Source organism: Pseudomonas psychrophila HA-4, assembly GCF_000282975.1.
GTDB classification, from domain to species: Bacteria; Pseudomonadota; Gammaproteobacteria; order Pseudomonadales; family Pseudomonadaceae; genus Aquipseudomonas; species Aquipseudomonas psychrophila_A.
Map to the genome: position 1 here is coordinate 1 of NZ_ALJC01000114.1, position 55,001 is coordinate 55,001.

Below are 55,001 nucleotides of genomic sequence, written 5' to 3' on the forward strand. Positions count from 1 at the left end.
CGCAACAAGTCTGACGCTTGGGCCAAAGCCGCTTCTAAATTGACACTGTCCGAGATGGCATACAGCACCGTGCTCATAGGGCGAGCAGGTAAATGACTTTGCAGGTAGTAATCGAGCGCACGATCCGTGGCGGCACGGTCAAGCAACAGTGAATTGCACAGAGCAGCATCTTGCAGGATGGTAGAAGGTGGATCAGGTGTAATTTTTTTCATTGCAACTCCGACTCGCTTATTGGAGCTGGCCCCATGTCGCGACTAAACGCATGGGTGGCAGCCGTACGCAGGTTAGTCGACCGGTGAGCTCGGAAACCGGCGCGCCACAAGGACGCCCTGCGCACGGCCACCAAAAAGTGCGGCCGAAAAAAAACGCCTCACTAAGGTGGCGCCTTGCGCCTTGCTCATAAACCGGGCGACTAAACCCGACCACTGTTTTTTTCAGCGGTGGACCGAGACTAGTGCTCGATGCAGAGCGACGCAAGCGCGCGGGATTTTCTAGGAAGTTTCGCGAGATAGAAAGGGAAACGTCGTACGAATTGCCTGATTGTGCATCCGTAGACTGTGATTACGTCGCAGTTACTGCATCATTGAGTCAAAGATGACGCTTAGTGGGCCGCTTCAGGCTGGCTGGATTGATTAGCAAATAGTTGCTCTATTTGGAGGAATCGTTAACAATGGATTACGTAGCTACGTTGTAGCTACAATATTAGCCAGCGAGGTAAGATTATGGCCGCATTACTAAAAACCACTGACGTGCGCTGCCGCATCGAGGAGGACTTGAAAGAGCGCGCCACGGCTGTACTGCAAAGCTGCGGGCTTAGCATCAGCGATGCAATGCGTCTGTTTCTTCGACAAGTTGTCGAAACACAAGGGTTGCCCTTTGAGGTTCGGGTGCCGAGCGAAAAAACCGCCCAGGCTCTTGTGCAAGCTCGCGAAATTCGCCGTCAGTTTAATTCGATGCAAGAAATGCTAGAGGGTTTGCATGGCGAAGCAGGAGAAGAAACAAAAGCGGGCACCCATACCAAGAAGCGTCGCGTACACGCTTAACTTCAAAAAGTCCTGGAAACGCTATGAGCGGGCTGGGATAAGGGACATGAACGAAGCTATCAGGGTCATGTCTCTACTTTTTGAAGGCAAGCAACTGCCACCCGAGTACCTTGACCACGAGCTACGAGGCAACTGGGAAGGTGCTCGCGAATGCCATATCGGCGGTGATTTCCTCTTGATTTACCAGGATGACAGCTACTTAGTGACCTTCGTCGATTTAGGCACACACAGTGAGCTTTTCGGCTAGGCGCATTACGAGCCATGCTCGGCCCGTGCGGGCCACACCGTTACCGCAACACGACTAAAAAATGTTTATTTCCGATGATAAAAGGCTGGTTGCGCAGACTGCACACATATTGGTTGTTCACCTGAGCGCCGCGCACTGCCGACTGAATGAGCGAGCTTGCTCGCGATCTTTTGACCTTTTAAAAAGATCGCGAGCAAGCTCCTACAACATCCGCGCGGACGATTAACTCAAAGCCCATGCCTACCTAGACCTTGAACACTTGGGTGTCACTCCTTCTGAACTGATGCGCCAGGCATTGCAGTACCTAGCCGAACGCGGCCAACTGCCCTTTCGCCCCGTGCTGATGACCAAAGAAGACGAGGCCCTCATCAACACCATCCGTGAGCGCCTGGCAGCACAGCAACGGGTCAAAGTTACATTAGATGACCTTTAGTCTTGAGTTTAATAAGCGTGAACTTAATGAGTGGCAAAAACTCGGAGACACGATCAGGCAGCAATTCAAAAAAACTGGCAGAAGTACTTATCAACCCATGCGTCGAGGCAAAGGAATCTTCTTTGACAAAACTGTAAAAAATAATCACTTGACTCACTTAACAAACACAGACGGGACCTGCGGCAAGCCACACCATTCAGCTATACGATTATACTTACCGGCTACATCCTTAAATATTTCCCAACCAGCATCAAGCTTATCTAGAGCAGTATTTATTTCCGTCCCTTTTTCCAAAGCACTCTCGATCACCCGTCGAAATTTACTCATAGCAGGAGATGCTCTCACAGCATCTGGATCTTTACATTTCTCTACAGAAGATAATGCCCCCTCCAACTCTTTAAAAGTCAAATGTGCAGGGCTTGTGCTAGGGATACCTTCGAGCAGTTCATTCAAACCACCTAACACAGCAGCAATATCTAAGTTTATCTCTACAGTGTTAACGATAGATATATCAGGTTTAAAATCAATCATAACTGTATTTTTAGCTGAGAGACCAACACCAACCACGCCAAGAAATCTATCATACATAGCATTCTGAACCCCTATAATATCTTGCTGAGACTCTACTCTAAGCTTAGCTATTCTTAGCTCTGCCCTTAACTCCAAAATCAGCTTATCACTTTTTGTAAATTTCTCCGGCCGTTCAGCGCCAGTCACTATAAGCTCATATTCATGAAGAGCCTTCTCAACAACTTCAGATCGACCACTTTCAGTTTCAATAATCATTCTAACAGTAAGGCCCTGCTGTTCAATTTTAACTGAAGCGTTTTCTTCAGGATATTGTTCCCTAAGATAAGCACCAAAAAAACTAAGAATACCCAAACCTGCCTGGTGGTATTCCGAAGGAAATTCAATACTTCTGTCTACAACATAGTTAGGTTGTTTAACATTAGTATCTGGCAAGATTTCAGTTACCGTAGGCCCCTTTACAGACGCTTCAGACGAGTAACCTAGTATCAGGAAAGGATGCTGATGACTAAGTGGAGAAAGCACCTCTAATTGCGAAAGATGAGCTTCAAAAGACTCACGCCTGACCAAATGACTACCTGACGAACGGAAAAATTTACGCATCGGAACCAACATTACAGGAATTTCAATCAACCCTAGCTTAACTGCCAAAGTACTCTGTTGAAAAATCCACCTACTCAAAGTATCAACTATCCCCATAGGAAGGGACACACAAAAACCGTTCTTACTTGCCCCCATATGAGTTAAATTAACTTTCCTCCCTCCAATCTCATAAAATTCTTTACCAATGGACTTCCATCCTCTTTTGTTGAGCGCTTCATCCCAGAATTCACGATAACTTGATCTTTGCTCATTCCCTTCCATATGCGTAACCATTTCTGCAAGTGCTTCCATAGCCTCTTCAAGCTCCCCCCCGTCACTCTTTACCACAACATCCCACGCCCCTTTAAAACTAACAACACTATTAATAAACATACAAATCCTCAGACCTAAAATATTGCAAATTATAACTTACTTAACATGACAATATTAAGTATAAACACCACCATCCGCAGATAATAGCCATACGACATCATTATACTCATTACACCAAATTTCTGCTCCTTCCTTAAGGTCTCAGATTAGTAGAAACCTATAACCCGATGTAATACGTTCCTATACAGATCACAAATACTGTCAACACGTTCATACAGAGCCACCATCCCCCCATGAACAACCTCCCCGCCCTCGCCCGTATGCTCGAAAATCTCATCCGCTTCGGCACCATTGCCGAAACCCAGATGAAGCCCCCGCGTGTGCGGGTTAAAACCGGCACGTTGCTGACCGGCTGGCTGCCGTGGATTGCCTTACGCGCCGGGGCCGATACGGACTGGGACCCGCCCACTGTCGATGAGCAGGTGATTCTGTTCAGCCCGTCGGGCCAGCTCGCCAACGGTATTGCTCTAACCGGGATTTACAGTACGGCCAACCCGGCCAACGGCGAGCAGGAAGGTGTGCACCGTCGCACGTACCGCGACGGTACGGTGATTGAGTACGACAGCGTAGCTCACCATTTAAACGCGGTGCTGGCCGATGGCGGTACTACAACGCTGATCAGCCCTGGTGGGATTACTGTTGTGGGCCCGATCACTCACGAGGGCGATTACACCCAAACCGGCAATCAGTCGGTCACGGGCAAGGTGACGGTGTCGGATGATGTGGTAGCGAGTGGCATTAGTTTAGTCACGCACATTCACGGCGGTGTGTTGCCCGGCCCTGGTGTGACGAGTGTGCCGCTATGAACCGTGAAACCGGCGCGGCGATCAGTACGGTGGAGCATATCGGCCAGTCGATCAGCGATATTTTGACCACCCGCCTCGGCACTCGTGTGATGCGCCGCGAATACGGCAGTTTGCTGCCCGAGCTGGTGGACCAGCCGTTCAATGACGCCACGCGTTTACGGGTGTATGCCGCGAGTGTGATGGCGATTATGCGGTGGGAGCCACGGGTCTGTATCAGCCGGGTGCAGTTGCTCGGCGCCACGCTGCAAGGCCAAGTGGTGATGGATATTGAAGGGCGCATTCTGGACCGTAATCAGGCGTTAAGCATGAGCCTGCCCCTGCAATTGGGAGGCAGCGCATGAACACTTTCGCCGCGATTGATTTGAGCCTGTTGCCCGCGCCACACATCGTGCAGCAGATTGATTACGAGCAGGTCCTTGCTGAGCGCAAAGCTTATGCCATTAGCCTGTGGCCTGCCGAACAACAGGCGGATATTGCCGCACGCCTGAATCTGGAATCAGAACCGCTGACCAAGTTGTTGGAAGAAAACGCCTACCGCGAAGTGCTCTGGCGCCAACGGGTGAATGAGGCGGCGGTGGCCAATATGTTGTCGCTGGCCACCGGCAATGACCTGGACAACCTCGCGGCCAATTTTAACGTTCAGCGCTTAGTGATTACGCACACCGACGCCAACGCCAGCCCGCCAACCGTGCGCGTGCTGGAGGGCGACGACAGCCTGCGCGAGCGGACACAGATGGCTTGGGAGGGACTTAGCACTGCGGGCCCTCGTAATAGTTATATTTTCCACGCCCGCGCGGCTGACGGCCGGGTGGGTGATGCCACCGCTGAAAGCCCCAGCCCTGCAGTGGTGGTGGTGACAGTACAAGCGCTGTTGGGTGACGGCAGCGCCGAACCCGGCTTGCTGGCCACGGTTGCGGCTTACCTCAGTGATGAGGATCGGCGCCCGGTGGCTGACCGCCTCACGGTGCAAACCGCACAGGTGGTTGAGTACCCGATCAACGCCACGCTGTACCTGAACACCAGTGGCCCGGAGTCGGAACCGATTCTTGCGGCCGCTGAACAACGCCTGCTGGGGTATGTCCATCAGCGTCGGCGTTTGGGCATGGAGGTGACCGAGTCGGCCATTCACGCCGCGCTGCATGTAGAAGGGGTTCGCAAGGTTACCTTGCAGCACTGGCAAGACATACGCGCTACACCGTACCAAGCGCCTTTTTGCAACGCTATGGTGCTGTCGCTGGGGATTGAGCCGTGACCAGGGTGTCGTTGTTGCCGCGTAATGCCAGCGAACTGGAACAGCTCGCTGCGGTGGCCTTGGCGCAGATTCAGCGGGTGCCTATTCCGTTGCGTCAGTTGTGGAACCCCGCCACCTGCCCCACCGAGTTGCTGCCGTACCTGGCCTGGTCTTTTTCGGTCGACCGCTGGGACAGCCAGTGGCCGCAAAGTACCAAACGCGCGGCGATTCGGGCGTCATATGCCATCCATTCACGTAAAGGCACCCTCGGTTCATTGCGCCGGGTGGTGGAGCCGCTGGGGTATTTGATTGAGGTGATTGAATGGTGGCAAACCGTGCCTGAGGGCATCCCCGGCACGTTCGCGCTCGAGGTGGGCGTGCTGGACTCTGGCATCACCGAGGAGATGTATCGGGAACTCACCTTTTTAATTGATGACGCCAAGCCCGTGAGTCGTCACTTAACCGGCTTGGCCATCAGCCTCGAAACCACCGGCCTCATCAACATTTACAGCTGTGTGTATGAGGGCGAAGTCATCGACGTGTATCCGCCTGCACCGCGTGACATTGAGGTGACCGGCCAGTTCGGCCCGGTGGGCCGCGAACATCAAATCGAAACCCTGGACGTGTACTCATGATTGATCAAAACAGCCAGTTCATGGCGATCCTCACCGCCGTCGGGGAAGCCAAGCAAGCCAATGCCGACGCGCTGGGCATTCCTTGGACGTTCTCGCAAATGGGTGTAGGGGATGCCAACGGCACCGATCCAATCCCTGATCGGCTGCAAACCCAACTGATTCGCGAGCAACGCCGAGCACCGCTCAATCAGGTCAAAATCGACCCGAAAAACAGCAACGTGATCATCGCCGAGCAAGTCATCCCAGAGAACGAAGGCGGCTGGTGGATTCGTGAAATCGGCCTGTATGACCTCGACGGTGATTTGGTGGCCGTGGCTAATTGCGCGCCAAGTTTCAAGCCTTTGCTGGCTCAAGGCAGCGGCAAGACCCAAGTGGTCCGCATGAACTTCATCGTCACCAGTGCCGCCAATGTGGTGCTGAAAATCGACCCCAGTGTTGTGCTCGCAACGCGTCAATACGTTGATGAACGCATTATCGAAGTGCTGCCGCCGACCCGCCCAGCAGGCACCTATCAGAAGGTTACGATCAACGAACGGGGCATAGTGATCGAGGGCAGCAACCCCAACACGCTGGCCGAAAACGGCATTGTTGATGCGTTTACCCAAACGGAAAGTGATCACCGCTATTTGCTGAAATCGGACTACCCCGCAGGTATTCCTCGCAACACGGCATTGTTAGGTGAGTCGGGGTGGTGGTGCTGTGCAGACACCGGGTTGGTTCGCCAGCGTACCCGGGTGCACATCGGTGATATTGCGCCCGGCTCCACGGTCAGTGTTTTCTGGCCTACACAGTTTCCTACTCAATGTTCATCTGTCCTCGTCGCGTTGGAGGTTGCGGACGCAAAGATGACGCTTGATCACTTCATCAATGTTCAATGCGCGCTGGTGAGCAAAAGCGTCGCGGGGTGTGCATTCATTTTCGACGAGTGGATCAGTGGCATACAAGATTTGATCCTTAACGTACAGGCAGAGGGAAACTAACCATGGCCTGGTATTTCAATATGCAAACACTCGGTTTCATGACCACGGTGATCTGCGGTGAGCGCACACTCCAAATCCCGGACCCTGACTGGAAACCGGACCCTGACAGTGAGGAGATCGACCCACAACACCCATTGATTACCGTGGACAATCCAGCGTGCACACTGGCACCCGAAGCACTGTTATGGCCGCTCACCGATGCAGACTATGCCGCCTTATTTGCCGGGCAAGGGGCGGGTAAAGTCATCAGCACCACGGCTCAAGGGCACCCTATATTGACGGACAGGCCCGCGCTTACCCCCGAACAAATACAGATGCAGCAAGCCGCCGATCAGGCTCAACGCCTAACGGCTGCGAACGCCCACAAGGCTACCCTGGCTGAGCGCATCGCCACCTTGACAGATGCCGTGGACAATATCGGGCAACCCGGTGTGGAAGCCTTTGCGGCCACCCTAGAAGAACAGGATGAATTGGCACGCCACCAGCGAGCATTGGTGCAGTGGAAAAACTACACCATTGCGTTGAGTCGCGTAGTGCCAACCGCTGAGCCCGTTCAATGGCCGCTAAAGCCAGAAAGCTGACACTGCACAATCGGGCGTCGACGCGTGCGCGCCCTGTAACCCCAGCACTTACAAGCCCCTCCCCTCGCCGAGCCGTCACGCGCGCGGCAGCCTGTGCAGTGTCACCCCACTGCGCAGGCACCACCCATGGCCGATTATCTTCACGGCGTGCGGGTCATCGAACTCAACGATGGCACCCGCCCCATTCGCACCATCCCCACCGCTGTCATCGGCATGGTTTGCACCGCCGAAGACGCGGACGCGGCGTTCTTTCCACTGGACACGCCGGTACTGATTACCAACGTACAAACCGCGGTTGGCAAAGCCGGGGTTAAAGGCACCCTCGCCGCGAGCCTGCAAGCCATCGCCGACCAGACCAAGCCGTACACCATTGTGGTAAGGGTGCAGGAAGGCGCCGATGAGGCTGCAACCACTAGTGCCCTGATCGGCACCACCACCGCTGACGGCAAATACACCGGCATGAAAGCCCTGCTCGCCGCCAAGGCCCGACTGGGCATGGTGCCGCGCATTCTGGGGGTACCGGGCTTGGACAGCCTGCCGGTGGCCACCGCGTTGGCGAGCATCGCCCAGCAATTACGGGCGTTCGCTTACGTGAGTGCCTGGGACTGCAAAACCAAAGAAGAAGTGGTGGCTTACCGCGATAACTTTGGCGCCCGCGAGCTGATGGTCATTTGGCCGGATTTTCTGAACTTCGACACCACTATCAGCCAAACCGCTGTCGCGTCAGCGGTGGCTCGCGCCTTGGGCTTGCGCGCCAAGATCGATCAGGAAGTGGGCTGGCATAAAACCTTGTCCAACGTCGCAGTCAACGGGGTGACGGGTATCAGCGCCGATGTGTTCTGGGACCTGCAGAACCCGGCCACCGATGCCAACTACCTCAACAGTAACGAAGTCACCACTTTGATTAACGAAGGCGGCTATCGCTTCTGGGGGAGCCGCACGTGCTCCGACGACCCGCTGTTTGCCTTTGAGAATTACACCCGCACCGCACAAATTTTGGCCGACACCATGGCCGAGGCGCATATGTGGGCGGTGGATAAACCGATGCACGCCTCACTGGTGCGCGACATCGTCGAGGGCGTTAACGCCAAGTTCCGCGAGTTGATCTCGCAAGGTTATTTGATCGGCGGCGGTTGCTGGTTCCCCGATGACATCAACGACAAAGACACCCTCAAGGCCGGCAAGCTGTACCTGGATTACGACTACACCCCAGTGCCGCCCTTGGAAGACCTAACCCTGCGCCAGCGTATCACCGACCGTTACTTGATCGACTTCGCCAGCAAGATCAACCGTTAAAACGGGGCGGCCACTCTGTGCCTGCCCCTAGGAGAACCGCGTTATGGCCTTACCTCGCAAGCTCAAAAACCTGAACCTGTTCAATGACGGCAATAGCTATTTGGGTGTGGTCAAGTCCGTCACGTTGCCGCCACTGGCTCGCAAGATGGAAACCTATCGTGGCGGCGGTATGAATGGCGGTGTCAAGGCCGACTTGGGCATGGCCGACGATGGTCTGCAGTTCGATTGGAAAACCGGTGGCATGGATTTGATTTCGCTCAAGCAGTTCGGCGCGATCAACGCGTCGGCCATTGCCCTGCGTTTTTCCGGCGCGTTTCAGCAAGACGATACGGGCGAAACCAGCACCGTGGAAATCGCTGTGCGCGGGCGCCATGAGTCCATCGAAATGGGCGACGCCAAGCCCGGCGAAGACACCGAACACAGCATTAAAACCGTCTGCACGTATTACAAGTTGACGGTCGATAACGAGGAAATCATCGAAATCGATTTGCTCAATTTTGTCGAGAAGGTCAATGGCGTCGACCTGCTGGAAAAACAGCGCAGCGCCTTGGGCATCTGACCCACCCCTGACCCTTTACCCCGGAGACTCACATGAACACCACCGAAACCGCTGGAACGCTGCCTGCTGTCGATGACAACTGCGTGACCCTCGACCAGCCGATCAAGCGCGGCACCACTGAAATTGCCAGCCTCAGCCTGCGCAAACCCTCATCCGGTGAGCTGCGCGGTGTGTTGTTGATCGATTTGTTGAACATGGATGTGTCGAGCCTGATCAAGGTGATTCCGCGTCTGAGCAGCCCCAGCATTACCGCGCCGGAAGCCGCCGGCATGGACCCGGCTGACCTGTTGGCCATCGGCAGCAAGATTGCCGGTTTTTTGTTGCAGAAGTCGGCGAAGACGGATGCATTCCTCGCTGCGTAGAAGACGCCATGGCTGACTTGGCGGTGGTGTTTCATTGGGCCCCAGCGGAGATGAATCATCTGGGCCTGCAAGAGCTGATGGACTGGCGCGAGCGTGCCAGGGTGCGGAGTTCAACCGATGGCGAATGATTTAAGACTGAGGGTGTTGCTCAATGCCATTGACCGCGTAACTGCACCCTTGCGCAGTATTCAGCGGCAGTCCAACGTGGCTGGCCAAGCGCTCAAAGCAGCAAGAGACAAGCTCAAAGCGCTCAATGACTCGCAGAAACAAATCAATGGTTTCCGCGAGCTAAAGCAAGGTCTTAACTCTACCCGCACCGAACTGCAGGCTGCCCAGCAACGTACTCAGGCACTCGGACGCGCACTGTCACAAACGCAAAATCCAACCCGTGCCATGACACGAGAGTTTGAGCAAGCCAAACGCGCTATGCAGCAACTCAAGCAGCAGGAAACGGCCCAAACGCAGCAACTTCAACAGATGCGTCAACGATTGAGCGCTGCCGGAATTTCGACACGAAACCTGGGTGAGCATGAGCGCCGTTTACGCCAAGACATTATCAATGCCAACCAGCAGATGGAACGGCAACGTCAACGCCTCGAGGCCCTCACCCGCCAACAGCAACGTCTGACTCGCGCCAGTCAGACCTATCAACGTCAACAGCAGTCGGTTGGCAAATTAGCGGGTAAGGGCGCGGCAGCAGTTGCCGGTGGTGGCGCTGCGCTGTATGCGGGGGCACGGCTACTCAGACCTGGGGTTGAGTACGGCGCCCAAATGGGCGAGTTGCAGGCTGTTACTCGCTTGGAAAAGGACGATGAGCGCTTCTCTGCGCTCAAGCAACAGGCGCGTGACTTGGGGGCCTCTACGGCGTTTAGTGCCACGCAGGTTGGTGCTGGCCAAACCTTTCTAGCACGTGCAGGTTTTACCCCTGAAGCTATCAATGCCTCTATGCAAGACGTGCTCGATCTTGCACTTGCCAACGGCGTCGATCTGGCACGCTCGGCTGATATCGCGTCGAATATCAGCAGTGCTTTTAAGATCGACCCGCAGGTGGGAGGCAACATAACCCGCGTGACAGATGTGCTTTCCGCCGCATCTTCACGCGCAAACGTAAACCTCGAAATGCTTGGCGACACCATGAAGTACATGGGTTCAGCCGAAGGTCTGGGACTGACACTTGAGCAAGCAGCAAGCATGGCGGGTTTACTGGGCAATATTGGCATTCAAGGCAGCCAAGCCGGTACAACCCTACGCGCCATGCTCAATCGACTGACCGCGCCAGCCAAAGAAGCGAAAAAATCAATGGCGGAACTGGGCCTGCAGGTCAGTGATTCCAACGGCAACCTTCGCGCGATGCCTGACATCCTTCAGGACGTGGCCACCGCCACTGCCAAGATGGGCAACATTGAGCGAGCAAAGCACCTCAAGGTTATTTTCGGGGAAGAAGCGGGCTCTGGTATGGCTGAGCTGATCAATAAACAAGGGACGGGTGCCATGACAGCACTCTTGGGCGAACTTAAAAACGCTCAAGGTGAAAACTCTAAAATGGCACGCATCCGAGCGGACAATATCGACGGTGACCTTAAAAGCCTGCGCAGTGCCTGGGAAGAAGTTGGCATTAGCATTACCGATGTCAACGACGGGCCAATACGGCAAGCGGTTAAAAGTATTACTGACGTGATTAGAACCGTGGGTGAGTGGATTAAACACAACCCTGCACTTAGCGCTGGCCTATTCAAGGCAGCAGCCATTATTGCTGGTTTCACTGCGGTAGTGGGTGGCCTGATGATTGCTGTCGCCAGTGCATTACTGCCATTTATTGCACTGCGCCTGATGCTGGCTCAAGTGGGTATTCGCCTGCCCGGTTTGATCACGCTGTTCTGGAACCTCGGCAAGAACGTGCTGCCCTTTGTCGGCAAGGCTGTGATGTGGCTCGGGCGAGCACTGCTACTAAATCCGGTCGGTATTGCGATCAGTGCCATTGCCGCTGCCGCCTATCTCATCTACAACAACTGGGATGCGGTCAAAGGTTACTTCGTCAGTGCCTGGGCTGAAATCAAGGCCGGCTTTGACGGCGGTGTTGGCGGCATCGTAACGGTGCTGACCAACTTCAGCCCGGTCGGGCTGATATACCAAGCCTTTGCGGGTGTATTGAGTTACTTGGGCATTGATCTGCCCAACCGCTTTACCGAGTTCGGCGGCATGATTGTCAATGGTTTGGTCAACGGGTTGTATGCAGGGCTGGGCAAGATAAAAACGGCTATCAACAACATCGGCGATTCGACCATTGCATGGTTCAAGGAAAAGCTCGACATCAACAGCCCGTCGCGGGTGTTTGCACAGTTGGGCAATTTCACTATGGCCGGCCTGGCCCAAGGCTTGAACGAGGGCAGCCATGGCCCGCTGAACGCCATCGGCGAGCTCAGTAAACAGTTAACGGCCAGCAGCGCACTCGCCATCGGTACCCTCAGCACCCCTGCGCTGGCTGTTGATACGCGCGCGCCTATCAGCCAGGCAGGTACCTCCACATACGACAGCAACGACCACTACGAAATCAACATCCACTCCACGCCCACCATGGACGCCCAAGCCATTGCCCGTGCGGTACGCATTGAACTGAGCCGTATCGACAACGAAAAATCGGCCCAACGTCGCAGCCAATTTTCTGACATGGACTAACCACTATGATGCTTGCCCTCGGCATGTTCGTGTTCAGCCTTTCGACGTTGGCCTACCAAGAGCTGCAGCGCCAGACCGATTGGCGTCACCCCAGCAGCAGCCGGGTCGGTGCTGCGCCGGCACGGCAATTTATTGGTCGGGGCGACGACAGCATCACCCTGCCCGGCATCCTCTTTCCCGAGCTGGCCGGCAGCACGCTGAGCCTAGACGCGTTACGCCTAATGGCCAACACCGGCAAGGCATGGCCAATGATTGAGGGCAGCGGGCGCATTTACGGCCTGTGGATAATCGAGAGCCTGAGTGAAACCAAGACTGTGTTCTTCCGGGACGGTACGCCGCGCCGGATCGAATTTACTCTGAACCTTAAGCGTATCGACGATGATCAGCTCGACTTGATCGGCGCCGCGACCAGCGCAGGGGTCAACGTTCTAAGAGGTTTACTGTGATCGATGATGTAGCCGGGTATCTGCACAACACCGCCGAACGTGTGCAACGTGACGCGGTGTACGCGACCCCAGTGTTTCGTATTACCGTAGATGGCAACGATATTGCCCAACTCATCAGCCCGCGCCTGATCAGCCTCGAGCTGACCGACAACCGAGGGCTTGAGGCTGATCAACTGAGCCTCACCCTCAGTGACCATGACGGCCTGCTGGCCATGCCAGCCAAAGGCGCACTGCTGCACCTTTGGCTGGGCTGGAGCGATACCGGACTTGTGAATAAAGGCAGCTATACCCTCGACGAACTGGAACACAACGGTGCCCCGGATACCCTGAGCCTGCGCGCCCGATCGGCAGACTTGCGCAAGAGCTTGAAGACCAAACGCGAGCGCAGTTGGAGTAACAAAACCCTCGGCGATGTGATCAACGACATTGCCCTAGGCAACGACCTGAAACCGACTATCGCCCAGACGTTAGCCGGGCAGCCCATTCTGCAACTTGATCAGGCCAATGAGTCCGACGCCAACCTGATCAGCCGCTTGGGCGAAGAATTCGACGCGGTGGCCAGCGTTAAAGCGGGTTGCCTGCTGTGCCTGCCAGCGGGCGGTGGTCAGTCGGTGACCGGCATCGTCCTACCCCATATCACTCTCACCCGCGAAGACGGCGACCAGCACCGCTACCTACAAGCCGACCGCGACAGCTATGACGGGGTTCGGGCGTACTTTTACGACATCAACAGCGCCAAAAAGCAGGAAGCCATCGCCGGCGGGGGTGACAACCTCAAAGACCTGCGCCACACCTACAGTGACCTACAATCGGCACTGCGTGCTGCCCGTTCTGAATTCAAGCGCCTGCAACGCGCCAGCGCGACCCTGAGCTACACCTTGGCAAAGGCGCGCCCGGACTTGATCCCGGAACTGACCTACACCCTGATGGGCATCAAAGACGAAATCGACGCCATCATCTGGTACGGCGGCAACGTGCAACACAGCCTGAGTGCGGATGGCGGGTACACCATGAGCCTGGAACTGGAAAGCAAGTTGCCGGAGGATGGGGTTGAGGATTTGGCAGAAAACGACGATGGCGATTACACGGGGGTAATTGCTTACTACCGAGACCCGAAGACGGGCAAAGAAAAGACGGTTACTGCGGGGGACCCAGACAAGCCGAAACGGCTACAGTGGTTGTATGCCAGCGAGCAAACGGCTAGACGAGCGGTAGGCCGGGAGTGGGCACGAAAGAACTTTCCTACGGGTTGAGCGTTTGCTCATAAAAGAGTAATCCCATAAGCTATTAAGCATGAATACACAGACCTCGGAGGTTGTCATGGCCACCACCAAGAAAGCCGAAAAACCGCGTAAAAAGGTCATCAGCCACGAGCTGACTTATCTTGATGTCCGCCAAGCCGCACGCGATGGGCAAAAGGCTTTCGACGCATTTGTCCTGACTGGCAAACTGCCTGTCTCTAAGTAGGTATCAATGCCTGCTGTCAAAATATCTGCACTTTTTCAAGACATCGAACATTGGGAAAACTTCGCCGCACACTTTTTTAACTACAAAGTGTGCGGCGATTTGCCTGGTATTTTCGGTCGAGATGAAAAGCTTGATCTGGAGGGGATTTGGCACATTCACTTGGCCACCACCTTGAATGTGCAAAGCCTATGGGCCAAGCATAGAGATCAGTACTACCGCACTACCCGCCTCAACGATCCGGACAATGATTACTGGCTGCTCTACGCGTATGACAACTACCGCGATGAATACCTGCTACTGACTATTCTTGGGCCAGATGCTCACAGTCGACAGGAATGGGGATCTTACCTGCGTAATATTCATACCCAGATTGTTGAGCCGTGGGTCGTGGGATCTGTGGTTTATCCGGATATCGATGATTAGACAGAACGACTAATTGCCACCTTCTTCGATGCAATGTTCGACCATGTCATATTCAGTGCCCCATTGACGCTCACATGAGCGGCGCAAGGTGCCTGAGTAATTGCGTTCTATGTTGTCTTTGGCAGTCCTGCGCTCTTTGGCACAATGCTCTTGCATGTCGAATTCATTGGGCCACTCTCTGGCGCAGCGGGTTGCAATTTCGTCTTTTGAGGCACGAGCTATCGCGCTCTTGGATGACTGCTGCTCTTTAATGCAGTGCAAAACCATTTCATAGTTAGTGCCCCACTCGGACTCACAGTGGGTGCGTATCGGGCCTGAATACTTACTAAGGCTGCGAACGGCGCTTCGCTGTTCTGTAACGCAATGATTGTACATATCACGATCACTGGGCCATTCATCTCGGCAATGGTTGGCGATAGCTTGCTCGTCGGACCAAGCCATGCTGCTCAAAGCCATTAAACACAACGTTGCGTAGACGTTTCTTAACATCATCCCTCTCCCTATCCCCAACCTATCGTCGATCACTTCGGCAATCCGCAATGACCCTGGAAGCCCAAGCAAATGCTTGGGCCGAAGACCCTTTCGAGGTCAACCTGACGTTAATGAAAAAACCTCAGCCATTCGACGAATGTAGCGCCTGTCATGCTCAGACATTTCCCTATACAGCGTAAGAAGCATCCTTTCATCGTCAGTCAATGAGGTGTCCAGGACCAACTTATTGTTTTCGCTAGGGTTGGGTCTGTTTTGGTTCGACATGCTCTGTACTCCATTTCTCGCATAGTCGAATGGACGTTAAAGGGGGCAATTTGGAATTTAAGCGGGGGAAGTACTCCATTACTTGAAGGACTATTCCTTTAGTTTTGTAGAAACCTCCCACATAGCACCCACGATTCGATGGACGGCTTTTTTGTCCGCGTCAGCTAATGCCCTGTATTGGTTTACCAGCTTGTCTTCGGCAACCGTAAACCCTTCGACAACCTGTGGGGTCGCGACGCCTGTGACCACGTAAAGGATGTCGACACCCTTTTCAGCCACAGCCGCGAGATAGGCCGCGTCTGGGGCTCGCTCACCCTTTTCATAGTTGTACTGACTATTTTTCGAGGCGCCAGCCACAGCCGCAAGCTCGGTCTGATTGAGCCCCAAACGCTCCCGCTCCTCTTTGAGGCGATCACCGATTCCCACATTCGTCTCCATTAAGGCTTTACAATCCCACGATCATGGGAAATACTTTGCCTGTCATCACACTAAATCACACGATCCGAGACTATGCCGAACGCATCCCACATAGAGCAAGCCTGCCAAGAGGCCCGTGATCGCTTGGGACGCCTCGGCATTACGACGCGAGACTGGGCCAAAAAGCACGAGCTCCACCCCTCAACCGTTTACGCGGTGCTCAACGGACAAAAGAAATGCTTGCGCGGAGAGGCGCACCGAGCCGCTGTTCTACTTGGTATCAAAGATGGCGAGATCACAAATTAAAGCTGCGGACGACAAGGAGAAACCAGAAGATGAAACGCCCAGTTCTAGCAACTCGCAAAGACGTTGTCAGCACAGTTATCTGCAACTATCCCGGCGGTCGTGCGCAGGCAGCTGCGTGCCTCGGTATACCGCTTAAGCGGTTTGATAATCAGGCTTACGAAAACGCCGGCAGTCGCCCACTGACGGACGAGTGCATTTTCAAACTTGAGCAGCATTGCGGGACAACCTTTCTGCCCAGTTATGTGGCGCGAATGTACGGCGGCATGTTTGTGCCGTTGGCCACTCCCGAAACGCTGGATAACGTCGAGCTGTTTAATCACTCAGTCAAAGCAGCCGCCAAGCGCGGTTGTGTCGATCAGATGATTGCCCAGGCGCTGGATGACGGGGTAATCAAAAAGCACGAGGCCGACGCCATTGTCAGCGCCTTGAGCCTTTATATGTCTGCCCGGTACGCCGAAGTGCTGGCAACGATCCAGTTGTACAGCGCAGGAATCGTGAGATGAGCACCTACAAACTCATCTGCCCCCATTGCCAGTCACGCATGCGGATTCGTACCAGCGAGGGTAAGCACATCTTTCTTCGCGTTGCGTACCTGCAGTGCATGAACGAGGCCTGCGGCTGGGCGGTACGCGCCGAGTTTGAAATGACCCACGAGATGAGCCCAAGCGGTATGGCCAACCCTACGGTCAAGTTACCCATTGCCACGACCGCGCAACGCCGAGCAGCAATGGTCAGCGTGGCCGTTTACCCCGACCTGTTGGATCAATTGGATATGGAGCCTGCCACATGAACTCAGCACCTCACATCGAGCATCAGGAATACCAGGTCAGCATGCAGTTAGCGGCACTGCATTTTCTGCAGCGCCACCAAGCTGAATACCTGGGCAACGATCAGTTGTTGTTTTGTAGGGCGGTACGGCACCTTTCCGGGGTTCTGGACGTGCCTGTGCATATGGCAGAAAAGCTAGTGACTCATGCGTATGGCGACTTGAAGTGCAGTAACAATCGCCACTTGCTGGATGTGGGCGCCAGCTCCACCACCGTAGCCGTGGTAACGGATCCGTCGAGCGGCCTGACGTGGGCGGTGCCGATCAATTTAATTTATGAACGCATCATCAACGCGACCGACACTCGCCGGTTGCGCCTCGTTACGCCTTAGCCCTTAACCCGCCCACCCCTTCCCTGCTTGCAATGGGTTTGGGTGAACTGCACCCAAAATTTGAGGTGGACCATGAAACAGCCCGTCGAAATCAGCGCCGAGTTCACTCAGCAAGAGGCGCAGGTACTGCTTGCGGAATTGCGAGCCCGTTACGGCCAGGTGCTGAACGAACTCTGGTACGGCGATCAGTTTCGTCTGGTTCCCGAAGGGTTGCGTCATGGCGCCATTCTCAGTGCCATGCCGGTGATGGCGGCTCAAAAGCGCCTGCTGGGCGCGCTCATACACAGCCTAAGTGCAGTGAAGTACTCCCAATGAATATGGAACATGATCTGCGCACCGACGTTCTTCAGCGGTTGGAGCAGCATTACGGCCTGAAACGCCGTCAACACACCGATTACATGCGTGGCGGCAAGTGTCCGGCATGCGGTAAGAAAGAGCTGTATGCCCACTACGCGAACCCTTGGCTGATCGTTTGTGGCCGTGAAGGCAAGTGCGCGCAAAGCTGGCACGTCAAAGAGCTTTATGAGGATTTGTTTGACGACTGGAGCAAGCACGCGCCGGCAACCGACCAGCATCCCAATGCAACGGCCCGCGCCTATCTGGAGTTTGCCCGCGGCTTTCGTTTTGAGCTGATTCAGGGCTGGTTTACCCAAGAGTCGTTTTATTCGGCGCAGCACAACGCCGGAAGCGCGACAGTGCGTTTTGCCTTGGAGAAAGGCGGTTATTGGGAGCGCCTGATCGACCGCCCTCACCGCTTCGGCAAGATGAAAGCCCGCTTCAAACGACAAGACAGTTACAAGGGGGTGTGGTGGTGCCCACCGTGTGTTGAGCTGTTAGAGGTGAAAGAGCTGTGGATCGTCGAAGGGATTTTCGATGCCATTGCGTTGGCGCATCACGACATCGCGGCGGTTTCGGCCATGTCATCGAATGCCTTCCCGGATGCCTCATTAAAAGAGTTGTCACGCCAACGTGGCGGCAAGTTGCCCAAGCTGATTTGGGCACTGGACAACGAGCCCGGTGCACACCGTTACACCAAGCGCTGGGTGCGGATGGCGCGCGACCTTGGCTATGTGTGCGAGGCGGCGCAGATCCCGCAGCCCGACAACCGCAAGCTGGACTGGAACGATCTGCATCAACGTTGGGGGGTGATTGATAACCTTGATAAACGCGCTGAGCGCGTTGCCCAAGACCTGAAAGCTGCCCGTTATCACGGTGCTCTGTTGATCGCTGAAAGCGCTGCTGAAAAAGGCGTACTGATGTACGAGTGGCGCGAGCGGCACGAGTTTCACTTCGGGTTCGACAGCCGTTTGTATTGGTTCAAGATGGATTTGTTGAAGTTCGATAAGGCCATGCAGACCCTTGATGCGTCTGAGCGTCAGGAGGACCAGGTACTTACCGATAGACAGCGCCGCGACAAAGCCCTGCGCCAGTGCGGCGGCGTTGTTGAGATTGCTAACTGCTATCCGCAGGCGCTGTATTTCCAGCGTAATGAAGTGACGGATGAGTCCTGGTATTACTTCCGCATCGACTTCCCGCATGACGGTAGCAGCGTCAAAAATACGTTCACCGGCAGTCAGGTGGCAGCGGCCAGCGAGTTTAAAAAACGGCTGTTGGGCATGGCCGCCGGTGCGGTGTTTACCGGCAGTGGCCAGCACCTCGACAAGATCATGAAAGATCAGCTGTTTGGGCTGAAAACGGTCGAGACCATCGACTTTATCGGCTACAGCAAGCAACACGGCAGTTATGTGTTTGGCGACATTGCGGTGCGCGGTGGCGTGCTCAGTGAGGTCAATAAAGAGGACTATTTTGAGTTCGGCAAGCTGCGTTTGAAGACGCTGCAAAAGTCCAACCCGATGCACATCCAGCGTGACGCCAAGGAGTATCGCGAAGACTGGTTACCGATGCTGTGGACGTGCTTCGGCGCCAATGGTGTGGTCGCGCTGACCTTTTGGTTTGGCTCGCTGTTCGCCGAGCAGATCCGGGCGCAGTACAAGTCGTTTCCGTTTCTGGAGGCCACCGGCGAAGCCGGCGCCGGGAAAACCACACTGCTGACTTTTTTGTGGAAGTTGTTGGGCCAAGAGAAGGAAGGTTTCGACCCTTCGAAATCCACCCGCGCTGGACGCCAACGCGCCATGGGGCAAGTGTCCAACATGCCGGTGGTGTTGATCGAAGGTGACCGTAATGAGCCGGACAAGCTGCATGCCAAGGGGTTCGACTGGGACGAGTTGAAGGAGTTTTTCGGCGGCGGGACCTTGGGCACTAAAGGCATGAAGACCAGCGGCAACGAAACCTATGAACCTCCGTTTCGCGCCACCATCGCCATCAGCCAGAACGCCGCTGTGAGCGCGTCCGAAGCGATCCTGACGCGTATCGTCAAACTGCATTTTGCGCGCCCTTCGGTGACGACAGAGAGCCGTATTGCCGCTGATAACTTGAACCAGATCCAGGTTGAGCAGTTGAGTTACTTCTTGCTCAAGGCGGTGCGGGCAGAGCCACAGGTGATGACCACGTTTGCCGAGCGTGTGGTTGTCCACGAGGAGCGTCTACGCAAGCTCAAGGACATCCGCGTCGAGCGGATTATCAAAAATCACAGCCAGATGTTGGCCCTGCTCGATTGCCTGCGGCTGGTCTGCCCGCTGGATGAAAACCAATTAGCCAGCACTCAACAGCAACTCACGGTGATGGCGCTTGAGCGTCAATCGGCAATCAGTGCCGATCACCCGTTGGTGGCCGAGTTCTGGGAGGTTTACGAGTACCTGGAAAGCCTGGGCGAAGGCCAGCAGGTGAACCACAGCGCCGATCCGAAAGTGATCGCGATCCATCTGAACGGGTTCGTCAAGTTGGCCCGAGAGCACCACCAGACGGTGGCTGATTTGAAGGTGTTGCGACCGCTACTGGAAAACTCCCGTAGTCGCAAATTACTGGATGCCAACAAATCCACTTACAGCGTGATTCACGCGGCGCAAGCGGCGGCAAACCCTTTACGTGAGAAACCAAAATCTGTGCGCTGCTGGGTGTTCCAGAGCGCTTAAACCGCTGTACTCAGAGGAACGACACCATGCAAGCACACCCCCAAAACTCTTCCGTCATTGAGGCCGTTGCGGCTCGACTCGCAATCGAAGAACGGGGACGCCCGGCGATAAAAGATGCGGGCTTAGCTGCCCTTCATCGACTGTTACCTGTAGCCCAACGTAAGACGGGGCAAAGCCGCATTGTCGGGTGCTTTCTGCTGAGCCTCTACAACGGCCATGCATTCCCCTTTCCGCTGACCGATCTGCGCGCACTGGATACGAGTTTGTTCAAAGACTGCTTAGCCCTGTTGCGCATGGATCAGCGCCCGGAAATGGAGGTGCATGAATATGTCGAGGACGGCGACGCCATTTGGTCACAACTAAAAAAGGACTGGGCCGTAAGGCAGATGTGAAACCGAAACGACCGAAAAAGAAGTGGCGCCAAGGGGCTGCAACCCCTCGACGCCGACCACCCCAAAGGAGAAGCACCATGCAAGTGAGTCAACCTCAAGGCAGCACCGTAAAGGCTACCACGAACCGTTATGACTCTCGCACCGCCGAGAAATTTGTACTGCGAATGCCTGACGGGATGCGCTCGCGAATTGAGGCCTTGGCCAGCGAACGTCATCGGAGCATGAACTCGGAAATCACCATCCGCCTTGAACGCTCTTTTATTAATACTGATTTGGTCGAGCGGCAAAGCCTGCTCATTCAGCAATTGAGTACCCGCATTGATGACCTGGAGCAGATCAATACAAATTTGCGTGAACACGTTAAAGACCTGATCGCCGACTGTGATGTGTTTAGTGAGCAATTGGGGAATGGCCATGAACAACGGTAAGGCTTTTCCGTGGAATCTGGAGCTGACGGGGATGTGTGATGTGTGCGGCAAGTCGCGTTCGCATGGCAATCATCAGAAGTGCAGTAAGAAGCGTCAGGCACTTAATCAGCAGCGCCGAGCGGAGGAAGCACAATTAGGTGTAGTACTCCCTAGAAAAAGTGCTGGGTTGTTCTGGTTACTTCGGCAGAGTTGATTGGTTAAGACTCACCCCGCAAACACGCGCAGCACGGAAAGGCCAAGTAACGGGCCTTTCCTGTTTTCACGCGCTGGGCAGTTATTCAAGACAGGGTGCGGGAATAAACATGGCTGATGGTGTAGAGGCCCGTGGCAATTCGGTGCGGGTGTATTTTCGTTTTAATGGAGAGTTGTGCCGGGAGCGAATATCCGGTGGCAATACAGCGGCCAATCGTGAGCATGCACACCGCCTTGTGAACATCATCGAATACGAAATACAAACCGGAACGTTCAACTACAGCAGGCACTTCCCCCTTTCAGCCAGACTGGTCGAAAACACGTTTGGTCATTACCTGGACCTTTGGCTGAAGATCAAAAGCAACAGTGTTGCCGCAACCTCTTATCGCGGCTACAGCAACAAGGCAGAAGTGCATGTACGGCCGCGCTGGGGAAAAGTCCAAATTGAGCAGATTGATCACATCGACTTGCAAGAGTGGGTGCAGGACACACTGTCAAAAAGACTCAGTAACAAAACCATCCGCGACATCGTCAGCAATGTGCGCCAAGTGTTCAGGCTCTACCGCACTCGTATGAAGGTCGCGCATGACCCAACAGAAGGGTTATTTGTACGTCTGCCCGATCCAGAAGCACCAGACCCATTCACCAGGGCGGAAATAAGGCAGATCCTTGAAACGCCGTCCGAGCGAACGCAAGAGTTGTTTATGGTGCAGTTCATGATTTGGGCGGGGCCACGGGTGTCAGAAACCATAGCTCTAGCTTGGGAGGATGTCGACTTAAAACAAGGGATGGTAACCTTCCGCCGATCCAAGGTGCGCGGGGCTTATCGGGTGACGAAAACACGGCGTTCGACGCGCAAGGTTAGATTGTTAGAGCCTGCATGGGATGCACTGCGCAAAATCGACATAATGAATAAGAAGAATCCGGAAACGGTCGATATCGTTGAGCGGGACAACAAAACAGTGCGAAAGCACACATTGCACTTCGTCTTCTTAAACAGCAAAAGCGGCTTGCCACACGCCAATGACTTTGTCGTGCGTGATCGGTTCTTTAAAGCTCATTTACTGGCTGCTGGAGTGAGGTATCGCGGACCGGGGCAGTGCCGGCACACCTATGCGAGTCAATTGCTGACTACAGGGGTTGTCTCGATAGACTGGATTGCTGAGCAGATGGGGCATACGAATGGGAATATGATCCGGCAGCATTATGGGACTTGGATTAATGAGGACGGGCCGGATGTGGTGGGGATGTTGGAGGTTGCTCTGAAGATTCAGCCTAAAAATTGAGATCTGAGGCTCATTAGTACTAACTGCCGGTAAGCACGAGAAAATCCTGACTATGGAACAATAAACCTCTTAAATTCGCGTGGAAACTCGTGATTGATGTCTTGTTTCAAGTGATGAAGATTAATTTTTTGGAAAGAGTCTTCATAAGGTATTGTAAGTACATCGATCTGTGTTGCCACACCTAAAACAAGTCCGGTCTTCGGAACAACTTCAGAGGGCATACCAATATGTATGACCAGCCCGTCAAAGTAGAATCTATAAAAAGGCACTGTTTTTTTATATTGGAATCTAAATCTTCAATGATTTTTACCGACGTAATCGGACTCATATTTTGTCGTTCCCCGATAGTCGATAACTGAACAAGCTCTACAGAGAAGAGCATAGGGTCGCCCGAGTCTGATGCGAGAATCATGTCTCGCAGTTGATGTTGCTGAGCGAGAGAGAGATTAATTTCTGCTGCTACCGGTAGCGTTGAAACCGCCCAACGCCATAGAAGAGATAGGAAGAAAAGGCGGATTTTATCTTGATTTTCAAATGAAACTCTTCTGTACCCTTTAGCTCCACTGAATATACGGTGCAGACTTGGCTCAAGGCACGGAGCCTCTCCCCAACTGCTCCACACTAGCTTGTGCATTCGCAATACGGTTATCGCATAACTATCTAGGTCTGCTAAGACGTCCTCACCTTTACGGGTAACGATTTTCGGGTCATACCAGCTCGTGAAACTCCGTGTTGGGCGGACACGGTTTCCCGCTGACACAAAATATGCCCCCGGAAACACCGGTGCGGACAAGGCCTGCGGGATTAAATGGGATTTTACAAAAGTGCCATTGGCACCTGTCAGCAAGCATTTTCCTAAGGCCATTTCCATCTCCTATAGCATGTCGTCAATCGTAATTGCTCACACAACCTATACGCCAAATAAAAAAAGAGTGCACTTGGTCAAAACAGCCCATTTTACCGAATCGGCGCTCATGTAAAGGTCCACTTACCCAGTCTAGAAAGACCCCATGACTGTACGCATGTTCCCATTTTGTTCCCATATCACCCTTTTTCCACACGCCAGAAACCACAAACCCCCGACTTTCTCTAGGAAAATCAGGGGTTTGTGTTTACTTAATGTGGCGGTGAAGGAGAGATTCGAACTCTCGATACAATTTCTTGTATACACACTTTCCAGGCGTGCTCCTTAAGCCACTCGGACACTTCACCGTATCTCTTCAAACATGTTCTGTCTGTCGAGGCGCGCTAATGTAGTCGAAAGCTTTCGATATGACAAATGTTTTTTTCAGAATTTTCATGCGGTTACGGGGTTCGGCGTTTTTACGCCACAACTTAAGGGGGTATATCTGCCATTTTCCAGCCTTGGCACTCCGACGCCTATACGGCAACCCTCAGGCACGCTGGCGTCTATATAGAAGGCGCGGGGCATTTGTCTGACTCATCAGTCAGTCTCCGCGCTTTACCTGCGACGTGGGGCTGGGTAACGTCTGCCTCACTTCAATACAAGGAATTGCGCCATGAGTGACTTGATTGCTTATCACCTAGAAGACGGTATCGCTACGCTGACCCTGAACAATGGCAAGGTAAATGCTATTTCCCCGGATGTGATTGCTGCCTTTAATGCAGCGCTGGATCAGGCGGAACAGGATCGGGCGGTGGTGATTATTACCGGGCAGCCGGGCATTCTGTCGGGCGGTTATGACTTGAAGGTGATGACGGCAGGTCCCGAGCAAGCAATTGATCTGGTCACTAAAGGGTCGACGCTGGCTCGTCGCCTGTTGGCGCATCCTTTTCCTGTCGTAATTGCCTGCCCTGGCCATGCAGTCGCCAAGGGGGCATTTCTGCTGTTGTCAGCGGATTACAGCATCGGCGTCGAAGGCCCATTCAGTATTGGTCTTAATGAAGTGCAAATTGGCATGACGATGCACCACGCCGGGATTGAGCTGGCCCGCGACCGGTTGCGCAAATCGGCTTTCCATCGCTCGGTGATCAACGGTGAGATGTTTAACCCGCACACTGCGCTAGACGCAGGCTTCCTCGATCTAGTGGTCAAACCCGAAGAGTTGCAGGCGAAAGCCTTGGAAGTGGCCCGCCAGTTGAAGAAGATCAATATGAAGGCGCACAAGAACACCAAACTCAAAGTGCGCAAAGAGTTGCTGGAGACGCTGGACAAGGCAATCGAGTTGGATCAACACCACGCCGTATGAATTTGTCTGCCCCGGTTACTGTCTGCGGCCGGGGCACTCTTTTGGCACGCCCACGTTGTGATCTCGCCTACACCTCTGTGCCGTAGCTCTCAGCCCTATTCGAAACATATGCTTAAACATCAGTAATCTCCTGCGTGTATCGGGGTAATTGCCGAATACAGTGCACATCCGTACACTGCGCCACCTTTTGTTCTGGCGTATCTGTAAATGCTACTTTCGTTTCGCATGGTGTTGATGAGTCTGCATTTTGTCGCTGCGGGCGTGCTCGGCGTGCTGCTGGGCATGTGCCGGCCCTTCAATCCGGACAACAGCCGATTGTGCGCCCGGCTCTATGCCTGGCCCGCGAAATGGATCTTGGGCTATAAGCTCAAGACTGAAGTCGGGCCTTTGATGGACAAGCCTCAGAGCTGTGTGGTCGTGGCCAACCATCAGTCCAATTACGACCTGTTTGTGTTCGGTAATGTGGTGCCTCGCCGCACGGTGTGTATCGGCAAGAAGAGCCTGAAGTGGGTGCCACTGTTCGGCCAGTTGTTCTGGCTCGCGGGGAATGTGTTGATTGATCGCAGCAACGCGCAAAAAGCCCGTCAATCGATGCTGACCACCACCCGCACCCTACAAGACAAAGACACCTCTATCTGGGTCTTCCCGGAGGGTACGCGCAACCTCGGCAAAACCTTGCTGCCTTTCAAAAAGGGCGCATTCCATATGGCAATCACTGCCGGGGTGCCGATTGTGCCGGTGTGCGTCAGTACCTACAGCCAGCATCTCAAGCTCAACCGCTGGCACAGTGCAGATATTCAAATCCGCTCATTGCCTGCCATTCCCACTGACGGCTTAACCCTGGATGACTTGCCCCAGTTGATGGAGCAATGCCGCGAACAGATGCGCGAGTGCATCGAGGCGATGGACCGGGAGTTGCTAGCGGAGCAACAGCGGCGTCTGGCGCCTCCTCCCGCGGACAAGACAACTGGCTCTGACCCGAACCTCTGAACGTTTGTAACGTCGAAGTGGTGGAATGCACGCTAAGCTGCATCTTCGAGCCATAACCCTTTGATGAAGAAGCGATTAGAACTATGGGCAGAGTTGTTGCTGCTGCTGTTTATAGCGAAGGCAAAAAAATCTCCAATATCACTCTGGACGAAGGCAGTGCCTGGGCTGAAAAGCCCAACCACTTCGTCTGGATTGGTCTGGAACAACCCGATGCACAAGAACTGAGCAACTTGCAGCGCCAGTTCCATCTACATGAACTGGCTATCGAAGACGCCCTTGAACAACACAGCCGGCCAAAGCTTGAGACCTTTGGTGATGCGTTGTTTATCGTCATCTACTCGCCGATTCGCCATGAAGGCAAATTAGAGTTCGTTGAGACCCATATCTTTGCGGGTAACGGTTACATCATCACCAGCCGCAATGGCCACTCTGCTTCGTACCGAGCCGTGCGCCAACGCTGCGAGGCCCGGCCACTGCTGCTGGAGCACGGCGAAGACTTCGTGCTGTATGCCCTGCTGGACTTCGTAACCGAGAGTTATCAACCCGTCAGCGTCGCCATTCATGCCGAAATCGAGCAACTCGAACGCAGCATCATGGGCAATGCATTGAATGAAGCGGACATCATTCAACTGCATGAATTACGCCGCGATGTGCTGCGATTACGTCGCTACGTGGCGCCCATGGTCGAAATTAGCGAAGAATTGCAGCGCCTCTCCTTCCCTTTTATCGACAAGAACATGCGCCCATATTTTCGGGATGTGCAAATTCACGTCACTCGGCAAATGGAAGACCTGACCACTTTGCGCGACATCGCCAGCCAGACGATTGAGATTGTTGTGCTGCTGGAGTCGTCACGCCAAAGCATTGTGCAGCGCAAGTTCGCCGCCTGGGCGGCCATTCTGGCGTTCCCTACAGCGGTGGCGGGTATTTATGGGATGAACTTCCAGAACATGCCAGAACTGACTTGGCATTACGGCTATTTCGGTGTGCTGAGCTTTATTGCGGTGGGCGTGACGGGGTTGTGGGCGAGCTTTAAGCGGTCTGGCTGGTTGTAGAGGCCCCGTTTGACGTAAGGCACGAGCGTGCCTCGCGGTCTTTTTAAGATCAAAAGATCGCGAGCAAGCTCGCGCCAAACAACCTTCTTTTACACCGATTCGACGTTGGGTTTGTTTGAGACAAAACGCATCATCCACTCGGCAACGGTGCGGCCGTGATGATCGTGTTCTAGGCTGGCGATGCCGCTGCTGTATATAGGATGCCCCAGTTGCTCCTGGCGCAAATCAAGCAACGCCCGTGAGTAGTCGTGAATGAACTCTGGGTGCCCCTGGAAGCACAGCACCTGATCATTGATGTGGTAAGCCGCGAATGGGCAGAATTCGCTGGAGGCGACCACTGTCGCGTTTTCCGGCAAGGCCGTTACTTGGTCCTGATGGCTGATCAAAAGCGTAAGGTCTTCTACCACCGGGCTCATCCACGGTGCTTTGGCCGCCAATTTGTATTGATGGGTGCCTACACCCCAGCCCTGTGTCGCCCGCTCACTCTTGCCGCCCAATAGCAGCGCCAGCAGTTGGTGACCGAAGCACACGCCGAGCAACTTGTCGCCACGCTCGTAGCGGGTCAGCAAGTAGGCTTTCAAGGTTTCGATCCAAGGATCGGTGCCGAACGAGTCTGCCTTGCTGCCGGTCACCAAGTAGGCATCAAACACTTCATCATCGGATGGGTATTCACCGTTCATCACATTGAAGATTTTGAACTCAGCGGGGATAGGCTGCTGGGAGAACAGGCGCTTGAACATCTGCCCGTAGCCCTGGTATTGATCAATAAACTCTGGACGCAGGATGTCAGTTTCCAGAATGCAGATACGTAGCGACATAAAAATACCTGGCACGATAAAGACGAAAGTAACAACGGGCTAGAGCCTGCCCTGAAACAGTAATTAATGGCAAGCACTGAACACTACTGAGCGTACTGAAAACTTAGACACCCGACTTCGTCGGGCATTTGGCGCCGGAATAATGCTCCCTGACGAACGGTAGGGTACTAATAATCTCCGACTTCCTAGTGTCGATTGCGTCTAGCTACGGGCTGACAGGGCACGCTTATAAAAGCTAATAGCGTTTTAGAAACATAATGCACTTGGATGATGTAAAAGGGTTCTAAGCCATGTGTTATGAGGCCTCTAAGGTTAAGTCTGTAAACGGGCAAGACGCTTTTTAAGGATGTGCGCCCCTACCGTGGAGCATTAGTGTTCAGGAATAACAACAAAAGGCAGGTCGCCATGTTTAAACATACGAAAATCCGTCAGGCCGGGCTCATTGTGCTCGCTACCACTTTGCTGTTGATTTTGCCGAATCTGACCAAGGTTATCGGCTAAGGTGACGCCTTGCCGTTCGAGTCGTCGCACCCGGACTACCGACAACCCATAACAGCAAACCCTTTGAAATTACTGACGCTCTTCATCATCGCCTTATTCAGCCTGCCAGTGTGTGCTGCCCAACTCGCCCTCGATTTGGGCAGCGGCACACGGACATGGCAAACCGCCGAGCTGTTGCAACACCCAGCGGCGCAAACACTGCACATCGTTGACGACGTGTCTTACAAACGGAACATGACCTACCGCGCTGTTCCGTTAGCTGCTTTGCTTGAAGGCATTAGGCCCGGCGACCACCTGCAAGCGGTCGCCCTAGACGGCTTCGCGGCTGAGCTGGCGGCCGCTCCACTCTTGAGTCAAACCGGCGCTAAAGCCTGGCTGGCGATTGAAGACCCCGCTCACCCATGGCCACCTCTAGGCGCAGGCAAGCGCACCGCAGGGCCGTTTTATCTGGTGTGGACCAACCCTCTAGCGGGGCATATCAGCCCCGAACAATGGCCTTTTGCACTGGCCACTCTGAAACGCCTGTCCCCGGTGGCTCAGCGTTTCCCGGCCTTGTTACCCGATCCGGCGCTGGCGCTCAATTCACCGATCAATCAGGGCTTCGCGCTGTTTCAGAAAAACTGCCTGGCGTGCCACCGCCTAAATGGCGCGGGTGATGCGCAGTTCGGTCCGGACCTGAACATCCCTTACAATCCGACGGAATACTTTGGCGCCGACTTTCTCAAACGCTACATTCGCGACCCGCAGAGCTTGCGCCAATGGCCGCAAGCGCGCATGCCCGGCTTTGCACCCAGCGTGCTGCCTGATCCTGAGCTGGATCAGTTGATCAGCTACTTGCAGCACATGGCCAAGCGCAAAGTGACCCCCAGTAGCGTAAGCGTCTGGTCAATACGCCCCTCTGATCCTAGAGCCCAGTAAGCCAGCACACCCATTTGTCATCGCAAATGCGATCATGTTGGGCAGTGAACTGAAGCCTGCACGCCGGGCGGCGATCCAACAAAGGGAAAAGCACATGACGACGTTCAATCACCAGGACGGCCAGCATCTTGAGATAGACCACGCGAGCCTCTACGTTGAACAGCAAGGCAACAAGGAAGGCCCTGTCTTAGTATTTCTCCACGGTGGGTTTGGTGACATTGAGACATTTAATTCCATCACCTCCCATTTGGGCCAAAACTACAGGTTGATCGGCATCGACAGCCGGGGCCAAGGAAAATCCACACTGGGTCCATCACGACTGAGCTATAAGCGTATCCAGCAAGATGTGGAAGCAGTGGTCAGGCACCTAGGACTTGAACATTTCAGCATCATCGGCCATAGCGATGGAGGGATCGCTGCACTGCGGATTGCCGCCGCCAACACTCTCCCTATAGACAAGGTGGTAGCGATTGGCGCGCACTGGGCATTGAATGCAGACGACCCAACGCGCGGCATGTATGCCGAGGTAACAGCCGAGAGCTGGCGCGAGATGTTCCCGGATAGCTACGAGAGTTATCAGGCCATGAATCCCGCACCCGATTTTGAGCGATTGGCAGTGGCACTGCGGGCGCTGTGGCTCGATTCAGACGCGGATGGCTACCCGAACGAAACTGTGCGCAACATCACCGCCGATTTGCTGGTGGTCAGGGGCGACGAAGACATGCTTGTCTCGCGCACGAATGCCGTTGAACTCGCTGATCGGGTGCCAAACGCAAGGCTTTTGAATGTTCCATTCGCCAATCACTCACCCCAAGAAGATCGACCAGAGTGGCTGATACCTGTTTTGGAAAAATTTCTCGCGAATTGATCGGTAGGAGTCCAAATTTTGTAAGCGCCCGAGGCCGGATCTGGTGCTCTGCTCATAGCGAGCCTTCAGGCACGAGGCCACGCGGGACGATCAACGTCGCCGCGCAGGAGCCGTGTTTCAACGCAGATAGACGTTAATGATGAGCGGGGCATTGACCGGCAAAAGGCACGGGTAATGGAATAGACGCAGAGTGCTGTGCTGTGTTTTGTGCACTTGCAGCCGAATCCACTTGTGAATGAGGTTATAGCGGTGTGCGATGCTGGCAATCGAAACGTCGGGCTGAATAGATGACGTGGCCGGACGCATACCCAGTAGCAGCAAAAAACCTGGCACAAAAAACAAAACGGCCAGCCCCAAGGCTAGCCGTACGTTGCGTTGATGGAAGTCAGTTCAGCAGGCCACGCACCTCCTGCTTAACACCCCAACCCTCGATAACCCCACCCAGCGGTACGACGACCGCTTCGAAGTCCTGCTCAAAATCACCAATGCCGCCATAAGTGGCGTACATCACTTTGCTCAACTCCAGATGCCAGGCACCGTCATCACGCACGTTGATCTGGGCATTCAGCGACTCACCACAAAACTTACCTGCTGCCCTGCGTGCCCGCTCCTCATCCGGGAAGATCGCGTAAAACTCAATGGGATGGATACGTGCAAAGTCAAAACCGCCTTCTTTCATGCGGCGCAGCACATAGCTGCTGAGGTCTTCTTGATGGGCTGTGCTCATGAAACGTCCTCCTCGCAATGGATAGACATTCAGCGCTCTCGGTACCGCAGTGAACGTGCCGTGGCCGAGAGAAATAAGCATGTAGCGAACAAGATCAGAGCCAGTCGATTACTTCGCTGGTCTGGGAGCAGAGTAGACCTGTCGGATATTCTCTGCCAAGGGGGAATATAAAATTTAACGTTTACAAAGGGCGACTCATAACACGCAACAACACAGGGTTAGGCACCTGGACAGATGCGCTGTCCAGGCAAAGCGCCATTTACGGGTTACTTCTCGGCGCGTTCTTTAAGCCCTTTGAGGGTATTGAACGGTGCATCAACCACAAACTTGTTAGCGACAAATGAAGGCACGCTGCCGCCTGGCTCGGTGTGCACTTGGTAGGTGACTTCAGTCAGGTTGTCGCCTTTAGGCACCAGCTTCCAGAAGCCTTCAACCTGAGCCACCCGCACGAAGCCTTTTTCTGCCGGGGCATAAGTTGGCAAGCCTTCAAGGGTCCGCGTCAAGGTGCCATCAGGCGCAACGGTCGACGTCACCAGCAAAATCGAGTCACGGGGAGTAACAGGCCACGGGGTATTAAATTGGGTGTAAGTCCAGCTCTTGTCGCCTTCGTGCTTGAGCAGCTTCTGCACTTTGCATTCATGAATCCAGGCACACGCCCCCGCCACGTCTTCTTGCAGTGCCTTGATTTTAGCCAGCGGGGCCTTGATGGTCGTCACCCCCTGATAAGCCTTGTACTTGGAGCCCGCCACTTCGCTCAACGAGACTTTGATACCGCCTTCGTCCTTTGCCACTTGCCAATCTTCTGCATGGGCCACGCCCACCAGCAGAACACTCAAACCACACGCCATTGCCACTCGATGTAACGAACCCATTGTCTTATTCCTTATTGTTAAAGGTCTGTTCTCTGAACACGAATGCACTAAGCCGCCGTCACCTCTTCCCACCAACCAATCAGGTTGATGGCCTCTTGCTGACTGCTGCCGCATACCTCGATGTCAGCCTTGAACGAGCCGCACACGGCGGGACGCTCTGGTTGGCCGAACAAACCACACAAGTAATCGACAGACAGATGCAGGCAGCGTTCCCCTGCAGGTTTGCCATCAGGCATACCAGGGATCGGTGTACTAATGGAGGGGGCTATACAGCAAGCGCCACAGCCTTCACGGCAGTTCATGACGTTAGCTCCTCGTTGGGGGCAAAGTGCGTTGATGACAAGGGATAGTACTCGCTGGAACGGGCGTTTGAAATTGACCATTCAGCAGAATATGCGGTGACTGAACAGTCAGTTTAGAAGTCCGATTTCAGTGATGAGGCACTTATTGTTTGAATTCAAACTCAAGTGCCGCGCCTTCGATTTCCTTCTGCCGCGCTTCGTTGCGCAATTGCAGGCCCATTTCATTGCTGAGCAAGCGCCCATTCAACTGAAAAGGGCTTTCTTCGGCGGGCTTCTCGCCGAACATATTGGGCAGTAACGGCTTGTGCTGAGGCATGGGAATGGTGCCCAGAGGTCGCAACTGCCGCACCATATCGGGCGGCAGGCTCAAATCAAGCTTGGCGGCCGGTAGACGCTTTTGGGCGACTTCATGTGCTGACTTGGATTTTGAGGCGACCGGCGCGCGCTTTAAGGGCGGCTTTTTTTTTGCAGCGGCCGCAGGTTTGGCTGGGGTATGAGCGGTTTGAGACGTCGTCGTAACGGTCTCGGACTGTGATTGATTTGCGGGTGCCGCTACCGCGAAAAACGCAGTTAAAACGCCTACCAACATGAAACCCACACAATATTTCGCTCTCATAACTCCCACAGTCTTGATAGGTCAAGTGCACATGCTCGCCCTTTAGGCACGCTGAGACAAGCCGAATATGACCAAATGGCTATCATGCATATTGCTCAGCCCGTCAATAGAGGTTGGCCGTTTCTTGGCACAGTTGGCTGGCAAGCATGCCTAACGTCATCAAGGCCCGCTCAGCCTCTTTGTTCCAGGGCGTACCGCAGTTCAACCGGATGCAGTGATTGAATTGCTCGGTGTTACTGAAAATAAGCCCCGGTGCGATGCTGATTCCTTGCTGCAACGCGCGTACGTGCAACTCTTGGGTATTGACCCGGCCCGGCAAACTGACCCACAAAATGAAACCGCCACTGGGGCGCGACATTTGTGTGCCTTCTGGGAAATATTGCTGAACCGCCAGTTGAAACGCGCTCAGATTCTTACGGTATTCCTGGCGGATGTAACGTAAATGACGGTCGTATCCACCGTTTTCAAGGTAGGCCGCCACGCCCATTTGCGTCACGCTGCACGCTGAGTGCGTGGTAAACGTTTGCAGGCGCTGGATCTCCTGCTGATATTTCCCGGCAATCATCCAGCCGATTCGCACACCCGGCGACAGCGTTTTGGAAAAGCTGGAGCAATAAATCACCCGGTCCAAACGGTCATAGGCTTTCAAAGCCTTAGTACGACCCACTTCAAACATCAACTCGCCATAGATATCGTCTTCTACCACTTGGATATCGAAGTCAGAAGCTAGGCGCAGCAGTTGTTTTTGTCGTTCTTCTGGCATGGTGCCGCCCAGCGGATTGCTCAGGCGCGTGGTTAGCACCAGTGCCTTGATCGACCATTGATTGGCCGCCAATTGCAGGGCTTCAAGGCTCATGCCGATGGCTGGATCGCTGGGGATCTCGATCACTTTCAACCCCAACAGATCAGCCAATTGCAAAAGGCCGTAATACGCTGGCGATTCAGCTGCGATCAAGTCTCCCGGGCGTGTCAGCACCCGCAGTGACATTTGCAGGGCGTCGACACAACCGTGGGTAATGATCACTTCCGAAGGGTCGACCACCACCCCGGCGTCACGCATGCGAATCGCAACTTGACGCCGCAATGGTTCAAAACCGGGGCTGAACATGTAACTGAAAGCACGCGGGCTGTGGAAGCGTGTGACCTTGGCCAATTGCTGATGCAACGCACGCACCGGCAAGTAATCGACACTGGGGACCGCAGCGCCCAGTGGAAACACGCCTTCGCGACGCGACTCGACCAATACCTGTTGAATGATGCTGCTGCGGGTGACCAACCCTGGGCGCTCAACACGGGCGATGTCCGGTGTGGGAGCCGTCAGGGCCGGGGTCTGATGCACATAATAGCCAGACTGGGGCCGCGCCCGGATCAGACCTTGGTCTTCAAGGTTGGCGTAGGCCTGCAACACCGTCGCGTGGCTCACATTGAGTTGCGAGCTCATCTTGCGCACCGACGGAACACGCTCGCCCGGCTGATACACGCCGCGCCGAATATCCTCAGCCAGTTGCTGAGCAATACGTTGATAAAGCAAAAGGTTGGTCATGGCGCGGCACTCGATGTTCAGGCATTTTTTTTATATGAAGCATTTTTGTGATGAACAATACCGGAACAGTTTAGAAGTGTACGGGCACAGTTACCACTCTTCTGAGCCGTACAGTGCAGAGGCCGGGTTAACTGTATGGGTGAGCGGCAAGCTCGCTCCTAGACGGTGTTGGGCTTAGCGAGCAGCGCCCAGTCGGCCTTTTTCGTCGGAGAACACGATTTCTACCCGGCGATTCTGCGCCCTGCCCCGCTCGGTGGCGTTGACATCAACAGGGTACTGATCGCCGTAACCGGCCACTTGAATGCGTTTTTCGTCGATTCCCAGGTCAGCCAGCATGTCCGCCACGGTCTGAGCACGCGTCAGCGACAGCGCGAGGTTGTCTTCGGTGCCGCCCGTGTTGTCGGTGTAGCCCTCGATCCGCACGATCCGCTTGGGGTTCAATTGCAGAAACTGCACCAGTTTGAGGACTGTGCGGTTAGCCGAGTTTTTCAGGTCCGCTTCGCCGGTATCAAACAACACGTCGCCCAAGGTCATGACCAAACCACGGTCAGTCTGCGTAGTCGCTAGGCTGATGATTTGTTCTTCCAGCCATTTGCCTTGCTGTTGAACGCTCAACAATTTGGCTTCGCGTAAGGCCAGTTGCAGACGCTGACGCTCCAGATCGAGCTTTGCAGCGCGTTCTTCGTTGAGCACTTTCTGAGTGTGTTCGCGGGCAATTTCGCTGTAGCGCTGGCTTAGATAAGCGTAATGCTCCACGTCTTGACCACTGCCCCAGTAGCTGGACAGTCGATCGGCGCGGGCCAACGACTCACCGGCGCGAATCACGTCCTTGGGGGCGATGCGCAGCACATTGCTGTCTTCTTTGACCGCCTGAAAGTCGCTATTGGCTTGCTGCATGGCTAGTTCGTTGGCGTGATGCCCTACGCAACCGGCCAGGCTGATACTACCGAGCAGTACCGCACTGCTGAAAACGCTGGACTTGAGGCTCATTGGGCCTCCGCCAGTTGTTTGCGCAAACGGGTAATGCGGGTATTGAGCACGTTCAATTGTTCCTGGCTTTTTTGTGTCAGTACGCGGGCTTCGGCCAAGCGCGCATCTAGCTCGGCTTGCTCAGCCTGTATGCGGGCATCTTTGTAGGACTCTTCAACCATGTCGGCCTGAGCGCGGGCCAGCTTGTTTTCGGCTTGTTTGAGTTCAGGCATGTCGTCGGCATTCGCGCCTACAGCCTTGGCCTGGTCCAAGGCCCGTTCAGTCAAACGTAATTGTTCATTCGGCGCAGGGTCGGTTGCACAACCCGCCAGAGCCAGAACAGCCAGGGCTGTGAAAAGAGGTCGAATGGTCACTAAAAATTCCTACTGTTTTGGGGCGCTGAGCGGTTGTTGCAGTTGAGTCTTCCACCGCTCCAGATTGCGTTGTAATGCCGCCTCGGCTAGGCCGGAGGCGGGCAATTCTGTCATCTTTTTGGCGAGCTGTCCGCGCAACCACGGCTCATTACAGGCCGAGTCATGGGAGATCGCCAGAAATAGCCCTGGCTGATCAATAGGCTGGGGATGTGCGCGCAAATCATCGGCGATGCCCAGGGTTTGAGCGGTGGCCATCCCGGCATAACGCCCGGCCAAAACGTATTCGACCTGCCCCAGCAACAGTTTCTGTAGCGCTTGAGTCAAGCTGGGCTGGGGCTTGAGGGTTAGCTGGTGCTGAGCAAACGCATCAAAGGGTTCGGTCAAGCGGGCCTTTTCCGAGAGCGCCCCCACATGCCCGTGCAAATCGGCGGGTGTTTCGTAGCTCAACGTCGAATCCTTGCGCGTCCATACTAGGTAGTCGTTGCGCACCAACGGCGGGTGGATATAGTCCAGCGAGGCCAGCCCGGCCAATGTCAGCGGCGCATCCAACAGCATGTCCATACGTCCGGTACGCACTTCGTCCTGCGCCTGGGAGCGTTTGCCGGCATACAGCACGTCAACCTTGATACCGAGTTCCTCGGCAGCCTGACGCAGCAAGTCAGCACTGGCGCCGATCAAGTGCGCCGGATCGGCCGGGTCCCGCCATAGATAAGGAGGTGCATCAGGGCTACCGGTAACGATCAAGCGCTCGCACTTCCCGGCCGCCTCTGACAGCAACGGCAAAAATGCCAACCCTAATAACAACCTGCCTACCTGTCGCACATCCATATCCCTATACCCCGCCTACTCAATTCAAACGCGTAAAAAAGCCCGGTCATTCAGGCTGTAAGGAATGAACAGAACACTAAGTGCCCCGCTCTTTCCTTACAGCCCGGAGAACCGGGCTCTTTATAAGTGAAGCGACTGGATTAAACCAGTTTCTCCAACTCAGGGACTGCTTCGAACAAGTCCGCTACCAGACCGTAATCGGCTACCTGGAAGATTGGAGCTTCTTCGTCCTTGTTGATCGCAACGATCACTTTGGAGTCTTTCATACCGGCCAAGTGCTGAATCGCGCCGGAGATACCGACCGCGATGTACAGTTGTGGTGCAACGATTTTGCCGGTCTGGCCGACCTGCATGTCGTTCGGTACAAAACCTGCGTCGACTGCCGCGCGGGAAGCGCCAACAGCAGCGCCCAGCTTGTCTGCCAGTGCGTACAGGTGCTTGAAGTTGTCACCGTTCTGCATACCACGACCGCCGGAAACGACGATTTTAGCAGCGGTCAGTTCTGGACGGTCCGACTTAGCCAGTTCTTCGCCGACGAACGACGAAGTGCCTGCATCGTGAACCGCTGCAACTGCTTCAACTGCAGCCGAACCACCTTCAGCGGCAACCGGGTCGAAACCGGTAGCACGCACGGTGATCACTTTGACCGGAGCAGTCGACTGCACGGTAGCAATGGCGTTACCGGCGTAGATTGGGCGGGTGAAGGTGTCAGCGCTAACAACCGAGATGATCTCGGAGATCTGGTCAACGTCCAGCTGGGCAGCAACGCGCGGCAGGATGTTTTTGCCGTTCGAGGTGGCGGCAGCCAGGACGTGGCTGTAACCCTTACCCAGCTCAGCGACCAGCGGAGCAACGTTTTCTGGCAGTTGGTGCGCGTAAGCGGCGTTATCGGCCACCAGCACTTTAGCCACACCAGCTATTTTCGCGGCCGCTTCAGCCACAGCGCCAATGCCCTGGCCAGCAACCAGAACGTTGATGTCGCCACCGATTTTGGCAGCGGCGGCTACGGTGTTCAGCGTGGCAGGAGCCAGCGTTTTGCCGTCGTGTTCTGCGATTACCAAGATAGTCATTGTTAGATTACCTTCGCTTCGTTTTTCAGTTTCTCGACCAGTTCAGCCACCGACTTAACCTTGATACCTGCGCTGCGAGCAGCCGGCGCTTCAACTTTCAGGGTTTTGTTGGTCGAGGCAGTCGAAACGCCCAACGCATCTGGCGTCAGCACTTCAAGCGGCTTCTTCTTGGCCTTCATGATGTTTGGCAAAGACGCATAACGCGGCTCGTTCAAACGCAGGTCGGTGGTGACGATGGCCGGCAGGCTCAGCGAAACAGTTTGCGCGCCGCCGTCGACTTCACGGGTCACAGCAACCTTGTCGCCCGCCACTTCAACTTTCGAAGCGAAGGTGCCCTGACCGTAGCCGGTCAGTGCAGCCAGCATTTGGCCAGTTTGGTTGTTGTCGCTGTCGATGGCCTGTTTGCCCAGGATCACCAACTGAGGCTGCTCCTTGTCAACCACAGCCTTGAGCAGCTTGGCCACGGCCAGCGAGGTCAGGTCTTCGGCGGATTCGACGAGAATGGCGCGGTCGGCACCCAGAGCCAGCGCGGTGCGCAGTTGCTCTTGAGCGGTGGTCGGGCCGATGGAGACGACGACGATTTCAGTCGCAACACCTTTCTCTTTCAGGCGTACGGCCTCTTCCACAGCGATTTCGCAGAAGGGGTTCATCGACATCTTGACGTTGGCGAGGTCAACGCCGGAGTTGTCCGCTTTGACGCGTACTTTAACGTTGTAATCGACCACTCGTTTGACAGCTACAAGAACCTTCATGGATTCCTCGTTACTCTCCGGTGAAAAGAAAGTCGCCTAGGCGAACCTGGCGGTTGATGCTCATCAGCATGAGGGTCTGTTGACGTTTCGTTGTGAGTTGCAGCGCTGGGTCAGATTTTGCCAGGCAAGGCACAGGGCGAAGGGAATGGTTGTTCCCTTCTCAAGCCCTGTAACGCAGCCTGGCGAAATTTGACACGCGTTGCGGCCACAACGAAACGTCAACAGACCCTACGGCACCTCCAAAGATCGTTGCAGTGCCCTTCTTATATAAAGAATGACGCGTGCCAAATATTTCCTGTGCGACCGCCTGTCAGGTGTGACTAACAAGTCATCCACCCCAAGGACGTGTAAACTTCGCTCAAAAAATGGCAGGCTCCTACAGGCTTAACCCTGTGCCCTGTCTTTAGAGGTGCTCTTGAAACCAACAATCAGCCTACGGCGAGCGCAAAACCGCCCGTATCTTGACCGGAACACCTTTTGCGGTCAATACAGCAAATCGGCCACATTTAAGCCGCGCGACTTTGATTTGTCTGGCTTACAGCGAATTCAAACAAACGTTTGTATTGGACGCTGCTAGTGGTGTAGATATAATGCGCGCCCATAGAGAGAGCGGCGCCTCATCCATTGAGTCTTCGACAAGCGGTCGAGGAAATAATGGATGAAACGCCAAACCTCCAATTAGAAAAATACCGTTGAGCCTTGAGTAGGAGAGAACCTGTGGAACGCGAATACATGGAATTCGACGTGGTCATCGTCGGCGCCGGCCCTGCCGGTTTGTCCGCCGCCTGCCGTTTGAAGCAGAAGGCCGCCGAAGCCGGTAAAGAAATCAGCGTCTGCGTGGTTGAAAAAGGCTCCGAAGTCGGCGCTCATATTCTCTCCGGCGCGGTGTTCGAACCCCGCGCCCTGAACGAATTATTCCCGGACTGGAAAGAGCTCGGCGCACCGCTCAACACTCCGGTCACTCGTGATGACATTTATGTACTGCGCAGTGACAGCGCTGCGACAAAAGTACCTGACTTTTTTGTGCCTAAAACCATGCACAACGAAGGCAACTACATTATTTCCCTGGGCAACCTGTGCCGCTGGCTGGCACAGCAGGCCGAGAACTTGGGCGTAGAAATCTACCCAGGCTTTGCTGCTCAAGAAGTGCTGTTCGACGAAAACAGCGTAGTCCGCGGGATCATCACCGGTGATCTGGGCGTTGACCGCGAAGGCAATCCAAAAGAAGGCCTGTACACCCCCGGCATGGAACTGCGCGGCAAGTACACCTTGTTCGCCGAAGGCTGCCGCGGCCATTTGGGCAAGCAATTGATCGAACGCTTCAAGCTCGACAGCGACGCTGACAGCCAGCACTACGGCATCGGCCTTAAAGAAATCTGGGAAATCGACCCAGCCAAGCACCAACCCGGCCTGGTCGTTCACACCGCTGGCTGGCCGCTGGATGTGATGGCCAACGAAAACACCGGCGGTTCTTTCCTTTATCACTTGGAAAACAACCAAGTGGTCGTCGGCCTGATCGTCGACCTGTCCTACACCAATACCTTCCTATCGCCGTTCGATGAATTCCAGCGCCTCAAGCACCACCCAGTACTTAAGCAATACTTGGAAGGCGGCAAGCGCATCAGCTACGGCGCCCGCGCCATTTGCAAAGGCGGCCTGAACTCGCTGCCGAAAATGGTCTTTAACGGTGGCGCGCTGATCGGTTGCGACCTAGGCACCCTGAACTTCTCCAAGATCAAAGGCAGCCACACCGCGATGAAGTCCGGCATGCTGGCCGCTGATGCCGTGGCTGACTCGCTGCTCGCAGGCTCCGAAGGCGGCGACGCACTCAATACTTACGTTGAAGCGTTCAAAGGCAGTTGGTTGTTCGATGAACTGTTCGCTAGCCGTAACTTTGGCGCGGCGCTGCACAAGTTTGGTCCTATCGTGGGGGGTGGCTTCAACTGGATTGATCAGAACATCTTCGGCGGCAAACTACCGTTCACCCTACACGACACCAAGCCTGACTACGCCTGCCTGAAGCTGGCCAAAGACAGCAAGAAAATCAACTACCCGAAACCCGACGGTAAACTCAGCTTCGATAAACTCAGCTCGGTGTTCCTCTCCAGCACCAACCACGAGGAAGAGCAGCCGTGCCACCTCAAGCTGCGTGATGCGAGCATTCCGATCAGCGTTAACCTGCCGCTCTACGACGAGCCTGCGCAGCGTTACTGCCCAGCCGGCGTCTATGAAGTGATCACACAGGAAAGCGGCGAGAAGCGTTTCCAGATCAACGCGCAAAACTGTGTGCACTGCAAAACCTGCGACATTAAAGACCCATCGCAGAACATCACCTGGGTGACTCCAGAGGGTGCTGGCGGTCCGACTTACCCGAACATGTAAGTCCATAGGAGCGAGCTTGTCTCGCGATCTTTTGAACGTTTAAAAGATCGCGAGGCCATCGAGCGTCGACCGGCTGCTCCTACAGAGCCCAGGCAATCAGCACACCGAGCTTTCACACCCAGGGCTGCGTTCAAAATAGCGTTTGTACTCGCGACTGAATTGCGAGGTGCTTTGATAACCCACCCGATCCGCCACTTGGGCCACGCCCAGCCCTTCGCTCAATAGCAATTGCTGAGCCCGCAACAGGCGCAGGCGTTTGAGGTACTGCACCGGTGACAACAAGGTGCTGCGCTTGAAATGCTCATGAAAGGTCGACGCACTCATGTTTGCGCAGCGCGCCAAGGTCTCGACATTCAGTGGCTCGGCAAAGTGCTCATGCAAATGATTGAGTGAGGCTGCCACCCGCGCAAACTGCCCTTGTTGCTCAACTAGCGCCCGCAAGACGCTGGCCTGCGGGCCACGCAATGCGGCAAAAAGCACCTCGCGCAGACGCGCACGCCCCATGATTCGGCATTCCAGCGGGTCATGCAGGCAACGCAATAGCCGCTCCACCGACTGCCGCATATCGTCATCCAGCACCGCCGAGGTCATGGACTCCGGGGTTTGCGCAACGCTGCGCTCAGGGTCTAAGCCCATGGCCAGCACCAACTCACCCAACACCGCACGGTCAATACTGATAGCCACGCCCAGCAAGGGGATTTCATCGCAGGCAAAGGTTTCGCACTCAAACGGCACTGACAAGGCTTGCACGAGGTAATGCCCCGCGCCGTATTCCATGGTGCGCGGCCCGAGATAGGCCACCTTACTGCCTTGGGCAATCACCATTAGGCTAGGCTCATAGATCTGCGGCATCCGGGCCACAGCATTACAGGCTGAAACCACCCGCACCTCAGGCATCAAGGTGTGAACAAAGCCCAATTGGGTGGCCAACGGTTTGATAAGTGACACCAACGTGGCGTTCTCATCGCGATGACGCGTCAAAAACATGAAAAAGATTTCGCAGAAGAGATAGACCGCCGCATCTTCGCAGAATTGATCAATAAAGCGACAGTTGCTCCGCGACTCCGGACGAATAGGCATGACAGGCGGAGGAATCGTCATAGTCCTGCAAGGCCCACACGCGCAGAATTGCGCCCTGTTCACTGTTAACGCTACTCGAGGTTCTCCATGTCTAACGTCACTTACAACGCCATCGGTTATGCCGCTCAAACCTCCACCGCGCCTCTTGCGCCGATGAAGTTCAATCGCCGCGCCCCGCGCCCGGACGACGTGGCCATCGAAGTTCTGTACTGCGGCGTTTGCCACTCTGACATCCACCAAGCCCGTAACGAATGGGGCTTCGCGGTTTACCCGGTTATGCCGGGCCACGAAATCGTCGGCAAAGTCACCGCCGTCGGCGATAAGGTCACCAAACACAAGGTCGGCGATCTGGTCGGTGTGGGCTGTATGGTCGATTCATGCCGCGAGTGCTCGGCGTGCAAAGAAGATCTGGAGCAATACTGCCTGGAAGGCTCAACCATGACTTATTGCACGCCAGATCGAGTTGATGGCACTAACACCATGGGCGGCTACTCGGACAGCATCGTGGTCAGCGAGCACTTCGTGATGCGCATCCCTGAAAACCTTGACCCGGCTAGCGCTGCCCCGCTGTTGTGCGCCGGTATCACCACGTATTCGCCACTGCAACACTACGGCGTAGAAGCCGGCGACAAAGTCGGTATTTTGGGCATGGGCGGCCTGGGCCACATGGGCATCAAGTTCGCCAAAGCCATGGGCGCGGAAGTCACGCTGTTCACCCGTTCAGCCTCAAAGGCTGAAGAAGCGTTCAAGCAAGGTGCCGACCACGTGATCGTGTCCACCGACCCCGAACAGATGAAAGCCGCGGCTGATAGCTTCGACTTCTTGCTGGACACCATTCCGGTGCCGCACGACCTGAACCCCTACCTCGAAACCCTGCGTTTCGACGGCGTACACATTCTGGTCGGCCTGATCGAACCGGTCGATCCCGCACTGAATGCCTTTAACCTGGTGTTCAAGCGCCGCGTACTGGCTGGCTCGTTGATCGGCGGCATCGCAGAAACTCAAGAAATGCTCGACTTCAGCGCTGCCAACGGCATCACCTGCGACATCGAAATGCTCGACATCAAAAACATCAACGAAGCCTTTGAGCGCGTGGTCAAAGGCGACGTGAAATACCGCTTTGTGATCGACATGAAAAGCTTAAAAGCAGCTACAAGCGGCAAGCTTTAAGCCGCAAGCTTGAAGCTTATGGCTTGTAGCTTGTAGCTGCTGCGTGGCAGCCCAACTCCGACGATATTTGTTGCGCAGCATGGGTAATGACCGGGATCAACCCGGTCATTTTCTCCAGTGACATGTAAGGCACGGTACTGGCAATGCTGATGGCAGCCACGATTTTGCGGCTGGCATCACGGATGGGCGCCGCTACACAACGGATCGACGGTTCGTTGTCTTCCAGGTCGAATGCATAGCCGCCCGCCACATAGCTGCGCATACGCTGCTCGAACGCTTCCCACGTCACTTCCTCATGATCCGGCCATAGCGGGTTTTTGCCGCCCACAGGATGGCTCTTCTCATACAAACGCCGCCATTCACCCAACGGCGAATCCAGCAACATGGCTTTGCCGATCCCAGTGCGCGCCAACGGCATTCTGTGGCCTACCCGCGAACGCATTTCTGGGCCATTACGCCCAGGATTCTTGTGCAGGTACAGCACTTCATCGCCTTCGCGCACAGCCAAGTGAATGGTGTCACCGGTCAAACCTGACAACTCGTCAAGGTAAGGCCCGGCCAAGGTCACCAGCGGCAGCTCTTCACGGGCCTGAAACCCCAACTCGATCAGTTTCGGCCCCAGCAGGTAGCCCACCTGCGGCAACACTCGCAGGTAACGCTCATCAACCAAGCAACTGGCCAGCCGATGTGTGGTGCTACGTGTGGTACCGATGGCCCGGGAAATATCTTTAAGGTCACGCGCGCCATTGGCCACAGCGTGCACAACGGCCAGCCCGCGCAACAGGGTTTGGGTGCCAGTTGGTGCGGTTTTCACAGAGTCGTCCTGCATAGCCAGCCTTTGCATAGAAGGGAGAGAACCGGGCGGCATTATGGTCGCCCGGCTGTCTGGCGGCTACAGCTCGATGCGCTCAACTTTGCCCACCAGCAAGATGTAGGACAACGCACCCAGCAACGCCAGCACCGAAATGTAGGTGATGGCCGGGGCAAACGAGTCACCGGTGGCCAAAAAGCCAATCACAATCGGCGTGGTGATCGCAGACAAGTTACCGATGAAATTGAACACCCCGCCGGTCAAGCCCAGTAATCGCGCCGGGGCCAGAGTCGACACCAGCGACCATGTGATCGAGGCCAGACCGTTGCCGAAAAACGCCAAGGCCAAAAACGCAATCACCAACGGCGTCGACTCAACAAAGTTGGCGCCAATGATCGAGGTTGAAATCAACAGCCCGCCAATGATCGGCAACTTGCGGGCAAAGCCCACCGAATAGCCGCGACGAATTAGCCAGTCAGAGAAGAACCCGGAGCACAACACGCCGACAAACGCAGCCAGAAATGGCAGCGACGCCAACAGACCGGATTTGATGAAGTCCATGCCACGGTATTTGACCAGATACGTCGGAAACCAAGTCAGGAAGAACCACAACGTCGAGTTCAGGCAGAACTGCCCCAAGTAAATGCCCCACAACTTGCGCTTGCTGAGCACGATACCCAAGTCCAGCCAGTTGAACGGGGCTTTGCGCTTGGCGGTCTGGCTTTGAATATCCACCAGCCCGCCACCTTCGGCGATCAGGTCGATTTCTGCCTGGTTGACGCCTTTGAAGTCACGCGGCTCGCGGTACACCGCGTACCAGATCCCGGCCCAGATAATGCCCACAGCACCGGTGCAGATAAACACCATGTGCCAGCCCCACTGATGTTGCAGCCACGCCAGCACCGGGGTCAGGAACGCCAACCCGACAAATTGCCCGGAGGTGTAAAAACCGATGGCGGTGGCCCGCTCACGCTCAGGGAACCACGTCGTCACTACACGGCTGTTGATCGGATACGCCGGGGCTTCCAGCGCTCCGACCGCCATGCGCAGAACAAACAGCGCAATAAAGCTGGCGGCAAACCCAAGCATTACCGTGGCCACCGACCATAGCAGCAACGCCACGCTGTAGAGAATGCGCGGCGGCACGCGGTCCACCAGCCAACCGCCGGGGATTTGCATGGCTGCGTAGGTCCAGCCGAATGCCGAAAAGATCAGCCCGACGTGAATCGGATCAATCCCCAGATCGCTGGTCAGCGCGGGGGCGGCAATAGATAGGTTGCTGCGGTCCAGGTAGTTGATCACTACGGTGATAAACAGCAGGACCATGATGAAAAAACGCTTGCGACTTGGCGCCACCAAGGACGCAGACGCGACAGTGCTAGTCATGAGACATGCCTCTTTTTTATGGTTATTGAGGTCGACGCTGAATCTGTAGTCGCTGCCGCAGGCTGCGAGGGGGGCTACGGGGAGCTGAAGAAAACGGATTGCTACGCAACCCTTCGCAACCTTCGGCAACGACTACGCCGCGGTAAGCGGACTCACCATTCGGCAAAGCTGCCGTCGGCGTGGCGCCAGATAGGGTTGCGCCAGCGGTGACCGACGATCGCGCGTTCACGCACGTATTCTTCATTGATTTCGATACCCAGGCCCGGGCCGTTAGGAATTTTGACGTAGCCTTTGTCGTAGTCGAACACGGCCGGATCTTTGACGTAATCCAGCAGGTCGTTGCTTTCGTTGTAGTGGATCCCCAGGCTTTGTTCCTGGATGAAGGCGTTGTAGCACACCGCGTCCAGTTGCAAGCACGCGGCCAGTGCGATCGGCCCCAGCGGGCAGTGCAAGGCCAACGCGACGTCATAAGCTTCGGCCATGTTGGCGATTTTTCGGGTTTCAGTGATGCCGCCTGCGTGGGACGCATCCGGCTGAATAATGTCGACATAACCTTCGCTGAGCACGCGTTTGAAGTCCCAACGCGAGAACAGCCGCTCGCCCAGGGCAATCGGGGTGCTGGTCAACGGCGCCAGCTCTTTAAGCGCTTCGTAGTTTTCGCTGAGCACCGGCTCTTCGATAAACATCAGTTTGTACGGGTCCAATTCTTTCATCAGCACTTTGGCCATCGGCTTATGCACACGGCCGTGGAAGTCCACGCCGATGCCCACGTTCGGCCCCACTGCATCACGCACTGCCGCCACGTTGGCCAGCGCTAGGTCGACTTTTTCAAAGCTATCAACAAACTGCAGCTCTTCTGTGCCGTTCATTTTGACCGCCGTAAAACCACGGCTGACCGCCTCTTTGGCGGCTTTGGCAGTGTCGGCCGGACGGTCGCCGCCGATCCAGGAGTACACGCGAATTTTGTCGCGCACTTGGCCACCCAGCAAATCACTAACCGAAACGCCTAATGCCTTGCCCTTGATGTCCCACAACGCCTGATCAATACCCGCCAGCGCGCTCATGTGCACGGCGCCGCCCCGGTAGAAACCACCGCGGTAGAGCACAGTCCAGATGTCTTCGATGTTGCGCGGGTCTTTGCCGATCAGATAATCCGACAGTTCATCCACGGCGGCGGCTACGGTGTGGGCACGGCCTTCGACCACGGGCTCGCCCCAGCCGGTCACGCCTTCATCAGTTTCGATCTTCAGGAACAACCAGCGCGGCGGAACCAGAAACGTTGTGAGCTTGGTAATTTTCATCGTGTTGTCTCTCTTGTTCGATGGGGGCGCAAGCGCCAATCAATCAGCCTGACGCCCTGCATCCCAGGCGTTCACATAGGCCTTGGCGCGAACCGCCACGTCTTCAGGGCTCATACCGGGCTTGAACAGCCCCGAACCCAAACCAAAACCGGACACGCCAGCCTCCAAAAACACCTGCATGTTGTCCGGGGTAATCCCGCCGACCGGGATTAATAAGGTTCCAGCTGGCAACACTGCGAGCCAGGCCTTGACCACGGCCGGGAACATTTGCTCGGCCGGGAACATTTTCAGCACGTGTGCCCCTTCTGCCAAAGCAGCAAAGGCTTCGGTTGGCGTGGCGACGCCCGGCGAAAGGTACAACCCGGCCGCCTTGGCAGCCCGCAAGACCTTGGCATCGCTGTGGGGCATCACAATCACCTGCCCACCTGCGGCCTTGACCTGCTCCACCTGCTCAGGCGTTAACACGGTTCCCGCACCCACCAGACAATCGGCGGGCAAGCTGTCGCGCAGTATGCGAATGCTGTCGTAAGGCTGCGGAGAATTGAGCGGGACTTCGAGCACACGAAAACCGGCGTCGTACAACACGTTGCCGATGGCCTGCGCTTCTTGCGGACGCAGACCACGAAGAATCGCGATCAGTCCGTTCTTTGCCAGTGCTTGCTTGAGCATCTCAGCCCTCCGTTTGCATGTGGTGGAGTAACCCGGCGGCGTGGGCCAGGTGCCATAAACCCTGTTCGGTCGCCTGTTCTGCCAGTCTCACGTCAGCGAAGCCGCAAGCATCCAGTGCCTGCTGGTAGCGGTCACAGAGTTGGGAATTGCCAATCAGAATAATCGCGGGCAACGGCTGATCGCCTCGGCGCTGGCGCAACACTCGGCCCAAGGCAGACAGTTCATGACCGATCAACAGACCAGAGACGTAATCGGGCTGCTGCGTGGGCGCCAGTTGCCCGGTGAGCCCGAGCGTTCGGGCGCTGAACAACGTCGACAGCGGCCCGAGCTGCCCATCGGGGGACAGTGCCACGTGCACACCACGTTCGAAGGCGGCGCGATCAAATTGTCCGGTGTGCTGCTGGGTGCGGCCCAGAATGGTGTGTTCACACACGGCGGCGTACAACTCGCCGGTCATGAAGGTATCGAAATGCACCAGACAGCCGTCCTGCACCTGCACCCATTTGGAATGGCTACCGGGCAAGCCGATCAGGCAGTCGTTAAGGTGCGGCTGGCGTTGCATCACGCCCAGCACTTGAGTTTCTTCGCCGCGCATCACGTTGGGTAAGGCCGAGCGCTGAATCACCCCGGGCACGATGTGCACATCCACCCCGCGCACGCTGCGTGTTGTTTGCAACGCGGTGCTCAGTGCATTAAGGCTGGCCGGGGTGTCGCGATAAGGAGCCTCGCGCCAGCCTTGAGCGCTGCCAACCATGCCACAGGCAATCACCGGGATGCCGGGGTTGGCGTCGAGCCAGTCGCCGCACGCCTCGTCGAATGCCAGCTCAAAACCGTCAGCGCACAACTGGCCTGCCACCTGGCGAGGCGTCGTCGGTAATTGCATGATCCCGCACGCCAGCGAGCGCATGTTCTGCACCTGCCCTGCGGGACCGAGTAAGTAAGCACGAAGGGACGTAGTTCCCCAATCGAGCGCGATTAATTGCGCCTGCATCGCTTCACCTGTTTTGTTTTTAGCAGTGAATGCTGTGAATCAGTGCGGGCGACTATAAACCTGAGCGGATATAAATCTCAATATATAAATATAACTCCCACATAGTGGGATTTTAAGGTGCGCAAAATGCGTGGAGAAACGAACTTGCTCGCGATCTTTTAAAAGATCGCGAGCAATCGAGCGTCGACCGGCTGCTCCTACACGGGAAACAGGTGTTTTTTAGACCGGCTCTGGGCCTATGGGAAAGAACTCACCGCTGCTCCACACGCCTAACCAGACTTGGCCATCAAGGGTCCGCGACACGGCCAGCTCAATCAGTTGGTAAAACACATTGCGATGGATCAGCGCTTCAAGGTTGCGCCGCACCAGCAAGTAAGGTGCAGGCTCTTGGGTGTCGGGATCGATCACTACGCGCAAGGGATGCTGGCTGTCGGCGGTAATTTGTTCATCCACGTTGGTGGTAAACCGCAACACTTGCTGCTCGCCCTGCCCTTCAACGTCCAACGTCACCGCGACAAACGGTGCGTCATCGACTTTGATCCCGACTTTTTCCACCGGGGTGATCAAAAAGTAATCATCACCATCGCGGCGAATGATCGTCGAAAACAGTTTGACCATTGGCTTTCGCCCAATCGGCGTGCCCATGTAGTACCAAGTACCATCACGGGCAATGCGCATGTCGATGTCGCCGCAAAACGCCGTGTCCCAGAGATGAACCGGTGGCAGCCCCTTGTCGGCTTTGGGGATTTGCGCCAACAGGTTACTGACGTCTACCGGCTCACTCATGCTGCTCTCCTCGACTTATTGATCGCTCAAGCCTATCAAGCTGCGCGCGTACTTAGCCAGCGGCGGGCCAATCAGGTCGGCCGGCTTGTTGTCATGGAACGTCAGCAAACCGCCACGGCTGCGAATGGTCGCGGTGTCAATCAGGTACTGGGTGCTGGTTTCGATCAGCATCACCTGGATCACCCCGCTGTCGATGCCCAAGCGGCTGACGTCTTCTTGGTCGAGCCATTCGTCGCTGTTGCCGATGCGGTCGTCAGCCCGGGCAAAACGTGTGAACAACAAGTAATGCGCGCCAAAACCACGGGCTTCAGCCATCGCTTGATCAAGCCCTAACGGCGCCTTAGCTCGGCGCACCATCGGGAAGTATTCGACGAAGCCATTAAACGCTTCTTCGGCCACAATATTGGGCCGCACGTAAGGGTCGCCGATCGGAGCAAAAGGCCCTTGAGCGATGTAGATAAAAGAGTCCGGCTGGATACGCAGCGAGTTTGTACGCCGCGTATTGCTGTGATCAAGCAGACCGGCGTCACTCATTTGATAGCGGGCGCCCTCTCCCATATCGCTGACCGTCATACAGCCGCCCAGCGCTAATAAAGCCAGCACCCCAAACAGACTACGCATCCCATTCTCCCGATGGCCGGCGACAGAAATCCGGCGAATAGTCGCGTAATGCAGTTTGCGCGCCAGACCTCACCAAACACAGAAACTGTAGGCGCTGCCGGAGGCGCTTCGCGGCCTTCGGCAGCGGCCACAAGGGAGGCACCTGTTACCCGCCGATGATTTTCATCACGGTGGCGCCGCCTGAGAACGCGATGTCCTGCTTATCACTCAAGGCCCTCACTAACAGACCTTGCAGCGCTGGCAGGGCTTCATGACGCGGTTTGTTCAGCAGGTCACCCACATAGTGGCGATTGCTCGACGACAAGCAGCCATGCAGCCAGCCGGTCGAGGACAAACGTAAACGCGAGCATGTTCGGCAAAATGGCACGCTTTCGTTGGCAATGACGCCAAAATAACCGTGACCTGGGATGTGATAACGCACCGCTGTGGCATCTATTGGCGCATCGGCTTGCAGGTATTCGTAGCGCTCGCCAATCAACGACAACAGCTGTTGTAGGCTGACAAACTGTTGCACAAAGCCATTGTTGTCGCTGGCCAAGTGCCCCATGCGCATCAGTTCGATAAACCGCAGTTCGTAACCACGCTCAAGGCAAAACTCCAGCAACGGCATGACCTGATCGAGGTTTTGCCCGCGCAGCGGCACCATGTTGACCTTGATTTTCATCCCAGCGGCACTGGCTTGCCGCATGCCGTCCAGCACCGTCGGCAAATCTCCGCCGCGAGCAATGCTGCGAAACGCTGCTGCGTCGAGGGTATCAAGGGACACGTTGAGCCGACGAATGCCAGCATCGAGCAATAGCGGCAATTTGCGTGCAAGCAACTGCCCGTTAGTCGTCAGGCTGATATCACTCAAGCCCAACTGGCCGACGTCACGCATAAAGGTTTCGAGTTTTGGACTGACCAGCGGCTCTCCGCCGGTGATGCGCAAGCGCTCAATCCCAGCCGCTTCAATCAGGTAAGCCACCCCGCGCACCATGGCCTCAGCCGAGAGTTCGTGCTGTGCCGCCACCAGCCGCTTGCCGTTGGGCACGCAGTAGGTGCAGGCGTAGTTACAGGCAGAAGTCAGACTGATACGCAAATTGCGGAAGCGTCTGCCTTGGCGGTCAACAATCATGGATAACTCCGGCGCGAGGGGCACAGGTCCTGCCAGAACCTGATTCACGCATCACGTTCTGGCAGGGCCAAGCCTGAGTATAGGCCTCACGGCAATCGGCAACGCAGGGAAAACCTACTCGACCGCTGGCGTATCAGTGTCACGCTTACGCTTGTTGCCCATGCGTACACCGATGTCCATCAGAAACTGGAAGAAACCTTCCTGATCTTCCAGCACATTGCTCCAGAACGGCGAGTGGTACAGCGCCACAGCACCGTGTACCAAGGCCCAGGCGGCGCAATAGTGGAAGTAAGGCGGTACGTCTTCAAGCTTGCCTTCACTGATCCGCCCCTTAATCAACAGGGTCAAACGCTCAAAGTTTGAGGCACGGATTTTGTGCAACTCCTCAACCAGCTCAGGCACTTGATTGCCTTTGACGACTTTCTCTTCCAGGCGATCAAACAAACGATAACGCTGGGGGTCACGCATGCGAAATTCAAAGTAGGCACGTGACAGCGCTTCTTTGTCTCTATCAACGTCAGCGGAATGCAACAGCTCGTTCAAGTCACGCTCATAGTCGAGCATCAGGCGCAGATAGATCTCGGCCTTGGACTTGAAGTGCTTGTAGATCGTGCCTTTGCCAATACCCACGGCATCAGCAATCATCTCGACGGTGACACTGTCTTCACCTTCTTCGAGGAACAGCTTGAGCGCGGTATCGAGAATTTCTTGCTCGCGGCGACGAAACTCACGGACCTTACGGGGTTCTTTGTGCATAAGAAAAGGTCTGTAGGGGTCAAAATAGAAGCGGAGTATTATGCATTAGTCACGCTAAATTGCACGGACCATCCTGCACGCCGATCTTTGCAGATGAATTCAGATAAACAGATTGAGCACTCAAACGAATCACGCGTATTCCAAATCTGTTTAAAAACCGATCAAACGGCTACTGGACGTTCGACAAAGCTGACCAATACTTAGGAGGTCGACGCTGCATCCCCCCCAAGTGCAACGTTGACGATTAAGGCAGCATTGGATGTGTGCCTTTGTTTTACTCCTAATGGTCTTAACCCGGATTCCCCAGAGTCCGGGTTTTTTTTGCCTTTATTTGTAGGAGCGAGCTTTAACGCGGGCCAGTGGGAACAGGCGCTTGAAGTTTTCAGTGGTCTGTTCGGCAAAGCGCTCGTAAGACTCGCCGCGAAGCATGGCCAAAAACTCTGCCACTTCACGCACGTATTGCGGCAGATTCGGCTTGCCTCGATAGGGGATCGGGGCCAGGTAAGGCGAGTCAGTCTCGACCAGCAGGCGATCCGCCGGCACCTTGCTGGCCACATCACGTAGAGCATCGGCGTTGCGGAAGGTCACAATTCCCGACAGCGAGATGTAATAACCCATGTCCAGTGCAGCCTTGGCCATGTCCCAATCTTCAGTAAAGCAATGCAGCACACCGGCCTGGGGCAATGCCGCTTCACGCAGCAACGCCAGGGTATCTGCGCGCGCACCACGGGTGTGGATAACCACAGGCTTGCCGGTCTGCTGGGCCGCCTCCAAGTGAACCCGGAACGACAGTTGCTGCAACTCGGCCGCTTCAGGCTCGTAGTGATAGTCCAGCCCGGTTTCACCAATCGCAACCACCTGCGGGTGGCTCAATTCGCCCAGCAACCAATCCAGCGCAGGCGCGGCGCCGGGCTGAACGTCCAACGGGTGAACCCCCACCGAACAATCCACGTCGCTATAACGCTCGGTCAGGGCTTTGACGTCAGCGGCGTTGTCAGCGCTCACGCCGATGCACAAAAAATGTCCGACTCCGCGTTGACGCGCAGCTTCCAGAGCGGCGTCCAGCGAGCCGTCATGGGCGTTCAGATCAAGGCGATCGAGGTGGCAATGGGAGTCAACCAACATACAAAATTTACCTACCTACGTTTTTAACAAAGAGCACATTTCAATCAAATCAGCGCTGTCCGGGCAGGCTTGCCCATTGCACCAGTAACGCTTCGACCAATAAATCACGGTTAAGGTTGGCCTTGCTCAATACTTTTTGGCGTTGGGCAAGAATCCAGTCTTGAATGGTCAGAACCTTGTCTTGCGGGGTCTTCTGCGCCAGGTATTGCAACACTTTGCGCATATCTTCCAGCCCTAGGCCGTTTTCGTCCGCAGTCAGTTGATAACGCAGGAGCAGACTCGACCAGTCGCAAAACCAGTCAAACAGCAGCAACAGCGGGATAGTTTTCCAGCTTTCAGTTAATTGGCTGGCTGACATCTCGCGCTTGAGCAGTTTTTTAACGCCCTCCACCACGGCCGCACGCTGTTCGCGCACGCCCTGCGCCTGCAACTTGACGGCGGCCAACGGCGAGCCCGCCGCCAATGTCAGCAATTGCACGCGCTCGTCCGCGCTGCACTCAGGCAAGGCATTGGCCAGCCACTCCAAACTCATAGCCTGGCTGGGCAACGGGCAGACTTGCTGTACGCAACGGCTGCGAATGGTCGGCAACAACCGGCTCGACTGGTGGCTGACCAGCAGCAACACCGTGTCGCCGGAGGGCTCTTCAAGGCTTTTGAGCAGCGCATTGGCCGCATTGATGTTCATCGATTCTACCGGCTCGACCAACACCACCTTGCGCCCGCCCAACTGTGCGGTCTGCACCACAAAGCTGACCAGATCACGGACCTGATCGACTTTGATCGCCTTATCCGCTTCTTCGGGCTCAAGAATGTAGTTGTCAGGATGGCTGCCGGCGGCCAGCAGCGAGCAGGACTTGCAACTGCCACAGGCTTCAAGCCCGACCGGCGACTTGCACAGCAGGCTGGCCATCAGGCGCTCGGCCAGCGCCCGCTTGCCAATGCCCGCAGGCCCGTGCAACAAATACGCGTGTGCATGCTGCGCGCGGCCCGCCAACTGCTGCCAGAGGCTGTCCTGCCATGGATAGGCCTCAGCCACGGTATAGATCCAGCAATTGCGGCAGCAAAGTGTCGAGCTGCACCTGTACGTTCTCCAGCGATTGCGCCGCATCGATCAGACGGTAGCGCTCGGGGGCCGCTTCAGCCCGCTTGAGGTAGGTGCTACGCACGGCATCAAAGAAGGTGCGGCCTTCCTGCTCAAAACGGTCCAGCCGTCCACGGGCGCTAGCGCGCGCCATGCCCACTTCAATCGGCAGATCAAACACCAGCGTCAGATCAGGGCGCAATGTGCTTTGGACAAAGGTCTCCAGTGTGGCGATGCGCGCTTGAGACAAGCCGCGACCGCCGCCCTGATACGCGTAAGTGGCATCGGTAAAGCGATCACACAGCACCACCGCACCACGGGCTAGCGCTGGGCGGATCACGTGTGCCAAGTGTTGGGCACGGGCCGCGAACACCAACAGCAGCTCGGTGTCGGCACACATGGCCTCTTCACTGGGTGCCAACAGTAATTCGCGGATCCGCTCGGCCAGCGGCGTGCCGCCGGGTTCGCGGGTCAGCACCACGTCGATACCCGCGGCGCGCAGACGCTCGGCCAGGTATTCGCGATTAGTGCTCTTGCCCGCGCCTTCGGGGCCTTCCAAGGTAATAAACAAGCCAGTCACAGGCAGCAATCCTTAATCAGTGTCATTGCGGGCTTGGCACGTCGGCCGGAGCAGGCGCAGCAGCGGGTTCAGCAGCCGGTTCTGCCGCAGGCGTCGGCGCAGGGCTTGAGCGGTAATCTGCGCGGCGTTTGATCTGGAACTCGCGCACCGCATTGTTGTGCGCATCCAAATTATCGGAAAACGTGTGGCTGCCATCGCCCTTAGCCACGAAGTACAGGCTGGTGCCGCTCACCGGGTGCAAGGCGGCATGAATCGCTTCACGCCCCACCATCGCGATCGGCGTCGGCGGCAAACCGGGAATGGTGTAGGTGTTGTAAGGCGTAGGCTCACGCAAATGGGCCCGGGTCAGTTTGCCGTTGTAGCGCTCGCCCAGACCATAGATCACAGTTGGATCGGTTTGCAGGGGCATGCCGATTTTCATCCGGCGCACAAAGACTCCAGCAATTTGCCCGCGCTCTTGTGGCACGCCGGTTTCTTTCTCGACCAGCGAGGCCATGATCAGCGCTTGATACGGGTCAGCATAGGGGACTTCAGGGTCACGCTGCTCCCACTCCTGCGCCAAGACTTTCTCCAAGCGCTCGTAAGCTTTTTCCAGTAATTGGGCGTCGGTCATGCCACGCACGAAACGATAGGTATCAGGAAAAAAGCGCCCTTCGGGAAATTCACCCGGATGCCCCAGCTTTGCCATGACTTCGCTGTCGCTCAGGCCATCGAGGGTCTGCTCGATTTTTTCATGCTTGGCCAATGCGCTGCGCAACTGCCGAAAATTCCAGCCTTCAACCAAGGTCAGGCTGTATTGCACGACTTCGCCCCGCTGCCACAGACCAATCAGGTCTTGCGCGGTCATACCGGGGGTCATGCGGTATTCGCCGCTGTGCAGGGGCTGACCGTCCAAATTAAAACGCCAGTACAGGCGCAGCCAAAACGCGCCTTGCAGCGTGTCATTAGCCTCTAGACGGTTGAATGTACCGGTCGGGGTAGCGCCTGTCGGAACGTCAAGCAGTTGCTCTTGCGTCAGGTTGAGCGGTTGCTCCAACGCCGAATTGAGCTTCCAGGCGCTTACGCCCAGCACCAAGCCCG

63 protein-coding genes, 1 tRNA gene and 3 pseudogenes (1 of these 67 running past the window's edge) are annotated in these 55,001 nt (G+C 55.6%); 36 read left to right on the plus strand and 31 right to left on the minus strand.

The window, feature by feature from the left end; all coding sequences use genetic code 11:
• Positions 1-212 (minus strand): annotated as a pseudogene (locus B347_RS0118565) (DUF6124 family protein); the annotation flags it as partial.
• Between the two features lie 510 nt (positions 213-722).
• Here B347_RS0118565 and B347_RS0118570 point away from each other — a divergent pair.
• The 4 genes and pseudogenes from B347_RS0118570 to B347_RS26980 form a co-directional block, all read left to right on the plus strand.
• Positions 723-1,043 carry a type II toxin-antitoxin system RelB/DinJ family antitoxin gene (locus B347_RS0118570; RefSeq protein WP_019411201.1) on the plus strand — a complete coding sequence of 107 codons (321 nt, stop codon included), beginning with the start codon at positions 723-725 and terminating at the stop codon, positions 1,041-1,043.
• The gene (locus B347_RS25190) at positions 979-1,290 is read left to right on the plus strand and encodes a type II toxin-antitoxin system YafQ family toxin (protein ID WP_033387973.1); all 312 of its coding nucleotides are present in this window, start codon (positions 979-981) and stop codon (positions 1,288-1,290) included. Before B347_RS0118570 ends, B347_RS25190 begins: the two co-directional genes overlap by 65 nt.
• Positions 1,291-1,432: 142 nt before the next feature.
• Positions 1,433-1,723, plus strand: a pseudogene (locus B347_RS25475) (type II toxin-antitoxin system RelB/DinJ family antitoxin).
• Positions 1,713-1,833: pseudogene (locus tag B347_RS26980) on the plus strand (type II toxin-antitoxin system RelE family toxin); the annotation flags it as partial. The pseudogenes B347_RS25475 and B347_RS26980, both read left to right, overlap by 11 nt.
• A gap of 43 nt (positions 1,834-1,876) precedes the next feature.
• Here the strand turns inward: B347_RS26980 and B347_RS0118585 are convergent.
• Positions 1,877-3,226 carry a hypothetical protein gene (locus B347_RS0118585; protein WP_019411204.1) on the minus strand — a complete coding sequence of 450 codons (1,350 nt, stop codon included), beginning with the start codon at positions 3,224-3,226 and terminating at the stop codon, positions 1,877-1,879.
• A gap of 233 nt (positions 3,227-3,459) precedes the next feature.
• On the opposite strand from B347_RS0118585, the gene B347_RS0118590 reads away from it, so the two are divergent.
• The 15 genes from B347_RS0118590 (at position 3,460) to B347_RS0118660 (ending at position 14,688) form a co-directional block, all read left to right on the plus strand.
• On the plus strand, positions 3,460-4,032 hold the full coding sequence (locus tag B347_RS0118590) for a phage baseplate assembly protein V (protein WP_019411205.1): 573 nt from the start codon (positions 3,460-3,462) through the stop codon (positions 4,030-4,032).
• On the plus strand, positions 4,029-4,373 hold the full coding sequence (locus B347_RS0118595; RefSeq protein WP_019411206.1) for a GPW/gp25 family protein: 345 nt from the start codon (positions 4,029-4,031) through the stop codon (positions 4,371-4,373). The genes B347_RS0118590 and B347_RS0118595 overlap by 4 nt, the downstream gene beginning before the upstream one ends.
• A complete protein-coding gene (locus B347_RS0118600; RefSeq protein WP_019411207.1) occupies positions 4,370-5,284 on the plus strand; it encodes a baseplate J/gp47 family protein in 915 nt (304 codons plus the stop codon). The genes B347_RS0118595 and B347_RS0118600 overlap by 4 nt, the downstream gene beginning before the upstream one ends.
• A 5-nt stretch (positions 5,285-5,289) precedes the next feature.
• The gene (locus B347_RS0118605; protein WP_019411208.1) at positions 5,290-5,898 is read left to right on the plus strand and encodes a phage tail protein I; all 609 of its coding nucleotides are present in this window, start codon (positions 5,290-5,292) and stop codon (positions 5,896-5,898) included.
• Positions 5,895-6,878 (plus strand): phage tail protein, encoded by a 984-nt coding sequence (locus B347_RS26075; protein ID WP_019411209.1) that lies wholly within the window; start codon positions 5,895-5,897, stop codon positions 6,876-6,878. The genes B347_RS0118605 and B347_RS26075 overlap by 4 nt, the downstream gene beginning before the upstream one ends.
• 2 nt (positions 6,879-6,880) lie before the next feature.
• The gene (locus tag B347_RS25620) at positions 6,881-7,459 is read left to right on the plus strand and encodes a hypothetical protein (RefSeq protein ID WP_019411210.1); all 579 of its coding nucleotides are present in this window, start codon (positions 6,881-6,883) and stop codon (positions 7,457-7,459) included.
• A 126-nt stretch (positions 7,460-7,585) separates the two neighbouring features.
• A complete protein-coding gene (locus B347_RS0118620) occupies positions 7,586-8,755 on the plus strand; it encodes a phage tail sheath protein (protein WP_019411211.1) in 1,170 nt (389 codons plus the stop codon).
• A 43-nt stretch (positions 8,756-8,798) separates the two neighbouring features.
• Positions 8,799-9,314: a phage major tail tube protein gene (locus B347_RS0118625; protein WP_019411212.1), complete on the plus strand. Its 516-nt coding sequence runs from the start codon at positions 8,799-8,801 to the stop codon at positions 9,312-9,314.
• Positions 9,315-9,346: 32 nt separating this feature from the next.
• On the plus strand, positions 9,347-9,676 hold the full coding sequence (locus tag B347_RS0118630; protein WP_019411213.1) for a phage tail assembly protein: 330 nt from the start codon (positions 9,347-9,349) through the stop codon (positions 9,674-9,676).
• A gap of 8 nt (positions 9,677-9,684) precedes the next feature.
• A complete protein-coding gene (locus B347_RS26080) occupies positions 9,685-9,804 on the plus strand; it encodes a GpE family phage tail protein (protein ID WP_019411214.1) in 120 nt (39 codons plus the stop codon).
• Positions 9,794-12,352: a phage tail tape measure protein gene (locus B347_RS25210; RefSeq protein WP_081498317.1), complete on the plus strand. Its 2,559-nt coding sequence runs from the start codon at positions 9,794-9,796 to the stop codon at positions 12,350-12,352. Before B347_RS26080 ends, B347_RS25210 begins: the two co-directional genes overlap by 11 nt.
• A 5-nt stretch (positions 12,353-12,357) precedes the next feature.
• Positions 12,358-12,798, plus strand: a complete 441-nt coding sequence (locus B347_RS0118645) for a phage tail protein (protein ID WP_019411216.1) — start codon at positions 12,358-12,360, stop codon at positions 12,796-12,798.
• The gene (locus B347_RS0118650) at positions 12,795-14,051 is read left to right on the plus strand and encodes a phage late control D family protein (protein ID WP_019411217.1); all 1,257 of its coding nucleotides are present in this window, start codon (positions 12,795-12,797) and stop codon (positions 14,049-14,051) included. Before B347_RS0118645 ends, B347_RS0118650 begins: the two co-directional genes overlap by 4 nt.
• 67 nt (positions 14,052-14,118) lie before the next feature.
• The gene (locus B347_RS26740; RefSeq protein WP_019411218.1) at positions 14,119-14,265 is read left to right on the plus strand and encodes a hypothetical protein; all 147 of its coding nucleotides are present in this window, start codon (positions 14,119-14,121) and stop codon (positions 14,263-14,265) included.
• A gap of 6 nt (positions 14,266-14,271) precedes the next feature.
• Complete coding sequence (locus B347_RS0118660; RefSeq protein ID WP_019411219.1) at positions 14,272-14,688, plus strand: type II toxin-antitoxin system YafO family toxin; 417 nt, start codon at positions 14,272-14,274, stop codon at positions 14,686-14,688.
• Positions 14,689-14,697: 9 nt separating this feature from the next.
• Here the strand turns inward: B347_RS0118660 and B347_RS26620 are convergent, their stop codons facing one another.
• Together B347_RS26620 and B347_RS0118675 are read right to left on the minus strand one after the other, a co-directional pair.
• On the minus strand, positions 14,698-14,844 hold the full coding sequence (locus B347_RS26620; protein WP_157786895.1) for a hypothetical protein: 147 nt from the start codon (positions 14,842-14,844) through the stop codon (positions 14,698-14,700).
• A 690-nt stretch (positions 14,845-15,534) separates the two neighbouring features.
• A complete protein-coding gene (locus B347_RS0118675) occupies positions 15,535-15,870 on the minus strand; it encodes a helix-turn-helix domain-containing protein (protein WP_019411222.1) in 336 nt (111 codons plus the stop codon).
• A gap of 84 nt (positions 15,871-15,954) precedes the next feature.
• Here B347_RS0118675 and B347_RS0118680 point away from each other — a divergent pair, with 84 nt between their 5' ends.
• From B347_RS0118680 to B347_RS0118725, 10 genes are all read left to right on the plus strand, one after another.
• A complete protein-coding gene (locus tag B347_RS0118680; RefSeq protein WP_019411223.1) occupies positions 15,955-16,167 on the plus strand; it encodes a DNA-binding protein in 213 nt (70 codons plus the stop codon).
• A 29-nt stretch (positions 16,168-16,196) separates the two neighbouring features.
• Entirely contained in the window at positions 16,197-16,670 is a 474-nt protein-coding gene (locus B347_RS0118685; protein WP_019411224.1) for a YmfL family putative regulatory protein, read from the plus strand.
• Complete coding sequence (locus B347_RS0118690; protein ID WP_019411225.1) at positions 16,667-16,957, plus strand: ogr/Delta-like zinc finger family protein; 291 nt, start codon at positions 16,667-16,669, stop codon at positions 16,955-16,957. Before B347_RS0118685 ends, B347_RS0118690 begins: the two co-directional genes overlap by 4 nt.
• Positions 16,954-17,325 carry a hypothetical protein gene (locus tag B347_RS0118695; RefSeq protein ID WP_019411226.1) on the plus strand — a complete coding sequence of 124 codons (372 nt, stop codon included), beginning with the start codon at positions 16,954-16,956 and terminating at the stop codon, positions 17,323-17,325. The genes B347_RS0118690 and B347_RS0118695 overlap by 4 nt, the downstream gene beginning before the upstream one ends.
• 72 nt (positions 17,326-17,397) lie before the next feature.
• Positions 17,398-17,640, plus strand: a complete 243-nt coding sequence (locus tag B347_RS0118700; protein WP_019411227.1) for a hypothetical protein — start codon at positions 17,398-17,400, stop codon at positions 17,638-17,640.
• Positions 17,637-20,357 carry a toprim domain-containing protein gene (locus B347_RS0118705; protein WP_019411228.1) on the plus strand — a complete coding sequence of 907 codons (2,721 nt, stop codon included), beginning with the start codon at positions 17,637-17,639 and terminating at the stop codon, positions 20,355-20,357. The genes B347_RS0118700 and B347_RS0118705 overlap by 4 nt, the downstream gene beginning before the upstream one ends.
• Before the next feature lie 26 nt (positions 20,358-20,383).
• Positions 20,384-20,749: a DUF7673 family protein gene (locus tag B347_RS0118710; protein ID WP_019411229.1), complete on the plus strand. Its 366-nt coding sequence runs from the start codon at positions 20,384-20,386 to the stop codon at positions 20,747-20,749.
• Positions 20,750-20,826: 77 nt separating this feature from the next.
• A complete protein-coding gene (locus B347_RS27065; protein ID WP_019411230.1) occupies positions 20,827-21,177 on the plus strand; it encodes an Arc family DNA-binding protein in 351 nt (116 codons plus the stop codon).
• On the plus strand, positions 21,164-21,370 hold the full coding sequence (locus B347_RS26085) for a hypothetical protein (RefSeq protein ID WP_192812394.1): 207 nt from the start codon (positions 21,164-21,166) through the stop codon (positions 21,368-21,370). The genes B347_RS27065 and B347_RS26085 overlap by 14 nt, the downstream gene beginning before the upstream one ends.
• A gap of 109 nt (positions 21,371-21,479) precedes the next feature.
• Positions 21,480-22,655: an Arm DNA-binding domain-containing protein gene (locus B347_RS0118725; protein ID WP_019411231.1), complete on the plus strand. Its 1,176-nt coding sequence runs from the start codon at positions 21,480-21,482 to the stop codon at positions 22,653-22,655.
• Positions 22,656-22,836: 181 nt separating this feature from the next.
• On the opposite strand, the gene B347_RS0118730 is transcribed toward B347_RS0118725, so the two are convergent.
• Both B347_RS0118730 and B347_RS0118735 read right to left on the minus strand, forming a co-directional pair.
• The gene (locus tag B347_RS0118730) at positions 22,837-23,520 is read right to left on the minus strand and encodes a hypothetical protein (RefSeq protein WP_019411232.1); all 684 of its coding nucleotides are present in this window, start codon (positions 23,518-23,520) and stop codon (positions 22,837-22,839) included.
• A 257-nt stretch (positions 23,521-23,777) separates the two neighbouring features.
• Positions 23,778-23,867, minus strand: a tRNA-Ser gene (locus tag B347_RS0118735).
• Positions 23,868-24,175: 308 nt separating this feature from the next.
• On the opposite strand from B347_RS0118735, the gene B347_RS0118740 reads away from it, so the two are divergent.
• From B347_RS0118740 to B347_RS0118750, 3 genes are all read left to right on the plus strand, one after another.
• On the plus strand, positions 24,176-24,865 hold the full coding sequence (locus B347_RS0118740) for a crotonase/enoyl-CoA hydratase family protein (RefSeq protein WP_019411233.1): 690 nt from the start codon (positions 24,176-24,178) through the stop codon (positions 24,863-24,865).
• A 207-nt stretch (positions 24,866-25,072) separates the two neighbouring features.
• The gene (locus B347_RS0118745) at positions 25,073-25,855 is read left to right on the plus strand and encodes a lysophospholipid acyltransferase family protein (protein WP_019411234.1); all 783 of its coding nucleotides are present in this window, start codon (positions 25,073-25,075) and stop codon (positions 25,853-25,855) included.
• Between the two features lie 83 nt (positions 25,856-25,938).
• Complete coding sequence (locus B347_RS0118750) at positions 25,939-26,910, plus strand: magnesium and cobalt transport protein CorA (protein WP_019411235.1); 972 nt, start codon at positions 25,939-25,941, stop codon at positions 26,908-26,910.
• Positions 26,911-26,999: 89 nt separating this feature from the next.
• Here the strand turns inward: B347_RS0118750 and B347_RS0118755 are convergent, their stop codons facing one another.
• The gene (locus tag B347_RS0118755; protein ID WP_019411236.1) at positions 27,000-27,728 is read right to left on the minus strand and encodes an amidotransferase; all 729 of its coding nucleotides are present in this window, start codon (positions 27,726-27,728) and stop codon (positions 27,000-27,002) included.
• A gap of 564 nt (positions 27,729-28,292) precedes the next feature.
• Between B347_RS0118755 and B347_RS25230 the strand changes: the two genes are divergently transcribed.
• Both B347_RS25230 and B347_RS0118770 read left to right on the plus strand, forming a co-directional pair.
• A complete protein-coding gene (locus B347_RS25230; RefSeq protein ID WP_019411238.1) occupies positions 28,293-29,147 on the plus strand; it encodes a c-type cytochrome in 855 nt (284 codons plus the stop codon).
• A 94-nt stretch (positions 29,148-29,241) separates the two neighbouring features.
• Positions 29,242-30,015: an alpha/beta fold hydrolase gene (locus tag B347_RS0118770; RefSeq protein ID WP_026014282.1), complete on the plus strand. Its 774-nt coding sequence runs from the start codon at positions 29,242-29,244 to the stop codon at positions 30,013-30,015.
• Between the two features lie 385 nt (positions 30,016-30,400).
• Here the strand turns inward: B347_RS0118770 and B347_RS0118780 are convergent, their stop codons facing one another.
• The 10 genes from B347_RS0118780 to B347_RS0118825 all read right to left on the minus strand — a co-directional run bounded on the left by B347_RS0118780 (position 30,401) and on the right by B347_RS0118825 (position 38,068).
• A complete protein-coding gene (locus B347_RS0118780) occupies positions 30,401-30,742 on the minus strand; it encodes a ribonuclease E inhibitor RraB (RefSeq protein ID WP_019411241.1) in 342 nt (113 codons plus the stop codon).
• A gap of 266 nt (positions 30,743-31,008) precedes the next feature.
• Positions 31,009-31,614, minus strand: a complete 606-nt coding sequence (locus B347_RS0118785; protein WP_019411242.1) for an START domain-containing protein — start codon at positions 31,612-31,614, stop codon at positions 31,009-31,011.
• A gap of 47 nt (positions 31,615-31,661) precedes the next feature.
• Entirely contained in the window at positions 31,662-31,916 is a 255-nt protein-coding gene (locus B347_RS0118790; RefSeq protein WP_026014283.1) for a YkgJ family cysteine cluster protein, read from the minus strand.
• 142 nt (positions 31,917-32,058) lie between these two features.
• On the minus strand, positions 32,059-32,532 hold the full coding sequence (locus tag B347_RS0118795; protein WP_026014284.1) for a hypothetical protein: 474 nt from the start codon (positions 32,530-32,532) through the stop codon (positions 32,059-32,061).
• A 103-nt stretch (positions 32,533-32,635) separates the two neighbouring features.
• A complete protein-coding gene (locus B347_RS0118800; protein WP_019411245.1) occupies positions 32,636-34,075 on the minus strand; it encodes a PLP-dependent aminotransferase family protein in 1,440 nt (479 codons plus the stop codon).
• A 174-nt stretch (positions 34,076-34,249) separates the two neighbouring features.
• Entirely contained in the window at positions 34,250-35,065 is an 816-nt protein-coding gene (locus tag B347_RS0118805; protein ID WP_019411246.1) for an OmpA family protein, read from the minus strand.
• Positions 35,062-35,418, minus strand: a complete 357-nt coding sequence (locus B347_RS0118810) for a DUF4398 domain-containing protein (RefSeq protein ID WP_019411247.1) — start codon at positions 35,416-35,418, stop codon at positions 35,062-35,064. Before B347_RS0118810 ends, B347_RS0118805 begins: the two co-directional genes overlap by 4 nt.
• Before the next feature lie 9 nt (positions 35,419-35,427).
• Positions 35,428-36,246 carry a substrate-binding periplasmic protein gene (locus B347_RS0118815; protein ID WP_019411248.1) on the minus strand — a complete coding sequence of 273 codons (819 nt, stop codon included), beginning with the start codon at positions 36,244-36,246 and terminating at the stop codon, positions 35,428-35,430.
• Between the two features lie 140 nt (positions 36,247-36,386).
• A complete protein-coding gene (locus B347_RS0118820) occupies positions 36,387-37,316 on the minus strand; it encodes an electron transfer flavoprotein subunit alpha/FixB family protein (RefSeq protein WP_019411249.1) in 930 nt (309 codons plus the stop codon).
• 2 nt (positions 37,317-37,318) lie between these two features.
• Complete coding sequence (locus B347_RS0118825; RefSeq protein ID WP_019411250.1) at positions 37,319-38,068, minus strand: electron transfer flavoprotein subunit beta/FixA family protein; 750 nt, start codon at positions 38,066-38,068, stop codon at positions 37,319-37,321.
• A gap of 717 nt (positions 38,069-38,785) precedes the next feature.
• On the opposite strand from B347_RS0118825, the gene B347_RS0118830 reads away from it, so the two are divergent.
• Entirely contained in the window at positions 38,786-40,450 is a 1,665-nt protein-coding gene (locus B347_RS0118830) for an electron transfer flavoprotein-ubiquinone oxidoreductase (protein WP_019411251.1), read from the plus strand.
• Between the two features lie 96 nt (positions 40,451-40,546).
• Here the strand turns inward: B347_RS0118830 and B347_RS0118835 are convergent, their stop codons facing one another.
• Entirely contained in the window at positions 40,547-41,437 is an 891-nt protein-coding gene (locus tag B347_RS0118835) for an AraC family transcriptional regulator (protein ID WP_026014285.1), read from the minus strand.
• Between the two features lie 180 nt (positions 41,438-41,617).
• Here B347_RS0118835 and B347_RS0118840 point away from each other — a divergent pair, with 180 nt between their 5' ends.
• Positions 41,618-42,700 carry an NAD(P)-dependent alcohol dehydrogenase gene (locus tag B347_RS0118840; protein ID WP_019411253.1) on the plus strand — a complete coding sequence of 361 codons (1,083 nt, stop codon included), beginning with the start codon at positions 41,618-41,620 and terminating at the stop codon, positions 42,698-42,700.
• 16 nt (positions 42,701-42,716) lie between these two features.
• Here B347_RS0118840 and B347_RS0118845 read toward each other — a convergent pair whose 3' ends face one another.
• From B347_RS0118845 to mltG, 13 genes are all read right to left on the minus strand, one after another.
• Positions 42,717-43,529 (minus strand): IclR family transcriptional regulator, encoded by an 813-nt coding sequence (locus B347_RS0118845; protein ID WP_019411254.1) that lies wholly within the window; start codon positions 43,527-43,529, stop codon positions 42,717-42,719.
• 63 nt (positions 43,530-43,592) lie between these two features.
• Positions 43,593-44,897 (minus strand): MFS transporter, encoded by a 1,305-nt coding sequence (locus B347_RS0118850; RefSeq protein ID WP_019411255.1) that lies wholly within the window; start codon positions 44,895-44,897, stop codon positions 43,593-43,595.
• A 152-nt stretch (positions 44,898-45,049) separates the two neighbouring features.
• On the minus strand, positions 45,050-46,198 hold the full coding sequence (gene dgoD / locus B347_RS0118855; RefSeq protein WP_019411256.1) for a galactonate dehydratase: 1,149 nt from the start codon (positions 46,196-46,198) through the stop codon (positions 45,050-45,052).
• A gap of 39 nt (positions 46,199-46,237) precedes the next feature.
• A complete protein-coding gene (locus tag B347_RS0118860) occupies positions 46,238-46,867 on the minus strand; it encodes a 2-dehydro-3-deoxy-6-phosphogalactonate aldolase (protein ID WP_019411257.1) in 630 nt (209 codons plus the stop codon).
• Between the two features lies 1 nt (position 46,868).
• Entirely contained in the window at positions 46,869-47,858 is a 990-nt protein-coding gene (locus B347_RS0118865) for a 2-dehydro-3-deoxygalactonokinase (RefSeq protein WP_026014286.1), read from the minus strand.
• A gap of 219 nt (positions 47,859-48,077) precedes the next feature.
• Positions 48,078-48,644, minus strand: coding sequence for a DUF1285 domain-containing protein (locus B347_RS0118870; protein WP_019411259.1), 567 nt, complete (start codon positions 48,642-48,644; stop codon positions 48,078-48,080).
• 15 nt (positions 48,645-48,659) lie between these two features.
• Entirely contained in the window at positions 48,660-49,265 is a 606-nt protein-coding gene (locus B347_RS0118875) for a DUF4823 domain-containing protein (protein ID WP_019411260.1), read from the minus strand.
• Positions 49,266-49,410: 145 nt separating this feature from the next.
• The gene (locus B347_RS0118880) at positions 49,411-50,379 is read right to left on the minus strand and encodes a GTP 3',8-cyclase MoaA (protein ID WP_019411261.1); all 969 of its coding nucleotides are present in this window, start codon (positions 50,377-50,379) and stop codon (positions 49,411-49,413) included.
• Positions 50,380-50,493: 114 nt separating this feature from the next.
• Positions 50,494-51,135, minus strand: a complete 642-nt coding sequence (locus tag B347_RS0118885; protein WP_019411262.1) for a TetR/AcrR family transcriptional regulator — start codon at positions 51,133-51,135, stop codon at positions 50,494-50,496.
• Positions 51,136-51,462: 327 nt separating this feature from the next.
• Positions 51,463-52,260 (minus strand): TatD family hydrolase, encoded by a 798-nt coding sequence (locus tag B347_RS0118890; protein ID WP_019411263.1) that lies wholly within the window; start codon positions 52,258-52,260, stop codon positions 51,463-51,465.
• A gap of 49 nt (positions 52,261-52,309) precedes the next feature.
• Positions 52,310-53,296, minus strand: coding sequence for a DNA polymerase III subunit delta' (locus B347_RS0118895; protein ID WP_019411264.1), 987 nt, complete (start codon positions 53,294-53,296; stop codon positions 52,310-52,312).
• Entirely contained in the window at positions 53,289-53,921 is a 633-nt protein-coding gene (tmk, locus tag B347_RS0118900; RefSeq protein ID WP_019411265.1) for a dTMP kinase, read from the minus strand. The genes B347_RS0118895 and tmk overlap by 8 nt, the downstream gene beginning before the upstream one ends.
• Positions 53,922-53,943: 22 nt before the next feature.
• Positions 53,944-55,001 carry the 3' portion of an endolytic transglycosylase MltG gene (mltG, locus tag B347_RS0118905; protein ID WP_019411266.1) on the minus strand. Its footprint extends 46 nt past the window's final position, so only the last 1,058 of its 1,104 coding nucleotides appear in the window; its start codon lies off the right edge, out of view — the gene reads right to left on this strand; its stop codon occupies positions 53,944-53,946.

What these genes read in the sequence shown, in the direction of transcription:
- B347_RS0118890 (WP_019411263.1), bottom strand. Translation starts at nt 52,260, where the DNA reads ATGTTGGTTGACTCCCATTGCCACCTCGATCGCCTTGATCTGAACGCC.
- B347_RS0118835 (WP_026014285.1), bottom strand. Translation starts at nt 41,437, where the DNA reads ATGTTTTTGACGCGTCATCGCGATGAGAACGCCACGTTGGTGTCACTT.
- B347_RS0118885 (WP_019411262.1), bottom strand. Translation starts at nt 51,135, where the DNA reads ATGCACAAAGAACCCCGTAAGGTCCGTGAGTTTCGTCGCCGCGAGCAA.
- B347_RS0118750 (WP_019411235.1), top strand. Translation starts at nt 25,939, where the DNA reads ATGGGCAGAGTTGTTGCTGCTGCTGTTTATAGCGAAGGCAAAAAAATC.
- dgoD (WP_019411256.1), bottom strand. Translation starts at nt 46,198, where the DNA reads ATGAAAATTACCAAGCTCACAACGTTTCTGGTTCCGCCGCGCTGGTTG.
- B347_RS0118790 (WP_026014283.1), bottom strand. Translation starts at nt 31,916, where the DNA reads ATGAACTGCCGTGAAGGCTGTGGCGCTTGCTGTATAGCCCCCTCCATT.
- B347_RS0118860 (WP_019411257.1), bottom strand. Translation starts at nt 46,867, where the DNA reads ATGCTCAAGCAAGCACTGGCAAAGAACGGACTGATCGCGATTCTTCGT.
- B347_RS0118740 (WP_019411233.1), top strand. Translation starts at nt 24,176, where the DNA reads ATGAGTGACTTGATTGCTTATCACCTAGAAGACGGTATCGCTACGCTG.
- B347_RS26075 (WP_019411209.1), top strand. Translation starts at nt 5,895, where the DNA reads ATGATTGATCAAAACAGCCAGTTCATGGCGATCCTCACCGCCGTCGGG.
- B347_RS0118685 (WP_019411224.1), top strand. Translation starts at nt 16,197, where the DNA reads ATGAAACGCCCAGTTCTAGCAACTCGCAAAGACGTTGTCAGCACAGTT.
- B347_RS0118625 (WP_019411212.1), top strand. Translation starts at nt 8,799, where the DNA reads ATGGCCTTACCTCGCAAGCTCAAAAACCTGAACCTGTTCAATGACGGC.
- B347_RS0118645 (WP_019411216.1), top strand. Translation starts at nt 12,358, where the DNA reads ATGATGCTTGCCCTCGGCATGTTCGTGTTCAGCCTTTCGACGTTGGCC.
- B347_RS0118730 (WP_019411232.1), bottom strand. Translation starts at nt 23,520, where the DNA reads ATGGCCTTAGGAAAATGCTTGCTGACAGGTGCCAATGGCACTTTTGTA.
- B347_RS0118820 (WP_019411249.1), bottom strand. Translation starts at nt 37,316, where the DNA reads ATGACTATCTTGGTAATCGCAGAACACGACGGCAAAACGCTGGCTCCT.
- B347_RS0118705 (WP_019411228.1), top strand. Translation starts at nt 17,637, where the DNA reads ATGAATATGGAACATGATCTGCGCACCGACGTTCTTCAGCGGTTGGAG.
- B347_RS0118595 (WP_019411206.1), top strand. Translation starts at nt 4,029, where the DNA reads ATGAACCGTGAAACCGGCGCGGCGATCAGTACGGTGGAGCATATCGGC.
- B347_RS0118870 (WP_019411259.1), bottom strand. Translation starts at nt 48,644, where the DNA reads ATGAGTGAGCCGGTAGACGTCAGTAACCTGTTGGCGCAAATCCCCAAA.
- B347_RS0118590 (WP_019411205.1), top strand. Translation starts at nt 3,460, where the DNA reads ATGAACAACCTCCCCGCCCTCGCCCGTATGCTCGAAAATCTCATCCGC.
- B347_RS0118865 (WP_026014286.1), bottom strand. Translation starts at nt 47,858, where the DNA reads ATGCAGGCGCAATTAATCGCGCTCGATTGGGGAACTACGTCCCTTCGT.
- B347_RS26620 (WP_157786895.1), bottom strand. Translation starts at nt 14,844, where the DNA reads ATGCAAGAGCATTGTGCCAAAGAGCGCAGGACTGCCAAAGACAACATA.
- B347_RS25190 (WP_033387973.1), top strand. Translation starts at nt 979, where the DNA reads ATGGCGAAGCAGGAGAAGAAACAAAAGCGGGCACCCATACCAAGAAGC.
- B347_RS0118725 (WP_019411231.1), top strand. Translation starts at nt 21,480, where the DNA reads ATGGCTGATGGTGTAGAGGCCCGTGGCAATTCGGTGCGGGTGTATTTT.
- B347_RS0118880 (WP_019411261.1), bottom strand. Translation starts at nt 50,379, where the DNA reads ATGATTGTTGACCGCCAAGGCAGACGCTTCCGCAATTTGCGTATCAGT.
- B347_RS0118660 (WP_019411219.1), top strand. Translation starts at nt 14,272, where the DNA reads ATGCCTGCTGTCAAAATATCTGCACTTTTTCAAGACATCGAACATTGG.
- B347_RS0118585 (WP_019411204.1), bottom strand. Translation starts at nt 3,226, where the DNA reads ATGTTTATTAATAGTGTTGTTAGTTTTAAAGGGGCGTGGGATGTTGTG.
- B347_RS0118795 (WP_026014284.1), bottom strand. Translation starts at nt 32,532, where the DNA reads ATGAGAGCGAAATATTGTGTGGGTTTCATGTTGGTAGGCGTTTTAACT.
- B347_RS0118850 (WP_019411255.1), bottom strand. Translation starts at nt 44,897, where the DNA reads ATGACTAGCACTGTCGCGTCTGCGTCCTTGGTGGCGCCAAGTCGCAAG.
- B347_RS0118755 (WP_019411236.1), bottom strand. Translation starts at nt 27,728, where the DNA reads ATGTCGCTACGTATCTGCATTCTGGAAACTGACATCCTGCGTCCAGAG.
- B347_RS0118845 (WP_019411254.1), bottom strand. Translation starts at nt 43,529, where the DNA reads ATGCAGGACGACTCTGTGAAAACCGCACCAACTGGCACCCAAACCCTG.
- B347_RS0118710 (WP_019411229.1), top strand. Translation starts at nt 20,384, where the DNA reads ATGCAAGCACACCCCCAAAACTCTTCCGTCATTGAGGCCGTTGCGGCT.
- B347_RS0118690 (WP_019411225.1), top strand. Translation starts at nt 16,667, where the DNA reads ATGAGCACCTACAAACTCATCTGCCCCCATTGCCAGTCACGCATGCGG.
- B347_RS27065 (WP_019411230.1), top strand. Translation starts at nt 20,827, where the DNA reads ATGCAAGTGAGTCAACCTCAAGGCAGCACCGTAAAGGCTACCACGAAC.
- B347_RS0118780 (WP_019411241.1), bottom strand. Translation starts at nt 30,742, where the DNA reads ATGAGCACAGCCCATCAAGAAGACCTCAGCAGCTATGTGCTGCGCCGC.
- B347_RS0118570 (WP_019411201.1), top strand. Translation starts at nt 723, where the DNA reads ATGGCCGCATTACTAAAAACCACTGACGTGCGCTGCCGCATCGAGGAG.
- B347_RS0118680 (WP_019411223.1), top strand. Translation starts at nt 15,955, where the DNA reads ATGCCGAACGCATCCCACATAGAGCAAGCCTGCCAAGAGGCCCGTGAT.
- B347_RS0118600 (WP_019411207.1), top strand. Translation starts at nt 4,370, where the DNA reads ATGAACACTTTCGCCGCGATTGATTTGAGCCTGTTGCCCGCGCCACAC.
- B347_RS25620 (WP_019411210.1), top strand. Translation starts at nt 6,881, where the DNA reads ATGGCCTGGTATTTCAATATGCAAACACTCGGTTTCATGACCACGGTG.
- B347_RS0118700 (WP_019411227.1), top strand. Translation starts at nt 17,398, where the DNA reads ATGAAACAGCCCGTCGAAATCAGCGCCGAGTTCACTCAGCAAGAGGCG.
- B347_RS0118745 (WP_019411234.1), top strand. Translation starts at nt 25,073, where the DNA reads ATGCTACTTTCGTTTCGCATGGTGTTGATGAGTCTGCATTTTGTCGCT.
- B347_RS0118805 (WP_019411246.1), bottom strand. Translation starts at nt 35,065, where the DNA reads ATGAGCCTCAAGTCCAGCGTTTTCAGCAGTGCGGTACTGCTCGGTAGT.
- B347_RS0118770 (WP_026014282.1), top strand. Translation starts at nt 29,242, where the DNA reads ATGACGACGTTCAATCACCAGGACGGCCAGCATCTTGAGATAGACCAC.
- B347_RS0118875 (WP_019411260.1), bottom strand. Translation starts at nt 49,265, where the DNA reads ATGCGTAGTCTGTTTGGGGTGCTGGCTTTATTAGCGCTGGGCGGCTGT.
- B347_RS0118815 (WP_019411248.1), bottom strand. Translation starts at nt 36,246, where the DNA reads ATGGATGTGCGACAGGTAGGCAGGTTGTTATTAGGGTTGGCATTTTTG.
- B347_RS0118840 (WP_019411253.1), top strand. Translation starts at nt 41,618, where the DNA reads ATGTCTAACGTCACTTACAACGCCATCGGTTATGCCGCTCAAACCTCC.
- B347_RS0118695 (WP_019411226.1), top strand. Translation starts at nt 16,954, where the DNA reads ATGAACTCAGCACCTCACATCGAGCATCAGGAATACCAGGTCAGCATG.
- B347_RS26740 (WP_019411218.1), top strand. Translation starts at nt 14,119, where the DNA reads ATGGCCACCACCAAGAAAGCCGAAAAACCGCGTAAAAAGGTCATCAGC.
- B347_RS26085 (WP_192812394.1), top strand. Translation starts at nt 21,164, where the DNA reads ATGAACAACGGTAAGGCTTTTCCGTGGAATCTGGAGCTGACGGGGATG.
- B347_RS0118800 (WP_019411245.1), bottom strand. Translation starts at nt 34,075, where the DNA reads ATGACCAACCTTTTGCTTTATCAACGTATTGCTCAGCAACTGGCTGAG.
- B347_RS0118785 (WP_019411242.1), bottom strand. Translation starts at nt 31,614, where the DNA reads ATGGGTTCGTTACATCGAGTGGCAATGGCGTGTGGTTTGAGTGTTCTG.
- B347_RS26080 (WP_019411214.1), top strand. Translation starts at nt 9,685, where the DNA reads ATGGCTGACTTGGCGGTGGTGTTTCATTGGGCCCCAGCGGAGATGAAT.
- B347_RS0118620 (WP_019411211.1), top strand. Translation starts at nt 7,586, where the DNA reads ATGGCCGATTATCTTCACGGCGTGCGGGTCATCGAACTCAACGATGGC.
- B347_RS0118825 (WP_019411250.1), bottom strand. Translation starts at nt 38,068, where the DNA reads ATGAAGGTTCTTGTAGCTGTCAAACGAGTGGTCGATTACAACGTTAAA.
- B347_RS0118630 (WP_019411213.1), top strand. Translation starts at nt 9,347, where the DNA reads ATGAACACCACCGAAACCGCTGGAACGCTGCCTGCTGTCGATGACAAC.
- B347_RS25210 (WP_081498317.1), top strand. Translation starts at nt 9,794, where the DNA reads ATGGCGAATGATTTAAGACTGAGGGTGTTGCTCAATGCCATTGACCGC.